Annotated in this window: 62 protein-coding genes and 1 tRNA gene (2 of these 63 only partly in view); 34 read left to right on the forward strand and 29 right to left on the reverse strand. The window is 56.9% G+C overall.

The window, feature by feature from the left end; all coding sequences use genetic code 11:
- A protein-coding gene (locus HWX89_RS11150) for a methyl-accepting chemotaxis protein (protein WP_138794542.1) crosses the window boundary here: on the forward strand, nt 1-166 show its final stretch. It extends 1682 nt beyond the left edge of the window; only the last 166 of its 1848 coding nucleotides appear in the window; the start codon falls outside the window, past its left edge; it ends in the stop codon at nt 164-166.
- A gap of 68 nt (nt 167-234) precedes the next feature.
- Here the strand turns inward: HWX89_RS11150 and HWX89_RS11155 are convergent, their stop codons facing one another.
- A complete protein-coding gene (locus HWX89_RS11155; protein WP_138794543.1) occupies nt 235-3744 on the reverse strand; it encodes a PAS domain-containing hybrid sensor histidine kinase/response regulator in 3510 nt (1169 codons plus the stop codon).
- A 218-nt stretch (nt 3745-3962) separates the two neighbouring features.
- On the opposite strand from HWX89_RS11155, the gene mscL reads away from it, so the two are divergent.
- The 3 genes from mscL to galE all read left to right on the forward strand — a co-directional run bounded on the left by mscL (nt 3963) and on the right by galE (nt 7053).
- Complete coding sequence (gene mscL / locus HWX89_RS11160) at nt 3963-4391, forward strand: large conductance mechanosensitive channel protein MscL (RefSeq protein ID WP_138794544.1); 429 nt, start codon at nt 3963-3965, stop codon at nt 4389-4391.
- A 157-nt stretch (nt 4392-4548) separates the two neighbouring features.
- Complete coding sequence (locus HWX89_RS11165; RefSeq protein WP_138794545.1) at nt 4549-5715, forward strand: pyridoxal phosphate-dependent aminotransferase; 1167 nt, start codon at nt 4549-4551, stop codon at nt 5713-5715.
- Nucleotides 5716-6021: 306 nt separating this feature from the next.
- Nucleotides 6022-7053 carry a UDP-glucose 4-epimerase GalE gene (gene galE / locus HWX89_RS11170; RefSeq protein WP_138794546.1) on the forward strand — a complete coding sequence of 344 codons (1032 nt, stop codon included), beginning with the start codon at nt 6022-6024 and terminating at the stop codon, nt 7051-7053.
- Here galE and HWX89_RS11175 read toward each other — a convergent pair.
- From HWX89_RS11175 to HWX89_RS11220, 10 genes are all read right to left on the reverse strand, one after another.
- The gene (locus HWX89_RS11175; protein ID WP_246705133.1) at nt 7043-7906 is read right to left on the reverse strand and encodes a DUF6030 family protein; all 864 of its coding nucleotides are present in this window, start codon (nt 7904-7906) and stop codon (nt 7043-7045) included. The two genes, galE and HWX89_RS11175, sit on opposite strands and share 11 nt — an antisense overlap.
- A 160-nt stretch (nt 7907-8066) precedes the next feature.
- Nucleotides 8067-8291, reverse strand: a complete 225-nt coding sequence (gene yacG / locus HWX89_RS11180) for a DNA gyrase inhibitor YacG (protein ID WP_138794547.1) — start codon at nt 8289-8291, stop codon at nt 8067-8069.
- A 4-nt stretch (nt 8292-8295) separates the two neighbouring features.
- Nucleotides 8296-8919, reverse strand: a complete 624-nt coding sequence (locus HWX89_RS11185; RefSeq protein ID WP_138794548.1) for a Maf-like protein — start codon at nt 8917-8919, stop codon at nt 8296-8298.
- A 20-nt stretch (nt 8920-8939) separates the two neighbouring features.
- Nucleotides 8940-9158: a translation initiation factor IF-1 gene (gene infA, locus HWX89_RS11190; protein ID WP_004432473.1), complete on the reverse strand. Its 219-nt coding sequence runs from the start codon at nt 9156-9158 to the stop codon at nt 8940-8942.
- A 110-nt stretch (nt 9159-9268) separates the two neighbouring features.
- Nucleotides 9269-9757 carry an arsenate-mycothiol transferase ArsC gene (locus tag HWX89_RS11195; protein ID WP_138794549.1) on the reverse strand — a complete coding sequence of 163 codons (489 nt, stop codon included), beginning with the start codon at nt 9755-9757 and terminating at the stop codon, nt 9269-9271.
- A 2-nt stretch (nt 9758-9759) separates the two neighbouring features.
- The gene (locus HWX89_RS11200; protein ID WP_138794550.1) at nt 9760-10233 is read right to left on the reverse strand and encodes a UPF0262 family protein; all 474 of its coding nucleotides are present in this window, start codon (nt 10231-10233) and stop codon (nt 9760-9762) included.
- A 3-nt stretch (nt 10234-10236) separates the two neighbouring features.
- Entirely contained in the window at nt 10237-11535 is a 1299-nt protein-coding gene (gene hisD / locus HWX89_RS11205; RefSeq protein ID WP_138794551.1) for a histidinol dehydrogenase, read from the reverse strand.
- A 136-nt stretch (nt 11536-11671) separates the two neighbouring features.
- Entirely contained in the window at nt 11672-12109 is a 438-nt protein-coding gene (locus HWX89_RS11210; protein WP_138794552.1) for a DUF2948 family protein, read from the reverse strand.
- Between the two features lie 112 nt (nt 12110-12221).
- Nucleotides 12222-13514, reverse strand: a complete 1293-nt coding sequence (gene murA, locus HWX89_RS11215; protein WP_138794553.1) for a UDP-N-acetylglucosamine 1-carboxyvinyltransferase — start codon at nt 13512-13514, stop codon at nt 12222-12224.
- A gap of 105 nt (nt 13515-13619) precedes the next feature.
- Nucleotides 13620-13877 carry a hypothetical protein gene (locus tag HWX89_RS11220; RefSeq protein WP_210271392.1) on the reverse strand — a complete coding sequence of 86 codons (258 nt, stop codon included), beginning with the start codon at nt 13875-13877 and terminating at the stop codon, nt 13620-13622.
- A 155-nt stretch (nt 13878-14032) separates the two neighbouring features.
- Here HWX89_RS11220 and HWX89_RS11225 point away from each other — a divergent pair.
- Nucleotides 14033-14107 (forward strand) — tRNA-Thr (locus HWX89_RS11225).
- A gap of 234 nt (nt 14108-14341) precedes the next feature.
- On the opposite strand, the gene HWX89_RS11230 is transcribed toward HWX89_RS11225, so the two are convergent.
- The 17 genes from HWX89_RS11230 to HWX89_RS11310 form a co-directional block, all read right to left on the reverse strand.
- Nucleotides 14342-15280 (reverse strand): flagellin N-terminal helical domain-containing protein, encoded by a 939-nt coding sequence (locus HWX89_RS11230; RefSeq protein ID WP_138794554.1) that lies wholly within the window; start codon nt 15278-15280, stop codon nt 14342-14344.
- 246 nt (nt 15281-15526) lie between these two features.
- Complete coding sequence (locus tag HWX89_RS11235; protein WP_138794555.1) at nt 15527-16447, reverse strand: flagellin N-terminal helical domain-containing protein; 921 nt, start codon at nt 16445-16447, stop codon at nt 15527-15529.
- A 407-nt stretch (nt 16448-16854) separates the two neighbouring features.
- Entirely contained in the window at nt 16855-17775 is a 921-nt protein-coding gene (locus HWX89_RS11240) for a flagellin N-terminal helical domain-containing protein (protein WP_138794556.1), read from the reverse strand.
- 372 nt (nt 17776-18147) lie between these two features.
- A complete protein-coding gene (gene fliP, locus HWX89_RS11245; protein WP_138794557.1) occupies nt 18148-18885 on the reverse strand; it encodes a flagellar type III secretion system pore protein FliP in 738 nt (245 codons plus the stop codon).
- A complete protein-coding gene (locus tag HWX89_RS11250) occupies nt 18882-19388 on the reverse strand; it encodes a flagellar basal body-associated FliL family protein (RefSeq protein WP_138794558.1) in 507 nt (168 codons plus the stop codon). The genes fliP and HWX89_RS11250 overlap by 4 nt, the downstream gene beginning before the upstream one ends.
- A gap of 28 nt (nt 19389-19416) precedes the next feature.
- The gene (flgH, locus tag HWX89_RS11255) at nt 19417-20133 is read right to left on the reverse strand and encodes a flagellar basal body L-ring protein FlgH (RefSeq protein WP_138794559.1); all 717 of its coding nucleotides are present in this window, start codon (nt 20131-20133) and stop codon (nt 19417-19419) included.
- A complete protein-coding gene (locus tag HWX89_RS11260; protein ID WP_138794560.1) occupies nt 20130-20666 on the reverse strand; it encodes a MotE family protein in 537 nt (178 codons plus the stop codon). Before HWX89_RS11260 ends, flgH begins: the two co-directional genes overlap by 4 nt.
- The gene (locus HWX89_RS11265) at nt 20663-21784 is read right to left on the reverse strand and encodes a flagellar basal body P-ring protein FlgI (RefSeq protein ID WP_138794561.1); all 1122 of its coding nucleotides are present in this window, start codon (nt 21782-21784) and stop codon (nt 20663-20665) included. Before HWX89_RS11265 ends, HWX89_RS11260 begins: the two co-directional genes overlap by 4 nt.
- Nucleotides 21781-22266 carry a flagellar basal body P-ring formation chaperone FlgA gene (flgA, locus tag HWX89_RS11270; RefSeq protein WP_138794562.1) on the reverse strand — a complete coding sequence of 162 codons (486 nt, stop codon included), beginning with the start codon at nt 22264-22266 and terminating at the stop codon, nt 21781-21783. The genes HWX89_RS11265 and flgA overlap by 4 nt, the downstream gene beginning before the upstream one ends.
- Before the next feature lie 20 nt (nt 22267-22286).
- Nucleotides 22287-23075, reverse strand: a complete 789-nt coding sequence (gene flgG / locus HWX89_RS11275; RefSeq protein ID WP_138794563.1) for a flagellar basal-body rod protein FlgG — start codon at nt 23073-23075, stop codon at nt 22287-22289.
- A gap of 21 nt (nt 23076-23096) precedes the next feature.
- Complete coding sequence (gene fliE / locus HWX89_RS11280) at nt 23097-23432, reverse strand: flagellar hook-basal body complex protein FliE (protein ID WP_138794564.1); 336 nt, start codon at nt 23430-23432, stop codon at nt 23097-23099.
- Nucleotides 23429-23848, reverse strand: a complete 420-nt coding sequence (gene flgC / locus HWX89_RS11285) for a flagellar basal body rod protein FlgC (RefSeq protein ID WP_138794565.1) — start codon at nt 23846-23848, stop codon at nt 23429-23431. The genes fliE and flgC overlap by 4 nt, the downstream gene beginning before the upstream one ends.
- 4 nt (nt 23849-23852) lie before the next feature.
- Nucleotides 23853-24245 (reverse strand): flagellar basal body rod protein FlgB, encoded by a 393-nt coding sequence (gene flgB, locus HWX89_RS11290; protein WP_138794566.1) that lies wholly within the window; start codon nt 24243-24245, stop codon nt 23853-23855.
- 164 nt (nt 24246-24409) lie between these two features.
- Nucleotides 24410-24946, reverse strand: coding sequence for a hypothetical protein (locus HWX89_RS11295; protein ID WP_422646308.1), 537 nt, complete (start codon nt 24944-24946; stop codon nt 24410-24412).
- A 27-nt stretch (nt 24947-24973) separates the two neighbouring features.
- Nucleotides 24974-26368: a flagellar protein export ATPase FliI gene (gene fliI, locus HWX89_RS11300; protein ID WP_138794568.1), complete on the reverse strand. Its 1395-nt coding sequence runs from the start codon at nt 26366-26368 to the stop codon at nt 24974-24976.
- Between the two features lie 11 nt (nt 26369-26379).
- Nucleotides 26380-27114 carry a flagellar basal-body rod protein FlgF gene (flgF, locus tag HWX89_RS11305; RefSeq protein ID WP_138794569.1) on the reverse strand — a complete coding sequence of 245 codons (735 nt, stop codon included), beginning with the start codon at nt 27112-27114 and terminating at the stop codon, nt 26380-26382.
- Nucleotide 27115: 1 nt separating this feature from the next.
- Nucleotides 27116-27895, reverse strand: coding sequence for a DUF1217 domain-containing protein (locus HWX89_RS11310; RefSeq protein WP_138794947.1), 780 nt, complete (start codon nt 27893-27895; stop codon nt 27116-27118).
- 181 nt (nt 27896-28076) lie between these two features.
- Here HWX89_RS11310 and motA point away from each other — a divergent pair, with 181 nt between their 5' ends.
- The 29 genes from motA to folD all read left to right on the forward strand — a co-directional run bounded on the left by motA (nt 28077) and on the right by folD (nt 55530).
- Nucleotides 28077-28949, forward strand: a complete 873-nt coding sequence (gene motA / locus HWX89_RS11315) for a flagellar motor stator protein MotA (RefSeq protein WP_138794570.1) — start codon at nt 28077-28079, stop codon at nt 28947-28949.
- Complete coding sequence (locus HWX89_RS11320) at nt 28946-29905, forward strand: FliM/FliN family flagellar motor switch protein (RefSeq protein WP_138794571.1); 960 nt, start codon at nt 28946-28948, stop codon at nt 29903-29905. The genes motA and HWX89_RS11320 overlap by 4 nt, the downstream gene beginning before the upstream one ends.
- Before the next feature lie 65 nt (nt 29906-29970).
- Nucleotides 29971-30525, forward strand: coding sequence for a flagellar motor switch protein FliN (gene fliN / locus HWX89_RS11325; RefSeq protein ID WP_138794572.1), 555 nt, complete (start codon nt 29971-29973; stop codon nt 30523-30525).
- Between the two features lie 27 nt (nt 30526-30552).
- Nucleotides 30553-31596, forward strand: coding sequence for a flagellar motor switch protein FliG (gene fliG / locus HWX89_RS11330; RefSeq protein WP_178340709.1), 1044 nt, complete (start codon nt 30553-30555; stop codon nt 31594-31596).
- Between the two features lie 127 nt (nt 31597-31723).
- Nucleotides 31724-32803: a flagellar biosynthesis protein FlhB gene (gene flhB / locus HWX89_RS11335; RefSeq protein ID WP_138794574.1), complete on the forward strand. Its 1080-nt coding sequence runs from the start codon at nt 31724-31726 to the stop codon at nt 32801-32803.
- 4 nt (nt 32804-32807) lie between these two features.
- Nucleotides 32808-33245, forward strand: coding sequence for a BspJ family T4SS effector nucleomodulin (locus HWX89_RS11340; RefSeq protein ID WP_138794575.1), 438 nt, complete (start codon nt 32808-32810; stop codon nt 33243-33245).
- Between the two features lie 316 nt (nt 33246-33561).
- Nucleotides 33562-34848: a flagellin N-terminal helical domain-containing protein gene (locus HWX89_RS11345; protein WP_138794576.1), complete on the forward strand. Its 1287-nt coding sequence runs from the start codon at nt 33562-33564 to the stop codon at nt 34846-34848.
- A gap of 261 nt (nt 34849-35109) precedes the next feature.
- Nucleotides 35110-35760 (forward strand): hypothetical protein, encoded by a 651-nt coding sequence (locus HWX89_RS11350; RefSeq protein WP_138794577.1) that lies wholly within the window; start codon nt 35110-35112, stop codon nt 35758-35760.
- Nucleotides 35757-37085 (forward strand): MotB family protein, encoded by a 1329-nt coding sequence (locus HWX89_RS11355; protein ID WP_138794578.1) that lies wholly within the window; start codon nt 35757-35759, stop codon nt 37083-37085. Before HWX89_RS11350 ends, HWX89_RS11355 begins: the two co-directional genes overlap by 4 nt.
- Nucleotides 37082-38377 carry a chemotaxis protein MotC gene (gene motC, locus HWX89_RS11360; protein ID WP_138794579.1) on the forward strand — a complete coding sequence of 432 codons (1296 nt, stop codon included), beginning with the start codon at nt 37082-37084 and terminating at the stop codon, nt 38375-38377. The genes HWX89_RS11355 and motC overlap by 4 nt, the downstream gene beginning before the upstream one ends.
- Nucleotides 38374-39747 (forward strand): flagellar hook-length control protein FliK, encoded by a 1374-nt coding sequence (locus tag HWX89_RS11365; protein WP_138794580.1) that lies wholly within the window; start codon nt 38374-38376, stop codon nt 39745-39747. Before motC ends, HWX89_RS11365 begins: the two co-directional genes overlap by 4 nt.
- Complete coding sequence (locus tag HWX89_RS11370; protein ID WP_178340742.1) at nt 39695-40261, forward strand: lytic transglycosylase domain-containing protein; 567 nt, start codon at nt 39695-39697, stop codon at nt 40259-40261. The genes HWX89_RS11365 and HWX89_RS11370 overlap by 53 nt, the downstream gene beginning before the upstream one ends.
- Nucleotides 40262-40544: 283 nt before the next feature.
- Nucleotides 40545-41216, forward strand: a complete 672-nt coding sequence (rem, locus tag HWX89_RS11375; RefSeq protein WP_138794581.1) for a transcriptional activator Rem — start codon at nt 40545-40547, stop codon at nt 41214-41216.
- 105 nt (nt 41217-41321) lie between these two features.
- Nucleotides 41322-42545, forward strand: a complete 1224-nt coding sequence (locus HWX89_RS11380; protein WP_138794582.1) for a flagellar hook protein FlgE — start codon at nt 41322-41324, stop codon at nt 42543-42545.
- Nucleotides 42546-42567: 22 nt separating this feature from the next.
- Nucleotides 42568-44046 carry a flagellar hook-associated protein FlgK gene (gene flgK, locus HWX89_RS11385; RefSeq protein WP_138794583.1) on the forward strand — a complete coding sequence of 493 codons (1479 nt, stop codon included), beginning with the start codon at nt 42568-42570 and terminating at the stop codon, nt 44044-44046.
- Between the two features lie 3 nt (nt 44047-44049).
- A complete protein-coding gene (locus HWX89_RS11390; RefSeq protein WP_138794584.1) occupies nt 44050-45153 on the forward strand; it encodes a flagellar hook-associated family protein in 1104 nt (367 codons plus the stop codon).
- A gap of 34 nt (nt 45154-45187) precedes the next feature.
- A complete protein-coding gene (gene flaF / locus HWX89_RS11395) occupies nt 45188-45532 on the forward strand; it encodes a flagellar biosynthesis regulator FlaF (RefSeq protein WP_138794585.1) in 345 nt (114 codons plus the stop codon).
- The gene (gene flbT / locus HWX89_RS11400; RefSeq protein ID WP_138794586.1) at nt 45529-45978 is read left to right on the forward strand and encodes a flagellar biosynthesis repressor FlbT; all 450 of its coding nucleotides are present in this window, start codon (nt 45529-45531) and stop codon (nt 45976-45978) included. The genes flaF and flbT overlap by 4 nt, the downstream gene beginning before the upstream one ends.
- Nucleotides 45969-46436 (forward strand): flagellar hook assembly protein FlgD, encoded by a 468-nt coding sequence (flgD, locus tag HWX89_RS11405; protein WP_138794587.1) that lies wholly within the window; start codon nt 45969-45971, stop codon nt 46434-46436. The genes flbT and flgD overlap by 10 nt, the downstream gene beginning before the upstream one ends.
- Nucleotides 46437-46484: 48 nt before the next feature.
- Entirely contained in the window at nt 46485-46751 is a 267-nt protein-coding gene (gene fliQ / locus HWX89_RS11410) for a flagellar biosynthesis protein FliQ (RefSeq protein WP_138794588.1), read from the forward strand.
- Between the two features lie 159 nt (nt 46752-46910).
- Entirely contained in the window at nt 46911-48998 is a 2088-nt protein-coding gene (gene flhA / locus HWX89_RS11415) for a flagellar biosynthesis protein FlhA (protein ID WP_138794589.1), read from the forward strand.
- Nucleotides 48995-49750, forward strand: a complete 756-nt coding sequence (gene fliR / locus HWX89_RS11420) for a flagellar biosynthetic protein FliR (protein ID WP_138794590.1) — start codon at nt 48995-48997, stop codon at nt 49748-49750. Before flhA ends, fliR begins: the two co-directional genes overlap by 4 nt.
- A 16-nt stretch (nt 49751-49766) precedes the next feature.
- Nucleotides 49767-50186 carry a hypothetical protein gene (locus tag HWX89_RS11425; RefSeq protein ID WP_138794591.1) on the forward strand — a complete coding sequence of 140 codons (420 nt, stop codon included), beginning with the start codon at nt 49767-49769 and terminating at the stop codon, nt 50184-50186.
- A gap of 116 nt (nt 50187-50302) precedes the next feature.
- The gene (locus HWX89_RS11430) at nt 50303-50860 is read left to right on the forward strand and encodes a rod-binding protein (RefSeq protein WP_178340710.1); all 558 of its coding nucleotides are present in this window, start codon (nt 50303-50305) and stop codon (nt 50858-50860) included.
- 29 nt (nt 50861-50889) lie between these two features.
- Nucleotides 50890-51258 carry a hypothetical protein gene (locus HWX89_RS11435; protein ID WP_138794592.1) on the forward strand — a complete coding sequence of 123 codons (369 nt, stop codon included), beginning with the start codon at nt 50890-50892 and terminating at the stop codon, nt 51256-51258.
- Complete coding sequence (locus tag HWX89_RS11440) at nt 51258-51794, forward strand: flagellar basal body-associated FliL family protein (protein ID WP_138794593.1); 537 nt, start codon at nt 51258-51260, stop codon at nt 51792-51794. The genes HWX89_RS11435 and HWX89_RS11440 overlap by 1 nt, the downstream gene beginning before the upstream one ends.
- A 168-nt stretch (nt 51795-51962) precedes the next feature.
- Nucleotides 51963-52634, forward strand: coding sequence for a WecB/TagA/CpsF family glycosyltransferase (locus HWX89_RS11445; RefSeq protein ID WP_138794594.1), 672 nt, complete (start codon nt 51963-51965; stop codon nt 52632-52634).
- 112 nt (nt 52635-52746) lie between these two features.
- A complete protein-coding gene (locus HWX89_RS11450; RefSeq protein ID WP_138794595.1) occupies nt 52747-54543 on the forward strand; it encodes a GumC domain-containing protein in 1797 nt (598 codons plus the stop codon).
- Nucleotides 54544-54630: 87 nt separating this feature from the next.
- Nucleotides 54631-55530: a bifunctional methylenetetrahydrofolate dehydrogenase/methenyltetrahydrofolate cyclohydrolase FolD gene (folD, locus tag HWX89_RS11455; protein WP_138794596.1), complete on the forward strand. Its 900-nt coding sequence runs from the start codon at nt 54631-54633 to the stop codon at nt 55528-55530.
- A gap of 8 nt (nt 55531-55538) precedes the next feature.
- Here the strand turns inward: folD and HWX89_RS11460 are convergent, their stop codons facing one another.
- On the reverse strand, nt 55539-55660 hold the final stretch of the coding sequence (locus tag HWX89_RS11460) for a LacI family DNA-binding transcriptional regulator (protein ID WP_138794597.1). The gene runs 904 nt beyond the window's last position; the window shows 122 of its 1026 coding nt (coding positions 905-1026); the start codon falls outside the window, past its right edge — the gene reads right to left on this strand; its stop codon occupies nt 55539-55541.

A 55660-nucleotide genomic window follows, 5' to 3' on the forward strand; every position in this document is an offset into this window, starting at 1 on the left:
CCAGATGGATCAGATGACCCAGCAGAACGCGGCAATGGCCGAAGAGTCGAGTGCCGCCAGCCAGGTTCTGTCCAATGAGGTCGAGGCACTTCTTGAGCTCGTTCAGCGCTTCCAGATGGAAAAGCATGCCGAAAGCCATGCTGATCGTTTCGGGCGTGCAGCCTGACAATCAACGGCTGACGGCGTTTCCGGACATAATGCCGAACAGCGTTGCGAGGGTTTGCGCAGCCGATATCATTCGGCTGCGGCCCGAGGCGGGCCGGATGCCTGACTGAGATAAGCACGCAACGCAGCCGGCTTGACCGGCTTGTGCTGAACGGTAACGCTGTATCGTTCAGCCTCGCTGCGCACTTCCGGACTGCGATCCGCGGTGATCAGAAGAGCAGGGATGGTTTTGCCGTAGAACGCCCGGATAATGCGGATGGCGCCAAGCCCGTCTCCATCATCGAGGTGATAGTCTGCAACGATGATGTCAGGCGCTGCCGAGTGGCTGAGGAAAGGTTCGTCGAGCATGGCGACCGAACTCGCCGGCAGCACCTCGCAGCCCCACCCATTCAACAGTAGCGTCATGCCCTCCAGTATTTTCGGTTCGTTGTCGATGCACAGGACACGAATGCCTTGCAGCCGCTCCTGACCTGTCCGCGCAAGGTCGTTGCCAGCGGGTTTGACTGGCATCACACGATCTGCTTCGCGCTGCAGGTGGATGCGGAATGTCGTGCCCTTGCCCGGTGTCGAGATCAATTGCACCGGATGATGGAGGATACGCGACAGTCGATCGACGATTGAGAGACCAAGGCCAAGACCGGAGGCTGTTTTCGCGCCTTCGTCCAGCCGGGCGAATTCCTTGAAAATCGTTCGAAATTTCGAAGATGGTATCCCGATGCCGGAATCCGTCACCTGAATGATAACCTCGTTGCCTTTGCGCCGTGCTCCGACGACGACTTTGCCAGAGAGCGTATACTTGACGGCATTCGACACCAGGTTCTGGATCAGTCGGCGCAGCAGATTGGGGTCGGAGCGCACCGTCAGTGACGTTGGCATCACTACAAGATCAAGGTTCTTCTCCTGTGCCATCGGTGCAAAGTCCGTCTCGATCCGGCGCAAGAGGTCATTGAGAGGCACCGATGTCATGCGTGCCTTCATCGAGCCTGTATCCAGCCGGGAAATGTCGAGAACCGCGCCGAGGATCGTCTCGACCGATTCAAGCGCGGAATCGATATTGTGAACGAGGTCCCGCTCCCCGGATGCGCCAAGCCGCTCCACCAATGAAGAGGAATAGAGCCGCGCCGCGTTCAGGGGCTGGAGAATGTCATGTCCAGCCGCAGCGAAGAACCGTGTCTTGCCGATATTGGCTTCGTCCGCCGATGCTCTCGCTTCAGCAAGCTCCCGGTTGACGCGGGTCAGCTCGGCGGTTCTTTCCACCACGCGCTGCTCCAGCGTCTCGTTCGCCTGCTTCAAGGCCTGATCACTTGCCACGCGTTGTGTAATGTCGGTGAACGTCGCAACGATGCCTTTGTCAGGAAGCGCGTTGGAGCGGACTTCGATAATGCGTTCGCCGCCGGAAAGAACGAGGGAGAACGGCATGTCCATTGTTAGAAAACGGGCAATCAACTGACCTGTTTCTCCGGCAGGCACATCGCCACGCTGTTGCAGCATCACGACGATGTCGGTCAATGGCAGCCCGACCTGGCCGAATTGTTCGGGCAGGTCCAGCAACGTCCGGAAGCGCCTGTTCCAGATGGTGAGCTGCTGCGAACTGTCGAAAACGGCGATACCTTGATCCATCTGGGCAAGCGCTGTCTGCAACATGTCCTGATTGTATTGCAGCGCTTCGCTCGCCTGGTCGAGCAGCCATGCTGTGTCGGCGCTGGTGTCTTCGGCCTTCTGAAGAATGATCGACAACACCAGCCTGGCCGAAGACGAGCCGATGGCACTGCCAAGCAACTGTTCGGAAAAATGGATCAGGGCCATATCCGCCGGCTGTTCGTCGTTCAGCTTTCTGCCCGCAGTCTTCTCGTAGGTCGCCAGCGATCGCAGCATCCGCTCTTCGCCGAGATAACGGGCAATGGCGCTTTTCAGGTCACCGACGCTGACTCGGGTTTTCCAGCCACGCGTTGCGAATTGCGATTTAGAGTGGCGTTTGACGAAAATGCCCGCCTGAATACGCTCTATGGGTCGCGGATTACGCGACAGAGACCCCAGGACAAAAGCCAGACCATTGACGAGCAGGCTCAACAGTACGGCATTGACGAAAGGGTCGGCCTGCGGGCCGCTGAAGACAGTGCTGCCGGAGAACAGAAAACCAAGCACGGTCGCTGCGATGTGGGAATTGTCCGGCCCGCCAAGGCTGGGCAGAAACAGCAGATAAGCCCAGACCAGAAAGCCGGAGCTCAGCCCCGCAATCGCGCCACGTGCATTGGCGCGTCGCCAGACAAGTCCGCCGAAAAGCGCCGGTGCCATCTGGGCGATGGCGGCAAAGGCAAGCAGGCCGATGGAGGCAAGGCCGGACGTGGCATCGGCTGCTCTATAATAGCTGTAACCCAGCAGCAGCACGGCAAAGATTGCCGTTCGCCGGATATTCAGAAGGGTTTTGGCGAAGTCGTCCCGGTGTGGAGAGCGGTTCAGAAGTTTCTGCCGCAAAAAGATCGGCATCACGATGTCATTGGAGATCATGATGGAAAGGGCAACCGATGCCACGATAACCATTGCCGTGGCTGCCGAAAACCCGCCAATGAAGGTTATCAGCGAAACGACGGGCATTTCGTGGGTTAGAGGAAGCTGCAGCACGTAGAGATCCGCATCTCCGCTTCCGCCGAGTTTCAGAATTCCGGCGACGGCAATCGGCAGAACGAAGATGTTGATTGCGATGAGGTAAAGCGGCAGCAGAACGCCCGCCATTCGCAATTCCTGCGGTGTGCGGTTTTCCACTACGGTGACATGAAACTGGCGCGGCAGCAGAATGATTGCAAAACCCGATAGCAGGGTCAGCACGATCCAGCGACTGACGGGCGTCTGATAGGAAATGGCGTGCATTGCCTGCTCGTTGGCGGAAGCGAGTTCCCACAGATGCGCGGGGCCGTCGAACAGGATGAAGACGACGTAGAACCCGACGGTACACATTGCGAGCAGTTTGACGAGCGACTCCATCGAAATCGCCAGGATCAGCCCGTCCTGATGTTCTGTCGCGTCCGTATGACGGGTGCCGAACATTACGGCAAAGCCCGCCATGACAAGCGTGACGACAAGCGGCAAGTCGAGGAAATACAGGTTTCCACTGCCGATACCGTAGTCGCCAGGATCGACCATGGTCGCGACGGAGCTGGAAACGGCTTTCAGTTGCAAGGCGATATAGGGAATGGCCCCCACCAGGGCGATGATGGCTACGATCATCGCGACGGTGGAGTTTTTGCCATAGCGGGCGGCAATGAAGTCCGCCACCGATGTCAGCTTCTCCGCTTTCGCCAATTCGACGATCCGGCGAATGACAGGCATGCCAAGCGTGAAAGCAAGGATCGGTCCGGTGTAGATGCCGAGAAACTCGAGCCCTTTGTCAGCGGCAAGCCCGACGCCGCCGAAATACGTCCAGGAGGTGCAGTAAACCGCCAGGCTCAGCGCATAGACAAACGGGCGCCCTTTTTTCGGAGCGTTTCTTTTTCTGCTGTTTCTGTCGCCATAACTTGCCACTGCAAACAGCAGCAGAATGTAGGCGAATGCCGAAACGAATATGATCCATCCAGGAAGCACGCATCCTCCCCATGCAGGAACTCCTTGATCACAGCATAGGGGAATTTCAGGCGGTTGAGAATGAGCGCGGTCTGAGCATAAAGTTCAACGTCAGCCTGAAATAATCCAATAAAGACAATCTTAATGGATTCCATACAACGCGCGGACGCTGTATCGTTCACGCCGTAGGGACAGTCACATAGCTTCAGCCTCAGAAGCCGGAGAGAGGGACAATCTGGATGCTTAACGAATTTAAAACGTTCATTGCCCGCGGCAATGTCATGGACCTTGCCGTCGGTGTCATTATCGGTGCCGCCTTCAGTAAGATCGTCGACTCCGTCGTCAACGATCTCATCATGCCGATCGTTGGTGCGATCTTTGGTGGTTTCGATTTTTCGAACTACTTCCTGCCGCTGAGTTCAAGCGTTACTGCTACGTCGCTGGCTGCCGCCCGCGATCAGGGCGCCGTCTTCGCCTACGGTAATTTTCTGACGGTTGTCATCAACTTCCTCATTCTGGCCTGGATCATTTTCCTGATGGTCAAGGGCGTAAACAGACTCCGTGCTTCGGTTGAACGTCAGAAACTCGCGGAGAAGGCAGAAGCTGCTCCTCCACCGGAAGATGTGAAACTGCTCACGGAAATCCGCGATCTGTTGAAGACGCGCTAAGGCTTAAACGATCCCTGGTCGGGCAACATGCGTCCGTTGAAACGGACCGATTGCCGACCGGGGAGCAATCCATAAAGAAAATCCATCTTCGCCTCACGGAATATCATGCATATCGGCCGTTCGATGCGATAAGACGACACCAAACGGAGTGTCTTGAATGTCCATTTTGAACAGCCTGAGCGCGCGTGCTCTGGCCGCTCCCGAGAGCGGTATTGTCGAAGTCATGAACTACGCCCGCGGGCGTGATAATCTTTTGCCGCTGTGGGCCGGTGAAGGCGATTTGCCAAGCCCGGCTTTTATCAATCAGGCTGCAATCGATGCGTTGAACAATGGCGAGACGTTTTATACCTGGCAGCGCGGCATCCCCGAACTGCGTCAGGCTTTGAGCCGTTATTACACCCGCCATTTTGCCGTATCGCTTCGGGAAGAGCATTTTTATGTCACCGGTTCCGGCATGCAGGCCATCGCGCTCGCCGTTCAGGCTCTGACGTCGCCCGGCGACGAGATGGTGTACCTGACCCCGACGTGGCCAAATATCGTCGCCGCGATCGGCGTTGCTGGTGCCAAGGCGGTGGCCGTCGGCATCGATTTCCATGACGGCGGCTGGCATCTCGATATCGGCAAGCTTGAAAGCGCCATTACGCCTAAGACCAAGGCACTGTTCATCAACACCCCGTCCAACCCGACCGGCTGGACCGCGACACATGACAATCTGCGTGACATTCTCACGCTCGCCCGCAAGCACGGCCTGTGGATCGTCGCGGACGAAATCTATGCGCTCTATCATTACGCCGGGGGGCGTGCGCCGTCGTTCCTCGATGTGATGGAGCCGGATGATCGGATCATTTTTGCGAACTCCTTCTCCAAGAACTGGTCGATGACCGGATGGCGGGTCGGCTGGCTGGTTGCACCCCCGGAAATCGGTCAGGTCATTGAAAACCTCGTTCAATACTCCACATCCGGCGTTGCCCAGTTCATGCAACGGGGCGCTGTTGCTGCGCTTGATCACGGTGACGATTTCATCAGGGAGAATTACGAGCGGGCCCTGACGTCCCGAGACATTCTCTGCGATGCCTTGATCGCGACAAACCGCGTCGAGACCCTGAAGCCCGATGGCGCCCTCTACGCCTTCCTGAAGGTGGATGGTGTCACAGATAGCCGCAACACGGCGCTCGACATTGTCGACAAGACCGGCGTCGGCCTTGCGCCAGGAACGGCCTTCGGTCAAGGCGGTGAACTGTTCCTGCGTGCATGCTTCCTGCGCAATCCGACACAGATAGAAGACGCGGCCGATCGGCTCGCCTCCTACATTCTCGGTCGATAAGCGCCAAGGCGCGGTTTCCGCAGCAGACCGACCCAACATCACATCGACCTGAGGTTTTTTCAACTTCAGGGCGATGTGTTGCGCCTATATCATCGACGGCTGGAACCTTTTGTGGTATTTGTCTCGATATTGCGGTTCTGACTGCCTTTTCAGCCAATCAATAAAATTCTCCCTATTGCCATAACCAACTGTAAGCCACGTCTGCAAACAGGCGGACGCGGGCCAGCGGTTTCGCTGTGCAAGTAATCAATGATGAAGAATTATTGGATTTGATGACTGCAACAAAAGACAACAGGGAAGAGTGTCATGAGTGTTCTGGTCACAGGCGGGGCCGGTTATATAGGCAGTCACATGGTGTGGGCTTTGCTCGACGCCGGGGAGGAAGTCGTTGTCGTGGACCGGTTGTCGACTGGGTCACGGTGGGCGGTTGCGCCACAGGCGCGCTTCTATCTCGGCGATGCGGCAGATAGCGCCCTGCTTGGCCAGATTTTCGAAGAGAACCAGATCGACGCCATATTCCATTTTGCGGGATCTTTGAGCGTTCCCGACTCGATCAGCCGGCCCCTCGAATATTATGAAAATAACACCGGAACCACGCGAGCGCTGGTCAGCGCTGCAGTGAAATATGGCATTCGTAACTTCATCTTCTCTTCGACGGCCGCCGTTTATGGAACGCAGCCAACGGAAGGGCCGGTCCCGGAGACGGCGATCCTCAGCCCCGAAAATCCGTATGGCATGTCCAAACTCGCCTCTGAAATCATGCTGCGCGACGTCGTCCAGGCACATGACTTCAACTACGTTGCACTGCGTTACTTCAACGTCGCGGGTGCCGATGTCGCGGGCAGGGCAGGGCCGTCGCCGACCGGTGTGGCAAATCTGATCAAGGTTGCCTGCGAAGCCGCTGTTGGACGACGTGACCGTGTAGAGGTTTACGGAACCGATTATCCAACAATCGACGGTACTGGCGTGCGCGACTACATCCATGTGAGCGATCTCATTGATGCGCATTTGCTTGCCATGAAGCACCTGCGTGCTGGTGGAGAAACGAAAACGCTCAACTGCGGTTACGGTGTTGGTTATTCGGTGCTGGAAGTTCTGCAGGCTGTGCAGCATGAATCGGGCAAGGATTTTCCGGTCGTTCACTGTGAACGTCGTCTAGGCGATGTCGCAGCCATGACAGCGGATTCCACGCGCATTCAGTCGGAACTGGGTTGGCGGCCGCGTTACAACGATCTGCGGACGATCGTACGGACTGCTTTGCAGTGGGAAGAAAAGCGCGAAATCCGTCGTAACGAGATCATGCAGCCGGTTCGGCGCAAGCTGGCGGCTATCGGCTGATATCTGGCCGTGTCGAGTTGCGATGATGGATCAAGGGCGAGGAAAACCGGAATTCCGGTTTTCCGATAGCGGCGGCACTTCGTAGCCACCTGGTGTCGTCAAAAAACGCGCGTGCAAGTTCCAGTTCGCGTGGTTTCTCTACTTCGAGCAACAGCACATTGAGCCGATGCGGAGCACTTGGCTCAGGTTTGCTGGAGGCAGAGATTCCGAAACGCTGCTCCTGATAGACCTGCATCCGGCTTGCCAGATCCGGCAAGCTTGAGAAATCACTCCAGTGGGTCGCGCCCACGATCAAGGCAAGGACGTCACGCAGGCGCGATCGTATCAGATCGCCGTCTGGCGTTTGAGGCGCAACAGCCTTGATGCGAATGGAACGAATCTCGCCCGCAGCATTGCCACGGATATCCAGGAAGAGCGATGCCTGCTCGCTTTCAGCACTCGCGTCGCCCTGCTTGAAGTCGGCCATGCACTCAAAGCTGCCGCCGTTAACAGGGCTGGCGTTTCCATCCTGCAGACTTATGAACCCTTCGGTCAGGAAGCGCTCACACAATGCCGCGCCAGGCAGCACAAAGTTCCGTACAAAGAATGTCGGCGGGACAGATTGCTCGAATTTCAAGAGATATGCCGGGACATTGACGTCACCGGCGACCAGAGGCTTGCGTCTGATGCGCGTCATCTTCGGCGGATTGTCGATCGGCTTGACTACGGGTGCGACACCAAAGTGGTGCAGCAGGCTTTTGAGGTGTCGTTTGTCATTGGCCAGAAGCACTGTTGCGGCAATTGCCAGGCACACGCCCAACACTGCAATCAGCGGCGCTATTTTGCTTCGTCTCTCCTGTAGACTTGCGCTCATTCGCAAGACCCTATCACGGCGGGAAATACGCCCGGCGGCCTCTGTGCTTCATGATTTTTCAAGGCATGAAGCCGGAAATCAAATAAAATGCGGGCAACTGCCCAAAAACAATAAATAATCAATTCGTATCAAAGCCACCGCTCTGGGTGGCCAGGATACTTCAGTCGCTTGCGTTCTTGTCGTTACTTGGACGGTCAGGGCTGCTTTCGTCGTCTGCGACCGGAATAGCGTAAGAGCCTTTCAGCCATCGTGCGAGGTCGAGAGAACGGCAACGGTCCGAGCAGAAGGGATAGTCTTCGCGCGTCGAGGCGCGGCCGCACTCCGGGCAAGGCTGTGATTTCCGAAGTGGTGTGACCTTTGACGTCTCTTTTAGTGTTTCCGCCATGATCCTATCCTTCGAGCCAGCCCGCCGTCACATCGAACCCCTCGCCAGCCAGCAAGGTCGATGTTTCGTAAAGCGGCAGACCGACGACGTTGGTGTAGGAGCCGGTCAGTTTCTGCACGAAGCAGCCTGCAATGCCCTGAATGCCATAGGCACCCGCCTTGCCGCGCCACTGTCCAGAGGCAATATAACTGTCGATCTCGCGCGTGGACACCCGCTTGAAGCGAACCTTCGTCTCTGAGACCTTCTGGCGAACCTTGCCGCCCGGCGTAATCAGGCAGATGCCGGTATAGACCCAGTGGCTACGGCCTGACAGCAAATGCAACGCCGCCGAAGCGTCTTCGGTGTATTCCGCCTTGCCGACGATGCGGCGGCCAACTGCGACCACCGTATCGGAACCCAGCACGTAAGCATCTTTCCACCCAAGCTCATTCTTGGTGACGTCGCGCGCAGCCTCGGCCTTTTGCAGGGAAAGGCGGCGGCAAAGCGTGCGCGGATGCTCCAGCTTTGCAGGCGTCTCGTCAATATCCATCGGCATCAGGCGTGCCGGCTCGATGCCGATCTGATGCAGCAATTCGAGACGCCGCGGCGAGCCGGATGCCAGAACGAGCTTTTGTTTGTGGTCAGTCATGCCGCTGATGCCGAAACGGATTACTTGAAGCGGTAGGTGATACGGCCCTTGGTCAGGTCGTAAGGCGTCATTTCGACCAGAACCTTGTCGCCAGCGAGAACGCGAATGCGGTTCTTACGCATACGGCCAGCCGTATGAGCGATGATTTCATGCTCGTTTTCAAGCTTGACGCGGAACGTTGCGTTCGGCAGCAATTCGGTTACGATGCCCGGGAATTCGAGGACTTCTTCTTTTGTCATGTAAGAGTTTTCTTCCTGTTGATGGTGCCAGACGTCTCACGTCCGGGAAAATTGCGCGGAAACTACACAATCCCCGCACATTTGTGAACCTCTAGACCGCCGCTAATTCGTCAATCTTTTTGGAGCGTGTCGGGCGCAGGCGCTGGTCGTCTGGGCAGCCGCTCGGAAATGAGCCTGGTCAGATGATCCCGCACCTCGCGGTAGGCATCGAGAATTTGCTCTCGCGTGCCGGTAATTACGGTGGGGTCCATGGTTGGCCAATACACCACATCCAGTGAATTAGACCGGGTCAGCTCCAGTGCCGTGTGATGTGCTTCGGGTGTTAATGTAATGATCAGATCGAAAAAATCATCCTCGATCTCATCCAATGTGCGCGGTCTGTGTTTGCCGAGTGAAAGTCCCTGTTCTTCCAGCACCGCATCCACGAAGGGGTCGCGCTCACCTGCACGCACGCCGGCGGACTGGATATAGATGCCGGGAGCGACCAGCCGTTTTGCGATGACCTCTGCCATGGGGGAGCGGATGGAATTCATGCCGCACATGAATAGGACCGATTTCGGCGTACGCGCTTCGTTCGGAACTGCGGCAGGATCGCTCATGCTCAACCCCGCCAATAGAGCACGCAGACCAAGGTAAAGAGCCGGCGCGCCGTATCGAAGTCGACCTTTATCTTGCCGGAAAGACGATCCATCAACGTTTGCGAGCCGTCATTGTGAATACCACGTCTGCCCATGTCGATCGCCTCGATCTGGCTCGGCGTGGAAGAGCGTATCGCCTCGTAGTAGCTCTCACATATCAGGAAGTAGTCCTTGATGATGCGGCGGAACGGTGTGAGCGACAGGATGTGGGTCGCCACATCCGTCTCGTCTTCCGTTCTGATGGAGAAAACCAGTTTGGAATCGACCAGCGATAGCGAAAGCCGGTAAGGTCCGCCGTCATGCCCCACGGGTTCGAAACTGTTTTCCTCGATCAGATCGAAGATCGCAACGGCGCGCTCATGCTCGACGTCGGGTGTGGAACGGCCAATGCTCTCGTCCAGCACCACATCGCAGAGCTTGAACTCGCCTGATGCCATCTTTTATCCTTCCGGATTGAGGCGAATGGCGACCGAACGCGCATGGGCATCCAGACCTTCGGAGTGGGCGAGCGTGATGGCAGCAGGAGCAAGCTGACGAAGTTGCTCGGGACCGAGACGCAGGATCGATGTACGCTTGACGAAATCCAGCACCGAAAGACCGGAGGAGAAGCGGGCGGAACGTGCCGTCGGCAGGACGTGGTTCGAGCCTCCGACATAGTCCCCGATGACTTCAGGCGTATGGCGACCAACAAAAATCGCGCCGGCATTGCGGATTTTTGCCATCAGCACGTTGGGATCGTTGACGGCAAGTTCGAGATGTTCGGCGGCGATCCGGTTGGCAAGCGGGATGGCATCGGCGAGAGCGTCAACCAGGATGATGGCACCGAAATCGGCCCAGCTCGCCGCCGCCGTTTCCGAACGTGACAGACGCTTGAGCTGCCGTTCCACGGCGGCTTCGACAGCCTTGCCGAGTTCGGCATCATTGGTAATCAGAATGGATTGCGCACCACGATCGTGCTCCGCCTGTGCCAGAAGATCGGCAGCAATCCAGTCCGGATCGTTATCCTTGTCGGCAATCACCAGAACTTCGGAGGGGCCGGCGATCATGTCAATGCCGACGGTACCGAACACCTGCCGTTTGGCCGCCGCCACATAGGCGTTGCCGGGGCCGACGATCTTGGCAACCGGTGCGATCGTTTCGGTGCCGTAGGCCAGCGCGGCAACAGCCTGCGCGCCGCCGATACGGTAGATTTCCTCAACGCCGGCGATTTTGGCAGCCGCCAGAACGGCTGGGTTGATCGCCCCACCATTGGCCGGCACCACCATGACGATACGGTCCACACCTGCCACCTTGGCCGGAACGGCGTTCATCAGTACCGAACTTGGATAGCTCGCAGTACCGCCCGGCACGTAAAGACCAACGGCCTCGATTGCTGTCCAGCGTGATCCAAGCCCAACGCCGATATCGTCTTCGTAGATATCGTCCTTCGGCATTTGCCGTGCATGGTGTTTTTCAATGCGTTTTGCCGCCAGCTCGAGGGCATCCAGAACGGACTTGTCGACAGCGGCGACAGCGGCATCGATTTCCGCAGCCGTGACGCGCATCGGAACCTTGGAAAAGTCGAGGCCGTCAAACTTCAGGGAGTAATGGGCAAGAGCTGCATCGCCACGATGGCGAACGTCGTCGATGATTTCGCGAACCGTTGCGTTGACGTCTTCGGAAACTTCCCTTTTGGTCGTCAGGAAGGCCGCAAATTTCTGTTCGAAATCCGCCGATGCCCGCTCCAGCCAGATTGCCACGTCTTTACCCTTTCACTTTCCCCGCAACGGTTTGCGGGGGCACACGATGTGCCGCAAAAAACATTTGCGGCTCTGGTAAGTGGCATAAATCGAAACAGGCAGGAAAGGCAACCGTTCCGAAGCGCGGTAACGTCGGTTAGGCGTCCGGATGATGTGGTTTTGCGGCAGTTTCCCACGCACCGCTGACATCGACGAGCTGCGCCTCGATGCATTCGACATCGAGGGCGATTGCGCCTCCGCCGGAAAGGGTCAGTTCCACCGTGCCGTCAGGGCCGTCCTGCTTCTGCTCGAAACGGATCGCCAGCAGGGATAGCACCTGCTCCTTATCCATGCGGTTGACGTTGTGCGAGCGGACAGAGGAAACGCGCTTGAGGACGAGAACGCTGCGGCAACGCTCTGGCGGCGTGCCCTTTTTGCCTGCTTCTTCCCAAACAAAACGGTTGGCAGAGAGGCTGAATTGTCCATGTTTCGGTTCGAAGGATGCGTCTTTCAGTTTGAAGACGCTGTCTTGCATGTGCGTCGAGATGACGGAGAGATCTTCAGTGTCCAGCGCGAGCAATTTGAGGCCGCTCATCATTTTCTTCCTTTTTTGCGGTGCGGGCCGCTATTCCCTTTACTTGTATAGGAAATAGGCAGTCTGAGCCCGCTCTGCAACGGCAGAGAATGGATGAGCGGCAAAGAAGCGATTAATCGCTGACGCGTTCGACCAAAGCGCCGCAGCGCGTCAATTTTTCTTCGAGGCGTTCGAAACCACGGTCGAGGTGGTAAACGCGGGAAACCATCGTTTCACCCTCGGCAGCCAGACCGGCAATCACCAGCGACACGGAGGCGCGAAGGTCGGTCGCCATGACAGGTGCGCCCTTCAGGCGCGATACACCCTCGATCCGTGCCATCTGGCCCGAAAGGGAAATCTTGGCACCCAGACGCGCCAGTTCCTGCACGTGCATGAAGCGGTTTTCGAAAATCGTTTCGGTAATATGCGATACACCCTGAGAGCGGGTCATCAGCGCCATGAACTGCGCCTGAAGGTCCGTCGGGAAGCCCGGGAAGGGTTCGGTGACGACGTCGACCGGCTGGATGCCGTTGCCGTTGCGAACGATACGCAGACCGGTTTCCGTTTCGGTGATTTCGGCGCCGGCGAGCTTCAACGTGTCGAGCGCGTTGTCGAGCAACGAACCATTCGTGCCTTCCAGAACGACGTCGCCGCCGGTCATGGCAACGGCCATCGCATAGGTTCCGGTTTCAATGCGGTCAGGCAGAACGCGATGGCGGGCGCCGGAAAGCGACGTTACGCCTTCGATGGTGATCGTCGATGTGCCGGCACCTTCGATTTTTGCACCCATTGCGGTGAGGCAGCGGGCAAGATCGACAACCTCAGGCTCACGCGCCGCATTATGGATAACGGTGGTTCCTCGGGCGAGCGTTGCTGCCATCAGCATGACGTGGGTCGCACCGACGGAAACCTTCGGGAAGGTGTACGTCGCGCCGATCAGGCCGCCCTTGGGCGCCGTCGCGTTGATGTAGCCGCCATCGATTTCCATGTTGGCACCAAGTGCCTGAAGACCGTCAATGAAGAGATCGACAGGACGGGTGCCGATGGCGCAACCACCCGGCAGCGAAACGCGGGCTTTTCCTTCGCGGGCGAGCAGCGGGCCGATTACCCAGAAGCTGGCGCGCATCTTTGAGACCAGCTCATAGGGTGCGGTCGTGTCGACAATGGTGCGGCAGGTAAAGTGAATCGTGCGGGAATAGGCTTCGCCCTGGCTTTCACGACGACCGTTGACGGAAATATCGACGCCGTGGTTGCCGAGAATGCGAACGAGCTGCTCGACGTCCGCCAGGTGCGGCACGTTTTCCAACGTCAGCGTATCGCTGGTCAGAAGCGAAGCGATCATCAACGGCAGTGCGGCGTTTTTGGCGCCGGAGATCGGGATGATGCCGTTGAGTTTGTTGCCACCCGTAATTCTGATGCGATCCATTCGTCCCTACGGGCGTGCGCCCGCCTTTCTCTACGTGCCTTTGCGGAAAATTGAGCCGTCCTTAGCCGAAATTCCGCGGCGTTTCAAATTTTGCTTGTCTGTTCTCTATGACGATGATTCGTCCGATTTTGCGGCGGGAAGGCCATCGGTCTCATCCGCGTCGCCAGCGCGCCGCGCTCGGGCCTGCTGCTTGCGCCGCTGCAGGTTCTCGCGCAGCTTTTTCGCCGCACGGGCTTTTCTCTCCGCTTCGCGCTGTTTTGCTGTTTCGCCCGGGCCAGCCTGCCGCTTTCCGCTTTCTGCTGCTTCAGAATGCGCGGCGTCCGCATCATCGTGCGGTTCGGTCTCTATTTGATTGTCGTTCATGGGCTGAGCAATAGCCGAAAATTGGAGTTTTCAACAGAGGGCGACGTTTTTTGTCCCTCTGGATGATTTAATGACACTTTGCGACTTGCACTCGTCAAAAAGCTATGGCAATAGGCGCCACGCTTGATGTTGAAGCAAACGCTTCGGCACCGGATGCTGCTATAGCTCAGGGGTAGAGCACTCCCTTGGTAAGGGAGAGGCCGAGAGTTCAAATCTCTCTAGCAGCACCATTTCCCCAGAATATTCAATACCTTGTGGAGTTTGCCGCAATTGCGGATGTCGTGTGGTGTGATGCATTTTGCAGCGCCCATTACGATTATTCATCTGTCGCTTTTTCTGTTCGTTTATGGCGTTCATCCCTCCAAAACGCGAAAACCGCGCTTCTGGGAAGCGCGGTTTCCGTAACCGAGATAGTCTGCTGCTGCCAGAGCGGGACGAAACCGCCCGTAGCCATTGGGCGCCGCTTACTGGCGGAATAGCTGCAGAATGTTCTCGGAATTGGTGTTGGCGATGGAGAGCGACTGGACCGCAAGCTGCTGCTGGGTCTGCAGCGCCTTCAGGCGGGTCGATTCCTCGTTCATGTCGGCGTCAACCAGACGGCCGATACCGCTGTCGATCGAGTCGGTCAGCTTGGAGACGAAGTTTTCCTGCAGTTCGATCCGCATGGCGATCGAACCGAGTGCCGATGCTGCACTGCTGAGGTCCTGGAAAGCTTTTTCAACGTCAGTCAGGACATCATTGATGCTGTAGGCTGGCGGCGTCGCATCATCGAAGACGTTAAGGTCCAGTTCGAACAGGGAAATGGTTGATGCGTCGCCTGGTCTGCCGATAATACCGGTTGTGGTGTCGATGAGACCGGCGGCATCCGTTCCGAACAGTGTGTTGGCGGGGCCGTCCGCGTCCTCGGCGTCCTTCAGGGTGTACTGCGTCTGCGTGACCGAGACATTGCCGTCGCCATCGCGGGTGAAGCCCGAAACGACGGTCTTTACGCCCGCGCCGATCAGCCAGTTCTCGCCGCTGAAGGATGCGCCTTCGGCAATGTTCTTGAGCTGCTCCTGAAGCTGATCGATTTCTTCCTGGATTTTCGACTTGTCGACGCCTTCTTCGGTCGCGGCTACGACCTTGGCCTTGATTTCTTCAACAACGTCGATTGTGCTTTCCATAGCGGAGTAGGCAACGTCGATCTTGGCGGCGCCGAGGCCGAGTGCGTCCTGGACGGCGGAGAGGGCCATGTTGTCTGAACGCATGGTGGTCGCGATCGACCAGTAAGCGGCGTTGTCGGCAGCAGTGCCGACGCGAAGGCCGGACGAGACACGTCCCTGGGTTTCTTCCATGCTCGCATCGATGGTGCGAAGGGTCTGGAGCGCGGCCATGGCGGCGGTATTGGTCAGAATGCTGGTCATTGAATTTGCCCCTACTTGGCTGAGGAAAAGGGACATCCCGGATGGCGGGGAAGGACGTAACGGCGTGATGCCTGTTAACCTCTTTTTCGTCTTGGTTAACCGATCCTTTCGATGGCCTCAGTTAAGGTAGGAATGGTTAACAAAGATTAAATGGAATTTACCGAAGTTAACAAAATGTAGCGGGCTAAACGAAAAAAGGCCGCGCAGATGCGCGGCCTTCTTCGATTTTTTGTTTTGTCGGTCCGATTAACGGAAGAGCGACAGAACGTTCTCGGAGTTGGAGTTGGCGATCGACAGAGCCTGAACGCCGAGCTGCTGCTGCGTCTGCAGAGCCTTGAGGCGGGTGGACTCTTCGTTCATGTCTGCGTCGACGAGGCGGCCAACGCCGGAGTCGATAGCGTCGGAGAGCTTCGTTGCGAAGTCTTCCTGCAGGCCGATACGCATGGAGAGCGAACCGAGCTTGGCAGCGGCGCTGGTCATCTTCGTCAGAGCTGTTTCGACGGAGTAAAGCGCGTTGTCGAGATCATTGCCCGTGACGTCGAGGTCGAGAACAGAAATCTGGGTGTATGTTACGGCACCAACGGTGGTGGTTGCACCGGTAGCGTTCAGGATGCCAGAGTTTGCATCGATCGTGCCAGGTGTGCCTTCCGTGTAAAGCAGGGAGTCAACATCCAGTTCGTAGGTCGTGGATTTAACGCTGACGTTGCCGTCGCTGTCACGAACGAAGCCGGACACAACTGTCTTCGGGCCGGCTGCATCGGATACCAGCCAGTTTTCGCCGCTGAACGACGCGCCCGTGCCGATGGACTTGAGCTGCTCGAGAAGCTGCGTGACTTCTTCTTGGATCTTGGACTTGTCGACGCCCTCTTCTTTGGCCGCGACAACCTTTGCCTTGATTTCCTTTACGACTTCGATCGCGGATTCCATACCGGCATATGCGGTATCAACTTTCGAAGCGCCAAGGCCCAGGGCGTCCTGGACGGCGGAGAGAGCCATGTTGTCGGAACGCATGGTGGTCGCGATCGACCAGTAAGCAGCGTTGTCCGAAGCTTCGCCAACCTTCAGGCCGGAAGAAACGCGGCCCTGTGTGGTTTCCATGTCCTGACCGATCGTGCGAAGGGTCTGGAGAGCGGACATAGCGGCGATATTGGTAATAATGCTCGTCATAGTAGTGTGCCCCTTGAATGGCTGATTAAAGAAGGGACATTCCGGGTTCACCGGGAACGGCGCGCAGCGTCATGCTTGCTAACTGGCTGATTTTTAATGTTAGCTCGCCGTTTCAATGAGCTTAGGTAACGCCAGGTTGGTTAATGAATTGATAAGTCAGGAAGACAAATCTGTTGTTTTGCAAAATGAAACTGCAACCTTCGCGCGTGCGCGCGCGTAGTTCGAAATGCTTAAAAAAAAGATAAGGCCGCATCCGTATTCGGGATGCGGCCTCTCTTGTGCATTCAGTCCGATTCAGCCTCTCGGACTTGTATGCTTTCTGTCCGGATATGCATTTGGTCAGCCCCCGAATGCATATTGGAAGAAATGGTTCCCCCAGCCCCGAAGGACTATGAGATGCTCGGTTCTTAACGGAAGAGCGAGAGAATGTTCTGCGAGTCGCTGTTGGCGATCGACAGAGCCTGGATAGCGAGCTGCTGCTGCGTCTGAAGAGCCTTCAGCTTGGTGGACTCTTCGTTCATGTCAGCGTCAACCAGACGGCCAACGCCCTGTTCGATGGTGTCGGACAGCTTGTCAGCGAAGTCGCTCTGCAGATCGATGCGCGAAGACAGCGAACCGAGCTTTGCGCCAGCGCTGGTCATCTTCGTCAGAGCTGTTTCGACGGAGTACAGAGCGTTGTCGAGATCATTGCCCGTGACGTCGAGGTCGAGAACAGAAATCTGGGTATAGGTCTTTGCGCCAACGGTGGTGGTTGCGCCTGTCGCGTTCAGGATGCCGGAGTTGGCATCGATCGTGCCAGGCGTACCTTCCGTGTAAAGCAGGGAGTCTGCATCCAGAGCGTAGTCCGTCGTCTTGACGCTGACGTTACCATCGTTGTCGCGAACGAAGCCGGAAACAACCGTCTTTGTAGCGGCTGCATCGGATACCAGCCAGTTTTCACCGTTGAACGATGCGCCCGTGCCGATGGACTTGAGCTGGTCGAGAAGCTGCGTGACTTCTTCCTGGATCTTGGCCTTGTCAACGCCTTCTTCCTTGGCGGCGACAACCTTTGCCTTGATTTCAGTGACGACGTCGATTGCAGCGTCCATACCGGCGTATGCGGTATCAACCTTGGCAGCGCCCATGCCCAGCGCGTCAGAAACAGCGCCAAGAGCCTTGTTGTCAGAACGCATGGTGGTCGCGATCGACCAGTAAGCAGCGTTGTCCGAAGCTGCGCCAACCTTCAGGCCGGAAGAAATACGGTCCTGGGTGGTCGACATGTCGGAAGCGATGGTGCGCAGGGTCGAAAGAGCGGCCATTGCGTTGGTGTTGGTGAGAATGCTCGCCATAATAAATGTGTCCCTTGTTTTTAACGAGATACTGGAGTGGGGACATTCCGGACTCGTATTACCGGCCACAACGTTTCGGCTTCATGCCAATCGGTTCAGAAATACTTGTTTCCAGAAACCAAATCCGCTGCGTGTGATCGGAATTTCGCAGCGAAAAATTGCGCAATTATTAATTTGGTCGTTAAGAAATACTCGAGAATACTTATGGTTACTGTTAAGTTTACTTAAATGGTAAGTTTTTAATTTAAAACTATGGTTATCCAGCCCCTAGAGAAATTGGTAAGCAAGCCGTTAAAATGCAAAAACCCCGCAGCACTGGGGCTGCGGGGTTAAGAAACAGGGTTAATGGGTGTCAGTTCGGCACAGCGGCCGTTAATTGAACGATCTTACCAGGCTGCCAACAAGCAGGTTCCAGCCGTCAATCAGCACGAAGAAAAGAATCTTGAACGGCAGCGAAATCGAGGTCGGCGGAAGCATCATCATACCCATGGCCATGGTGATGGTCGCGACGATCAGGTCGATGACGAGAAACGGCAGAATGATCAGGAAGCCGATTTCAAAACCGCGACGAATTTCCGAAAGCATGAACGCCGGAACCAGCACGCGGTAATCGATAACGTTCGCCGTCATCACTTCCTGTCCACGCTCACGGGCGATATCGACAAAAAGTTTGAGATCCTTGTCGCGGGTATTGGCGGACATGAAAGTACGGAACGGCTCAGCGATCCGCTCTACGGCTTGCTGCTCGTTGATCTGGTTCTGCAACAATGGCTGGACACCATCCGTCCATGCTTTGTCGAAGGTAGGCGACATGACGTAGAAGGTCATGAACATCGCCATCGACAGCAGGATCATGTTGGACGGTGTTGATGCGAGGCCCATGCCCGAGCGCAGGATCGAGAACGCGATCACGAAACGCGGAAAGCTCGTGACCATGATGAGAATGCCAGGAGCGACCGAAAGGACCGTCAGAAGTCCGAAAGTGCGGATAATCCACGCCGCCACCGAACCGTCGATCTGTGTGTTGAACAAATCAGACGGAAATTGCTGGGCGTTGGCAAGACCCGGCAAGGCGAGAAGGACGGCGAGGGTTACAAAAAATCGAATCATTCGATGACAAAGGTCCGGAACATGACCTTGGATACGCGCCCCTGTGAGCGCAGGTCAACTCGTTCCTGAATGTCATCCTTAAGATATTGAAAGCCGCGTGGCCCTTCGAGTTGCTGGAGAGACACAGTCCTTACATAGGCGAGGATATCCTGATGGATATCTTCCGCCAGACCGACTTCGACAGGGCCTTTGAACATGAGAGCCACTTCCAGCCGCACCCAGTTGGTCGAGGGGTAGGCGAGGTTGGTGGTGATCGGGTCGAGCTGGACGATGCCGTTGGCTTCCGCGGGAATTTTCGGGATGCCTTCTTCCTTGCTCTCGCCATGCCCGCCTGCTGCGGCCTGCTGATGGGCAGCGGCTGTAGCGCCGGAGATCTTCGGCGCCATCATTCCGCCCAGCACCCAGCCACCACCGCCGCCGAGAACGGTCAGGATGGCAAGGCCGACGATGGTCATGACCAGAGGCGACGACTTTTTCTTTTCCTCTGCCTGTGCATTGTCCATGGCTTAGGTCCGCTCCATCAAGACAGCATCAGATCGGCGAGAACAGGTCGACGACCTGCTGGCCAACCGGAGGCTGCTGAACCTCGGTCAGGCGACCGCGACCACCGTAAGAGATGCGAGCCTCGGCGATGCGCTCGTAGGAGATCATGTTGTCGGCGTTGACGTCCTGCGGACGTACGATACCGGCGACGTTCAGAATGCGGATCTCGTGGTTGACGCGGACTTCCTGCGAACCGCTGATGATCAGGTTGCCGTTCTCCAGGATGCCGGTGACCACGGCTGCGACGAGCAGCGTCAGCTTTTCCGAGCGCTTGGTCTTGCCCTTGCTCTGCGTATCGGTGTCCGAGCCATAGTTGATGCTGGAGTCCGCCTGCGGGTTCCAACCCAGAACCTGTGCATTGGCTTTCCAGTTCAGGCCACTGGAGTTGGTGCGGTTGCGCTCGGTCTCGTTGTCGAAATCGGCCTTGTCATTGATCTGGATGTTCACCGTCAGAATGTCGCCGATGTTGAGCGCGCGCAGATCCTTGAAGAGCGCGCCCTGGGTATCGCTCCACAACGAGTAACCGCTTGCCATATGTTTCGGCTGTTTCGGATACATGCCCATCTGCGGCGTCTGGCTGAACTGCAGACCGCTGCCGATCGGGCTCATCGAAGGCGCGTTGCCGATTTCCTTCAGGGTCTGGTTGTTCTGGCAGCCGGCAAGCAGCGCGAGCGGCAAAAGGAGGGCCGGAATACGAGAGGTCATGAAGGGTCCTTCGAGGTGTTCGGGTCGGTAGCTTGCGACATGATGCCGGCGACAAGGGCTGCCTTGGCAGCATCCATCTCGCTGAGGATCAGGCCCGACTGACGGGGTGGTAGCTGCATGATGATCGCGGCTGCAATTTCCTCATGCATTTTCTCAAGCTGAGGCGCTGCCGCATCGGCCTTCATCGTTTTGTAGACGTCGACCAGATTGGCTTTTGCCTGATTGAGGAAGTGATTGCGGCGTGCCAGCCAGTCTTCGTATTCCGCCTTGCGGTTTTCAAGAACGGTGATGCGCTCGTTGACATCAGCCTGCAGTTTCTCAAGTTCCTGTTTCTGCAGCAGGTAACGCTGATCGCGGGCCGCGTCGGCAATGTTGGTGCAGAAGCGCTGGATTTCATCCTGCGTACTGAGTTCGGAGACGACGTTCTGCTGGCTTTCCGCCGTTGCGGCGGGAAGCAGGAACAGCAGAGACGCGACTGCGGCAAACCGGCAGAGGTTATCGGAAAGACTGCGGGTGCGTTGAACGTTCATCATTGCAGCACGAGCTCCGCTTGAAGGGCACCGGCAGATTTGATGCCTTGCAGGATGGCGATGATGCCGTCTGCCTTGAGGCCAATGCTGTTGAGGCCGGCAACCAGTGTGCGAAGGTCAGGACCTTCCACAATGGCGACATTGCTGCCTTCCTGCATGGCCATGATGTCGGTCTGCGGCTGAACGGCTGTCTCGCCGCGTGAGAACGGTGCCGGCTGGATCACCTGCGGCGTTTCTGTAACCTGCACGGTCAAGGTGCCGTAGCTGACCGCTACGCGGGAAATACGGACATCCGCACCGATCACGATCGTTCCCGTGCGCTCATTGATGACAACCTTGGCCGGCGTGTCGGTCTCGACAGTCAGATTTTCGATTTCGGCCATCAGGCGTGTCAGATCGGCGGTACGCGGCTTCTGAACACCGATTTCCTGCGAATCGCGCGGTTCGGCAATCGCGTCGCCATATCGGGCGCGGGCGAATGCGTTGACGACATCGGCCACCCGGACGGCGGTCGAGAAATCGGGGTTTCTCAGTTGCAGGACGAGATTGACCGAATCCTTGAACTTCGAAGGCAGCTCACGCTCGATGATTGCGCCGTTCGGCACGCGGGCGGAGGTCGTGACACCCTGCGTCAGTGTCGCAGCATCACCCTGCGCGGAAAAACCGTTGACGATCAGGGCGCCCTGCGCAACGGCGTAGATCTGACCGTCCGCGCCCGAAAGCGACGTCATGATGAGGGTACCGCCGCGCAACGAAGAGGCGTCGCCGAGCGAACTGACGGTCACGTCAACGCGGCTGCCGGGGCTCGCAAAAGGCGGCAGGTTCGTCGTGACCATCACGGCCGCGATGTTCTTTGCGTTCGACTGGCCGCCCTGTGTTGTAATGCCGAGGTTCTGCAGCATGGCGCGCATCGACTGCTCGGTGAACGGCGATGAGCGCAGACTGTCGCCCGTGCCTTGCAGGCCGACGACGAGACCGTAACCGATGAGCTGGTTGTCGCGACCGGCCTGCAGCGAGGCAATGTCCTTGATCCGCGACGTATCGGCCTGAACCGGGAGCGCGGAGAGAAAGGGGAGGGCTGCGGCCAGAAACGCCGTGGCCAGAATACGCAAACTTCTCATTTCGCCATCACCTGGATAGTGCCGTCCTGCATCACGGTGCCATTCACAATGACGCCGGAATCGATATTGCGCACGCGCACCACATCGCCCATCGAGCCATCAGTCATTGGGGTGCCGGATGCCATGAGTGTCATATTGCCGATCGTGAAGACGAGCTTGACGTTGGTTCCTCGTGTCACCAGCGATGGAACACGCAGTGCCGCGATCGGGATGGTGCGCCCGGGAAGCAGGGTTTGTTTCGAAACCATGCCATCCACTTCGCTGACATGGCTGGCGTAACCCGACGAGAGATTGGGGTTGGTCACTTCCACCGGCTTGACCTGGTCGGGCGTAATGGTTTCGCCCGGATAGATCGTGCGCGTCGGAACCAGCGCCATCGGAGACTGCGCCGCAGCGGCGAAGGCCGTCAATGAAATGGCGGACGTCAGGAACAAACGGACGAGTGCCGTTCTGTAGCTGCTATTTCTCTGGCTAAACGTCATGTTCGCCCGCCTTTCCGTTGTTACTTCAGGTTCTTGCTGACAATCGATGCCATTTCGTCAGCCGTGGTAATGACCTTGGAGTTCATTTCGTACGCACGCTGCGCCGTGATGAGATCCGTGATTTCCTTGACGGCATCGACGTTGGAGCCTTCGAGATAGGATTGCTTGATGTATCCGTAGCTCGGATCATCCGGCACGCCGATCACGGCATCGCCCGACGCCGGTGTCTGTGCGAAGAGGTTATCGCCGAGCGGCTTCAGGCCAGCCTCGTTGGCAAAGTTCGCAATCGTCAACTGACCGAGTTCGGTGAACTCCGTTGCGTTACCAATACGTGCCGTCACCTGCCCGGTGCGGGTGATGGTGATGTCGGTGGCGTCAGTCGGAATGTTGACGTTCGGGATGACGTTATAGCCATCAATCGTCACCAGATCGCCGTCGGCATTCTTGTTGAATGCGCCGGCACGGCTGTAAAGCGTCGAGCCGTCGGCGGCTTCGATCTGGAACCAGCCCTGGCCGATGATTGCAACGTCGAGATTGTTGCCGGTCTCGATCAGGTTGCCCTGGGTGTGAATATTGCGGACAGCCGATGTCTGCACACCAAGACCGATATTGGCGCCTTCCGGAACGATCGCCTGGTTGGCGCGGTTCGGCACGCCCTGCATACGCTCAGTCTGATAAAGAAGGTCGGTAAACTCCGCACGTGCGCGCTTGTAGCCGGTGGTGTTGATGTTCGCGATGTTGTTGGCGATGACTTCCAGGTTGGTCTGCTGGGCGTCCATACCGGTCGCAGCGATGGCAAGAGCTCTCATGTCTTTACTTTCCTGCTGGTGCTAGATCTGCATCTTTGTGATGTCGAGGTAAGCCGTGACGATCTTGTCGCGGAGCGCGATTGCCGTCTGCAGCGACTGCTCGGCGGACAACATTGCGTCGACCACTTCGCGGGTGTTTGCTTTGCCCTGAATGCCTTCGAACGACGCCACTTCCGCTTTTTTCAGATTGTTCATCGCGTCGACGGACATGTTGCCGAGAACGTTGGCGAAGCTCATGCCGGTCTGCTGGCCGGGTGTCGTCTGCTGGCTGCCGAGCACGTTTTCCGTCAGGGACGAAACGCTGTTTGCACCACGCGTCAGGGAGAGGGAGCTGAGCTGTTTGATACCGTCAATCATTGTGATGCTTTCAGAAGGTCGATGGTGGAGGCAACGAGGTCACGCGTCTGGCGGATGACCTGAAGATTGGCGTCATAGCTGCGGTTTGCTTCGCGCATGTCTGCCATTTCGATCAGGATGTTGACGTTCGGCATCTTCACCATGCCGTTGCCATCGGCTGCCGGGTTGCCGGGATCGTATTCGTGGGTGAAGTCACCCTTGTCTTCGCCGAGCTTCTTGACCGTGACGCGTTCGACGCCGCTGGCGCGATCCAGCTCGGAACCGAAGGTGACGGTCTTGCGGCGATAGGGATCAGCGCCAGGTGTGTCGCCGGTCGACCGGGCGTTGGCGATGTTTTCCGAAACGATACGCAGACGCGTGGACTGCACTTCCAGTCCGCTGCCGGCGATCTTGCTTGCCGCGCTCAAGGGGTCCATCAGTTTACCTCTTTACCGTCATCAACATCATGCGATGGAAGGATTTGACGAGATTGGCGTTCAGGTCGTACTGACGCTTGATCTCACCGGTCTTGGTCATTTCAGATGCCAGAGCGACCGTGTTGCCGGATTCCTGAATGCCAATTTCGTTGTTGGCCTCCGTATCGCGGACCTCGACGTTTTCGCTGAGATTGCTGGCACCGAAATGGGCAGGATGAGTCTTTGCCATGCCAACCTGCTGATCGGTTGACTGCATGACAGCCTCAAACGGGCTGATATCCTTCGCGCGGAATTTGGGGGTGTTGGCGTTGGCAATGTTGGTCGCCACGACTTCCTGCCGCACGCTCAGCCATTCCGCTTGGCGGGATGCCAGTTCGAACAGTTGAATCGGTTGCATAGACTTCTCCATTTCGTATGGCCGGAACCTACGGGACCAATCTTGCGTCAGACTTACGGAAGAGGTCGAAGATGGAAAAGACGCAGTTCCCTGCCGATTGGCGAGCGTGACAAACAAAAAAGCGCGCCGTTTCAGGGCGCGCTTTTGTTTGAAAATTTAAGGGCTTAGCGTTCGGGGTAATATGTCTTTCCGGCCGATGTCTCGATCAGCCATTCGCCGTCGCGCTGCTCGATCTTGGTCAGCAAAGCGTTGTCTGGAAGTGTTGAACCGATCCGCACCATGTAGAGGCCCGAACCATCCTCGATCAGTGCACGACCGTTTGCGACATGCAGCAGCCGGAACGAGGTCTTGCCCGGGAACGGCTGATCAGCTCGTCCTGCAGCAAGATCGTTCTGTTTCTCCTTGCCGTCTTCACTGACGGTCGCGGTGGTCAGCATATCAGGCAGCTCTACCGGTGGCATATCTGCCTTGTTACGGTTGGTCATTGCCATCGGAGAAACGCTGAACACTTCACGTGGTCCCGTATGCGGCAGGTCTCGTGTGCGGTCACCACTTGCGACCTTCATGCCGAACTTGTCTTCATTGAAAAAGACGTACCAGGGAAAGAAGGCAGCCGCTGCTGCAAGCCCGATACCGGTCCAGGCGAGGATGCGATCGGGGGTGAAAAAGACCTTCTTTGGTAGGTCCGTGCCGTTGTCGATAGTGTTTTTCTGTTGGCGTTTCACGGGTCAGACCCTTCTCTGGTTGGCCTGCGCCTGCATGCCGCCACGCAAGGCGGTTGCCAGATCGGCATAGGCGTCCTCGGCTGCCGGATCGCTCGGAAGCTGTTTCAGCGTTTCGTAGATAATGGGAACCTGTTTGACCGCCATATCGAGATCAGGATCGGTTCCCTGCCGATAGCCGCCGATGAGACGAAGATCGCGTGTCTCTTCGAAGCGGTGCACCAGCGCCTTCAGGCGGGATACCAGCTTTTCCTGATCCGGTGTCCATGCCTTCTTGGCGAGACGCGAGATGGATGACAACGGGTTGATGGGCGGATAACGCCCTTCTTCGGCGAGGCTTCTATCCAGTACGATGTGGCCATCGAGAATACCGCGGGTGGAGTCGGCGATCGGGTCATTGTGATTATCGCCGTCGACCAGAATGGAAACGATTGCGGTGATGGTGCCGGTGCCTTCGGCGCCAGGACCCGCACGCTCCAGCAGGCGCGGCAACTCGGTAAAGACCGACGCCGGGTAACCACGTGCCACGGGCGGTTCACCAGAGGCAACTGCCACTTCACGGATCGCGTGTGCAAAGCGTGTGACGCTGTCGATGATGAGAAGAACGTTGTCACCCTTATCGCGGAAATGCTCTGCGATGGTGACAGCGGACAACGGTGCCATCTTGCGCAACATCGGGCTCTCGTCACTCGTTGCGACGACGGCGATCGACTTCACCATATTGTCGCCCATCGTGTCTTCGATGAACTCGCGCACTTCACGTCCGCGTTCGCCGACAAGGGCAATCACTACCTTGTCGAAGGCATCGGCCTTGGCCAGCATCGAAAGCAGGGTCGATTTGCCGACGCCCGAACCGGCGAAGATGCCGAGGCGCTGACCCAGGCAAAGTGGCGAAAAGATATCGATTGCCCGAACACCTGTCTTGAATGGTGTTTCGACCCGCTTTCGCGTCATGGACGGAGGGGCATTGTTGGAAATCGAGCGTCGATCCGTCCCGGAGGACAGGGGGCCGCCGCCATCGATCGGTTCGCCAAGCGCATTGATCGTGCGTCCGCACCAGCTATCGTCGGGGGCAACGCGAAAAGCCCCCTTGCGGATCACCGTGTCGTGGATACCGATAGGCTCGCCCGGCTCGATAGGGCAGACATAGCAGATATCCGGTTCGACACGGACCACTTCGCCGAGATGGATTCCGGTCGCACTGCGATGCGCGACGAACTCGCCAAGCCTGACATGACGCGAAAGACCGGACACCGTGTAGTGTCCGGCTGCAATGGTCCTCACATGACCGCCCGGAGCAATCGAAAAATCCGGGTTGGCATAGTGTTCCGCCAGGCTGGCGAGCTGGGCGAGTTTGGGTGAAATCGCCTTGGCCGAAAGCAGGGAGTCCTGCGCTTTCATCCGTCAAATCCTCAGCGGGCGCCGCCCAGTGTCTTGATGCCTTCAGCGAAGGTGGATTCCGTGTCGCGCATCAACGAAGAGATGCTTTCGAACGCACGGTTGACCTGGATGAGCTGCGTCATCTGCGAAATGCCGTTGACGTTGGACTCTTCGACATAGCCCTGAACGACACCGATCTCGTGATTGTTGGCAACGGGAACGGGCTGTGCGACAGGCTTTACGCCGCTGTTTGGATGGCGCAGGAAACCTTGCGAAAGATCTGCCTGAAAGATGCCGAGCGTTGCGGCGATATTGTCATTCTGGCGGATTGCGCCATCGAGACCGACAGTGATAGGGCCGCCATTCGGGTTCAACTGGATAGGGCCACCGCCCGCATCGAGAACCGGATACCCGTTTGAAGAAATCAGCGCGCCATCCGGACGCATGCTGAAGCGGCCGTCACGGGTCAGCACTTGGCCATCCGGCGTGTCCAGCGAAAACCATGCGTCGCCCTTGATGGCGAAATCGAAAGAGTTGCCGGTCTGCTCGAAAGCGCCCTGTTGCGTGGAAAGATAGTCGTTACCCTGCGAAACGAACGCGATCTTCGCGTTCATGTCATTGCGGGTCTTGGCAATCATCTCGTCGAATTTGACCTCGGAGCCGCGAAAGCCGACCGTGTTCACGTTCGCCATGTTGTCGGAGATGGTGGTGAGACGACGCTCAAGCGCGATCTGCGAGGAAAGGGCGACGTAAAGTCCGGATTGCATATCATTTGCCTCCGAGTTTCAGGGAATTGATGGAAAGCAGCAGGTCCGGCGAGATGCCGTAGCCGCTGGAAGAGCCGAAAACGGCGAGCGGGTCGTATGTTGTCGAAGGATTTTCCATTTCCCACATGATGGTGAAGCGCTCGAGGAGCTTTCCTACCTTCTCGGGGTCTTGCAGATCCTTGATATTGATCGTTTTTTCGATGAGTGCCGCCTGTTTGTCGACATCGGTCGCGGCGAACTCGTCGGGCAGGTTGAAAGCCGTGCGGAAAACCTGCGCCAGCGCGTCATCCGCCAGAAAATCCATGCCGGAGGTGATCGTCGGCGCCATCCGCTCGAAATAAAGCGCGAGCCGCACGCCGGTGTTGTCGTCGCCGGCTGATTGCTCCAGCGTCGTGCGGTTATATTTGCTGATGACGCCGGATTTCGCCGCGTCCGTGGAGGTTGCCGCTGCACCGTCGGCGGCAAAATTCAGGGATTTCGCCAGGTCGGCGTAACGGCTGTCTGACAGCTTGTTGGCAAAGGCGTCCTTGTTGTCCACGCCCTCCGTCAGAACCTTGCGGATGAAGGCCTTGGCATAGGCCATGTCTTCCAGGCCGTGTGCCTTGAGAGCGTAATTATAAAGCCGCGTGTCGGCCATGAAATCGTCGATGGATTTCACGTCCGATATCTTTGACAAATAGTATTCGGTTTCCCGCGCCACATCCGGTTGCTTGGACACGCGGTCGAGCGATTTGCCGATGTCTTGGCTGATCAACTGGTAGCTGGTGTAGGTCGACGTCACGGGGAATACCGTTCTCTTGTTGATGGCAAGGCACAAATCTGCCTTTGCACCCATTGTGACGCCGGTTGCTTGCGCGAAACTGTTTGCTGGAACGGTGATGAACGCGGGCCGCGGACAGGTTCACGCAAGCCACATTTTCTAGAGATGGTCGCATGGAACACTGTTCGGGCGTGGGCGATCAATGAATATTGTAATTGGACTTGTAATCACCTTCGGCTGCATCATCGGCGGCTATATGGCGATGGGCGGTCATCTGGACGTCCTCGTTCAGCCGTTTGAATTGGTGATCATCGGAGGCGCGGGCCTCGGCGGCTTCATCATGGCAAACCCGATGAAGGTCGTGAAAGATTCGGGTAAGGCGCTGGGAGAGGCTTTCAAGCACTCGGTTCCCAAGGAGCGCAATTATCTCGACGTTCTCGGCGTGCTCTATTCGCTGATGCGCGATCTGCGCACGAAGTCGCGAAACGAGATCGAAGCGCATATCGACAACCCGGACGAATCCTCGATCTTCCAGGCGGCACCCTCGGTTCTGAAGAACAAGGAACTGACCTCTTTCATCTGTGACTATGTGCGCCTGATCATCATCGGCAACGCGCGCAGCCACGAGATCGAGGCGCTGATGGACGAGGAAATCGAAACCATCCTGCACGACAAGCTGAAGCCCTACCATGCGATTACGACCATGGGCGATTCCTTCCCGGCCATCGGTATCGTCGCGGCGGTTCTGGGTGTTATCAAGGCCATGGGCAAGATCAACGAATCGCCGGAAGTGCTTGGCGGCCTGATCGGCGCGGCGCTTGTCGGCACCATGCTCGGCATCATTCTGTCCTACTCGATCTGCAACCCGCTCGCATCGCAGGTCAAGATCGTCCGCACCAAACAGCACCGTCTCTACATCATCGTCAAGCAGACGTTGATTGCCTACATGAACGGCTCCGTGCCGCAGGTGGCGCTGGAATACGGCCGCAAGACGATCTCCAACTACGAGCGTCCTTCGATCGATGCCGTTGAGCAGGAAATGATGAATCCTGGCGGCGAAAACAAGGCGGCATGACGATGGCACAAGCGGCACAGCAACACGCACCGACAATCGATTCCGCACTGCTGGCGAAACTCACGGGCGGTCTGTCCGACCGCAAGACGGTCGCCAAGATCGGCACGGACATCGGTCGCCTCTATAGCGAATTTCTTCCGGATATCTTCCATAGCGAAACCGGAATCGCCATCGAGGTCGAATATGTCGGCTCCGAATCGGGCCTGATGACCGATCTGATCGCAAACGTCGGCGAGAATTTCTCGGTTGCCGATTGCTCGCTGCGCAACTGGTGCCCCAACTTCATGATGGCGCTCGGCAACGGTTTTGTCATTGCCTTGATGGAACGCATGCTCGGTGCCGCTCCCGACACCATCGGCGAGCCTGATGAGCGCAGCCTGTCGCACATCGAAATCGATCTTGCCGCAATGGTCATGGGTCGCATCGCAGGCGTTCTGCGTTCCGGCGTGAATGCACCTGGTGGTTTTGAGGCGACGATCGATCCGCCTTTCAATTCCAACGGCAAAAGTGCCTTCGATGAGCAGCTCGCCGGCCTTTATGGCATGACGATCCGCATGAAGATCGTCATCGGCAAGGTCGCTTCCGAATTCGTTCTTATCGTTCCGCAGCGTCCGTTGCTCAAGACGTCCATTGTGGCTCCCAAGCCTTCCGCCCAGGCGTTGAAGAAGCAGGAAGAGTGGATGGACATGATTTCGGAGCAGGTAAAGCGATCGCAGGTCACGCTCGAAGCGCGAATCACGCTCGAGACGCTGACGCTGAAGACGATCTCGAGACTGATGGTGGGCGACGTCATTCCATTCCAGGCCGCAAAACAGGACGATATCGGTGTTGAGGTGAGCGCCAATGGCTCGAAGCTCTACAATTGCGAGTTCGGCAAGTCCGGTGAGCGCTACATGGTTCGTGTCAAAAACAATGTCAGTACGGATGACGAGATCCTACGACATTTGATGAGTTAAAACTTGGCCTACCCTTCGCGGGTTTTGGGCAGGCTGACGCAAGTTTCAAAGGGAATAATCAGCGCATGGCTACGAAGAAAACACCTGTGACCGACGATACGACGCTGCCGTCACTTGATGACGGCAACGATATCGATCAGGCTATCGGCGATCTGCGCGGCGTTCTAAAAACGGACGCGGAAGGCTCTCTTTCCGGTTTTGGCGACTTCGGTGATTTCGGAGACGTGGGCGATGCAGCGCAGGATACAGATCTTTCAGCTTTCGGCGGTGGCGCCGGGAGCTTTGCAAGCGACAGCTTCGCAATGGACGACTTTTCGGCAACGTCCGATGTTGCTGGCGTCAAGGCGCCACTCGGCAGCGGTCTGTCGGACAATCTCGATCTCATCATGGACATTCCGATTGATGTCCAGATTGTTCTCGGCACAAGCCGTATGCTGGTGTCGGGTCTGATGAGCCTCGAGGAAGGCGCAACCATCGCGCTCGACCGTAGGATTGGCGAACCCGTCGAGATCATGGTCAATGGTCGCCGCATTGCGCGCGGCGAGATTACTGTTCTTGAAGATGACGATACGCGCTTCGGCGTAAAATTGATTGAAGTACTGAGTACAAGAAAAGCCTGATCCCTGTGGGGACGGAGAGGAAAGACCATGATGGACTTTGAGGATTTCGGTAACCCTGTGGCGGGGAAGCCGTTGTCTCAGGCCGACAAGGCGGCCGCTGTGCTTCTGGCCATGGGAAAAGGCGTCGCAGGCAAGCTGCTGAAATTTTTCACGCAGCATGAACTGCAGATGATCATTTCCTCGGCCCAGACGCTGCGCGTCATTCCTCCCGACGAGCTGGCTCAGATCGTTGCCGAGTTCGAGGACCTGTTCACGGAAGGAACAGGTCTCATGGACAACGCCAAAGCCATCGAAAGCATTCTCGAAGAAGGGCTTACGCCGGAAGAGGTCGACAGTCTTCTCGGCCGTCGCACGGCCTTCCAGGCTTACGAAGCGTCGATCTGGGATCGGCTTCAGGATGCAGAGCCTGGTTTTGTCGGCAAGTTCCTGTTGCGCGAACATCCGCAGACCATCGCTTATATCCTCTCCATGCTGCCATCGTCCTTCGCGGCGAAGGTTCTTCTGACCATTCCCGAAGAGCAGCGTGCCGACATCATGAACCGAACGGTCAACATGAAGGAAGTCAGCCCGACGGCCGCTCAGATCATCGAAAAGCGTGTGGTGAACCTCATCAACGAAATCGAGGCAGAGCGGAATGCGGGTGGCTCCACGAAGGTCGCAGACCTCATGAACGAACTCGACAAGCCGCAGGTCGATACCCTGCTCAGCTCTCTCGAAACGCTCAGCAAGGAAGCTGCCAACAAGGTCAAGCCGAAGATCTTCCTCTTCGACGACCTCATGTTCATGCCGCAGCGCAGCCGTGTCATGCTTCTCAACGACGTTTCCGGCGATGTACTCACCATGGCGCTGCGTGGCGCCACGGCCGAGATCAAGGAATGTGTCCTGTCCAGCATCAGCCCGCGTCAGCGCCGCATGATCGAATCGGACCTCGCCGTTCCGCAGGCATCGATCAACACCCGCGAAGTGGCCATCGCCCGCCGCGCCGTCGCACAGGAAGCCATCCGTCTGGCGAATTCCGGACAGATCCAGCTCAAGGACGTTGCCGAAGCCACCCAATCGGCAGCCGCCTGAGCGGAAGCCGGTTGATAACCCGGCCGCGTACCGGGAAGGGCGTTGCGATCCGCAACCCTGATCGTTAGTTTCCTGACAACGGGCCTGCCGGTATCGGTGGGCCCTTTTTTATCGCGGGGAACGGGCCGTGTCGGACGAGGACAAGGACAGTAAAACAGAAGCCCCCACGGAGAAAAAAATCCGTGATGCGGCCGAAAAAGGCAATCTTCCGTTTTCCAGGGAAGTGCCGATCTTTGCATCCTCGCTCGCCTTTTACTGCTATCTCGTCTTTTTCCTGCCTGAAGGTGCCGGGCGCATCGGCGAAACTTTGAAAGACCTTTTCGGTCAGCCGGAGCAATGGAACCTGAGTGCCAGCCCGGATGTCACGTCTCTGCTGTTCTTTCTCGGCATGGCAATCGCCAATCTGCTCTTGCCGGCCATGTTGCTGTTCATGGTTTTCGGTCTGGCTTCATCCATTTTCCAAAACCTGCCGTCACCGGTGCTGGAACGGGTACGACCGCAATGGTCTCGCGTGTCCCCGGCGGGAGGGTTCAAACGCATCTACAGTGTCCAGGGTTTTGTCGAATTCGGGAAGTCTCTTTTCAAGATCCTGATTGTCTCGATCATCATGTTCTTCGCGCTGCGCGGAGAATACTACAACATCATCGATCTGATGTTTTCCGACCCTCAGGTCATTTTCGTCAAGCTGATCGATGTCGTTAAAAAAATGATGATCGTCATTCTGCTGTCGACGGCACTTCTGGCGGCGGTTGACCTGTTATGGACGCGCCATCACTGGTTCAGCCAGTTGAAGATGAGCAAGCAGGAAGTGAAGGACGAATTCAAACAGTCGCAGGGCGACCCGGTCGTCAAATCCCGCCAGCGCTCGATTGCCCGCGATCGTGCTCGCCGCCGCATGATCAACAATGTCCCACGCGCCACGCTGGTGATCGCCAACCCGACGCACTTTGCGGTGGCACTCCGTTATGTCCGCGAAGAAAGCGACGCGCCGATCGTCGTCGCCAAGGGGCAGGACCTTATCGCATTGAAAATCCGTGAGATTGCGGAGAAGAACGATATCCCCGTTTTTGTCGATCCTCCGCTTGCGCGCTCCATGTTTGCGCAAGTCTCGACCGATAATGTGATTCCACCAGTCTTTTACAAGGCTGTGGCTGAACTCGTGCATCGGGTTTACGCCAGGAAATCACCGAAATTACGGGTTCAATAATTAGATGAAAAAATGCCCTTATTCTGAACAGCGAGAAATGATCGTAGCAGAGGCTATCAACCCTGTAGCGACGGAATTGCGCCTGCTCGATCCGGCTGATTTGATTTCATTGCTCCGTTTCGAGTGCTACGGCAGTATCGCCGACCTCGTGTCTTCGGCTGCGGAGCTTTATTACCATCCCGGTACCATCAATTTCGGTGCGGGTGGGGAATATAAATTAGAATGGGAAGGCGTTCCCGAAGTTGTTATCGATCTGGAATTGAAACCACGTGGCGCCACTGTCTATGCGCAATTGACGCTCGCCGCAGAACATGCGGCAATCGAAATCAATCATATTTCCTTCCAGAACCCATCGGATAATCCGGACGAAAATACGGAGTTTCTGCGTCGCAGCTTCCGCGAGGCACGTTTTGTCTCCAGTCGTCAGGACGAGGCGGCCTGATTCTCTTCAGGTTGTATGGTGAAAAAATGCTGCGCCTGCCGCGTGTGTTAGGCGCAGTCTTCGTTTGTGGAGCTATTTCTGCCTCACCACAGGCTCTAGCTTGCCTGAAACCTTCGGCATTGATTGAATCTACTAACGAAAATTAAGGAATGGCTTGCAAATCGGCTGAGTTGTTTGTTACGTATCGAATTAACGATTTGTTAACGAACGACAGGTCGCGATGGCGGTTTCAAGCCATCGCTGATGCGCATGATGCTTCTGGTCGTTTCCGGCAAGGCGCCGGATTTTCCCTGACAGTACGAACTGAGCGGAACTCATGACCAGCATTTTGACCAATGCGGCAGCTATGGCTGCGCTGCAGACCCTTCGCATGATCGACAAGAGCCTTGAAACGACGCAGGCGCGCGTTTCCTCGGGCTATCGCGTCGAAACGGCGGCCGACAATGCAGCCTACTGGTCGATTTCCACGACGATGCGGTCCGACAACACAGCGCTTTCTGCAGTGCAGGACGCGCTCGGCCTCGGCGCGGCGAAGGTCGATACCGCCTACGACGCGCTTGAAAGCACCATCGAAGTCGTCAAGGAGATCAAGGCAAAGCTGGTTGCCGCCTATGGCGTCGGCGCTGACCGCGGCAAGATTCAGGACGAAATCGAGCAGCTCCAGGAGCAGCTGAAAAGCATTTCCGAATCGGCATCGTTCTCCGGCGAGAACTGGCTGCAGGCAAGCATCAGCGATGGCGGTACGCCGCCTTCCGAAACGCCGATCACCAAGAAGGTTGTCGCGTCCTTCACGCGAACCGGTTCTGGCAGCGTTGGCGTTACGACCGTCAACTATGTGCTTGATAGCAGCGCCGTCCTGTTCGACCTCAGCGGTGGAAAGTTCGGCATTCTGGACAAGGACGCGGTTTTCGTCGCCAACGACGAATATCAGGTTCACCAGACGTCCACCGATACCGGTGTCACGTCCTCGACTGGATACGTCGTTCCAAAGCTGACGGATGCGCAAATCGGCGCTTTGGGCACGACGGACACCAATACCGATCCATCGGTTTATAGTGATGGCTCGAACAATTATCTGCGTCTGGCTGAAAATGTCTGGGTTCCGGTGACCACCACCGATCCTTCGAGCGGCACGGCAACCGTGTCGCCGGCCTATACGGATACGGGTAACACCGCGTGGTTTTACGATACGTCTGCGGCCTCGCTCTCCTCCGATCGGACGCTGAGCTTCTCCGTCTCGACGATGTCTCTCGACAAGCTCGATGTCGTTGCCGCAGCAATGAGCGCATTTACCGGCGGCGCTGTCACCTACACCGATGCAGACGCGATCGATGTGATGATGTCCTTCGTTGACAAGCAGCTTGAGGCGATGACCAGCACGGCCTCCAGCCTTGGTTCGCTGCAGAGCCGTATCGACATGCAGGAAAACTTCGTTTCCAGCCTGATGGACGTTATCGACAAGGGTATCGGTCGCCTCGTTGATGCTGACATGAACGAAGAATCGACCCGCTTGAAGGCGCTTCAGACGCAGCAGCAGCTCGGTATCCAGGCTCTGTCGATCGCAAACGCGAACGCCGAAAACATTCTTCAGCTCTTCAAATAAGCGGCTCGCGCGCCGGCAAAGGCGCCAGCGCGTGGCTGAACTGAGAGCCAGAGGAAGGAAACGGCCTCATCTTCATCCTCGCACAAGTTTGGACACCTAACGTCATTGCAATGTCGAATAGGCCGCTATGTGCGAACTGGCGGGAAGTGTCGTTGAAGAGACGGGCAAGGTAGCAAGAATGACGGTGATGCCGCTGAACGGCTTTGATCGCAAACAACAAGATGAATGCCCGTCCGCCGGCCTGATATCCGGAGGTCGGGCATGAGTGCTTCGATTTCGCGATATCTGAAGGACTTTGGCGATACCCAGCCAAGCAGCCTGCCTTTCGCCGATCACGCCGCAGATACGGACGGTTTCCCGGATTTTCCGGAAATCTCGTCGGATTTCGGGAGCCCTGAAACGGTTGATCCCGAAAGCGAAAAGCGTGACGCCTACGCCAAAGGTCACGAGGACGCGACCCGTGAACTGACAGAGAAGATGCAGGCTGAGCGCGATGAACTTATCGCTGCTCACGCAGCCGAGCTTGAGACGCTTCGTTCGGCCTATCTCGAGGAATTGGCCGCCCGTATCGATTCGCGACTGCGTGAAGGCATCAATGCTATCGCTGCAAATCTGAGCGAACAGACAGCCGGTATCCTGGCACCGGTCCTTTCCGACAAGCTGTCTTCGAAGGCCGTTTCGGCATTGGCGGACGTCGTTCGGACCTCGATGCCGGATGGTGAGGCCGTCACGCTTGTCGTCAAGGGACCGAAGGTTCTGTTCGAGACGCTGAAAGCGCAACCGGGTTTTGAAGAAGTCGGGATGAAGTTTACCGAAACCACAGATGTCGATCTTTCTGTCGAGGTGGATGAAAGCGTCTTCGTGACGCGCATGTCCGCCTGGGCCTCCAGCCTTCGCAAGGTGATGAAATGAGTGAAGGCGAAAATCACCACCACGGCAAGAACGAGATCATCATCGTCAAACGCCACAAGGGTGACCATGACGGCGCGCATGGCGGCGCCTGGAAGATCGCTTATGCCGACTTCATGACGGCGATGATGGCCTTCTTCCTTGTTATGTGGCTGGTCAATGCCGCAAACGAGGAAACCAAGGCTTCTGTTGCGAGCTATTTCAACCCGATCAAGCTTTCGGATGAAAAACCAACCTCGAAGGGGCTGGAAAAGCCGGTGGACAAGGCGGAAGGCGTTGAGAAAAACGAACGCTCCGACACCAAGGCCGAGAAAGTCACGAATGGATCGTCTGCAGCGACCGGTGAGGATTTGACCTCGCAAACCGGCGAGCAGGCCAACTACTCGGAAGCGGACTTCTTCGAAAATCCATATTCGGTTCTTGCTGAAATCGCTCAGGAAGTTGGCCAGCAGGCAAATGTCAGCGCCAAGGGCGAGGGCGGCGCTGCCGATTCCGGCCCTGCGACCGGCGCCAGTGGCGGCGAGGCTTATCGCGATCCTTTCGATCCGGACTTCTGGACGCAGCAGGTCAAGATCACCCGGGCCGACCAGCAGCCGCCTCAGCAGCAACAACAACAACAGCAGCAACAGCAGTCTGAGCAGCAAACTGAGCAGGCCGAAGTGTCTGTTGCCGAGAAGCCTGCAGAGAATGTTGCTACGAGCATGGATGTGGCCGCGGCGCATGACGAGCAGCAACAGAAGGTAGAGGGTGAAAAACCTGTCGAAATGGCGGTCGCCGTGCCCCAGCAAAGGCCTGACAAGGCCGAGCAGGCCGAACTTGCCAAGGAAGACGCGGCCGCTCAGCCTCCGGCAACAGCCGAACAGCAGGAGCAGGCGGATGATCTGCGCGAAGAAATCGAGAAGCAGATCTCCGGTGTCACCGGCAGGCTTGCTGAAGGACTGGTGGTCACTCCTGCCGAAGGTGGTTTGTTGCTGACAATCTCCGATCAGGCGGAAACGCCCATGTTCAATGTCGGATCTGCCGTGCCGAAGCGCGAAATGGTGCTTGCCATGGAAAAGATTGGCAAGCTTCTTCAGGAACGTGGTGGCAGCGTGGTCATTCGTGGTCATACCGACGGACGTCAGTTCAAGACCGAAGCCAATGACAACTGGCGACTTTCAATGGACCGTGCCCACAGCGCCTATTTCATGCTGGTTCGCGGTGGCTTGACGGAAGAGCGCGTGAAGCAGGTCTCCGGCTTTGCTGATCGTCGCCTGCAGGTGCCGGGCGATCCTTTGGCGGATGCCAACCGGCGCATCGAGATCCTGCTTGAGGCTGACCGGGGGTGAGTGTGACCAGATCCTCGAAACACTGGCTTCTTCTGGCGACCGTGCTCTGCGGTCTTGGTGCTGCGCCTGCAAGGGCGCAGGCACCGTCGCAGGATAATCTCGCGCCATATTCGATGATGCGATCCCTGCAATTCGTGCAGGATTCCGTCGCAATGGGCGACCATTCGGCTACCGAAATGCAGCGTTTTCTGCTCCAGACAATCGATGAGCGTCTGAAAAGCGCGCCTGCGGCCATATTCAAAGATTCGCGCAACGTTGACGCAGCTCTCGTCTACGCCATGAGCGGTGGCAACCCCGCGACACTGGAATTGCTTGTCGCCCGCGATGTGGATGGCAATTTTGACAGCCGCGTTGCCGATGTGCTGCGCAAATACCTGTCCGGCAAGGGTACGCTCGTGGCGCATAGCATTGCGGCGATGATACCCGAATATCGTGGTACCTCTCTGGGGGCCTACCTCGCTCTGATCGGCGGTAACGTCACGATCCCGAGAGATCCTGTTGCCGCTCTCGGCTTCTACGATATCGCCCGGCTGGAAGCGCCTGGGACGATTGTCGAGGAGGCGGCGTTGCGCCGTTCGCTTGCCATTGCCGTCGAAGATGGCGATGCGAGGAGAGGTTTTCTCTATGCGCAGCGTTACGCGCGTCGGTTCCTTCATTCGCCCTATGCGAGCCAGTTTGCGGACCTGCTGGTCTCCTTGGTGGTAAAGCGATCGGATTCGATTACGGAGACGGAAATAAAGGAAACCTTCGCGCTGATGGATGCCGAGCGTCAGAAGGAAGCGTATCTGCGTCTTTCGCGGCTTGCGGCCATCAGCGGTAAGGATTCGCTCGCGCGTATGGGCGCGCTGGCAGCGAAGTCCTTGTCTCCGGTCATGCCTGATTCACCGGAAGCGCAGGCCAATCTTTACGAAAGCCTGTCGAATATCGGCACACCCGACGTGGTGAGTGCGATTGAGACAATCGGGCAGATCCCCGAAGCGCAGCTTTCCGAGCGTGACAGGGCGTTGCGAGACGCCGCGAAGGCGATTGCCGAGCAGGTGGTGCGCCCGCCATCGATAAACGATGGGCGGCCGCAGGCAAAAGCGGCGGACGAAGAGGTGGTTGCCAAACAGGCGGGCGAGCAGGGAGTTCCGGAAGCCGGTTCGGCGGACGCTGCAGCCAAGGGCATATGGCGCAGTGGAGAACACAAGGCGGATGATCAGAGCGAAGGCGTCCGGCAACTCGTGACGAGTGGCCGAAGCAAGCTCGATGAAATCGATAGCCTGTTGAAAAAAGGCGAGGGAGCCCCATGATCGAGGCAAATATCAACGCGATAATGAACGCACCGTATTCCGATCCGCGGGCCGCCAATTCATCGGCGAAAGAGGACGGAAAAGGCGGTAGCTTCGGTGACGCCCTGTCGACGGTGAAGGATGACCGTCCCACACATAGCTCACACGCGAAGCCCGAGACGGATGCCAAGGCGTCGGAGCGCCCGCAAGGCGAGACGGATGATGCTGCGGAAAAGTCGAATTCTTCAAGCCGACGTCCCGCCAGCTTTCTGGACGTGATTGCAAACGAGCAGGCAACCGAGGGCAAGGATACGCGCCTGGCCGTTGAGCTGCAGAAAGCCGCGAAGCCTGACCGCGTGTCGCAGGAAAACGGCAAGACGGGCAAGAAGGACAAGGAAAAGTCCGAGGCCGAAACGACCAAAGCTGACGCAAAGAGCGCCGACGCGGATGTTGCTGTTCCCGAGATCCTCGTGATGCCGAACGCCAATACAGCCGCAACAAGAAGCCCTCTCGACGATATTGCCCAGGCGCTGGCTGGCAAGGTGGATACTGCCAGGTCCCAGAAGACGGGCAAAGGTGAAGACGCCAGGGAAAAGGTCGATCCTTCCCTGAAGGATCTTTCGGCTGCGCTCAAGGTTGCCGGCAATGATGAGCAGGCCGATACAGATAACAGTGGTGAGACTGGCGACTTCCGCTTTGCCTCCTCCAAGTCTGGGGCGGCCCGATCTCTGGACATGAGCACGGTTCAGCGTGATGCGCGGGTTGATTTCGACGTCAAGGAAAGCAGCGGCAAGTCAGCGGAGACGGTGACCGTGCTTGATTCACGGCGTTTCATTGGCCTCGCACCCTCTACCAACGCGTCTGCTTTGACAGGTCTTATCGCCAATGATCCGGAATGGGTCAGCGCGATGCAGCCTGGATCGTCGCTTTCCAACGCGGCGGCACAGTCCAGCACCGGTCAGGTCGTGCACACGTTGAAGCTTCATATGACGCCGATTGACCTCGGTTCTGTCACGATGTCGCTGCGTCTGTCCGGCGATGAGCTCGCTGTTCACATGACCGTCGACAGCATGGCGGCCTATAAAAAGCTTCAGGACGACAGCAAAAGCATTCTGGATGGTCTGAAAGCACAGGGACTGACGGTCGATAGCATCTCGATCAGCATCGCTTCTTCCGACAAGAGTGACCAAACTGGCACACAATCCAACAATCAGCAAAATCAGCAGACGCAGCATCAGGGCCAGCAGGCCGCAGACGGTCGCAACCGTGGCGAGTCTGGCGCCAGGGGCGGACAGCAGGGCGACAGAGATTTTTCGGGGGTGCGCAATGAAGGTATGGATGGCTCTGCGGGTTCTGCCCGTGCTGCTGGCGACACTGGCGTTTATCTCTGACGACGCCCACGCTTCGGCGACATCAGGTGTATGCGAAAGAGAAATTCAATCCGCTGCCCACAAGTACGGGGTGCCGGAAGGTATTCTCTATTCCGTTGGCTTGACGGAAACGGGTCGAAAGGGCCGCCTCGACCCTAACGCTATGAATATAGAGGGGAAAACGGTCTTTGCCGGCTCAACGGAAGAGGCCCTCACAACGTTCGAGGCGGCAAAACGGTCCGGTGCGAAGCTGATTGATCTCGGCTGCATGCAGATCAATCACTATTTCCACGGCGAAAATTTTACCTCGCCGCGCGACATGTTCGATCCGAAACGCAATGTGGAATACGCGGCGATGTTCCTGCGCAATCTCCACAACAGGCATGAAACCTGGACCATGGCAGTGGCCCGTTATCACGCCGGGCCGAACAACGACCCTGCTCAGAAGAAATATGTCTGCCGGGTGATCGCCAATCTCGTGGCGACGGGTTACGGAAAATGGACTCGCAATGCGAAAGATTTCTGCGACGGATAACAACCATTGATTGTCTTTTTGGGGTCCTGGTCCGGTAACCCTCAATGTGGCGACAGAAAGACAAAAAAATGGCGATGCAAGTCGCATTTTAATGAATTTTGAATTTTTTACACAAAAATTTTGTACCGATATTGGTTAACGGCTACTATATGTAGATCAAATCGGGACGAAATGGTTAATCAATTATTAATTTCTGCAGATGATTTCCTACAGTTGTCGCTGAATCCCTCGATTCGTACGAATGCCGCATCGGAAAACACCACACTGATTCGGAGGCGGACGAATGATCGTAGTGGTTGATGAGCGCGAGCTCGTTAAAGACGGCTATACTTCTCTATTTGGGCGCGAGGGCATTCCCTCGACGGGGTTTGACCCTGTCGAATTCGGGGAATGGGTCTCGACAGCGGCAGAAAGCGACCTCGCAGCAGTCGAGGCGTTTCTCATTGGTCAGGGCGACAGGGACTTTTGTTTGCCTAAGGCGATCAGAGATCGCTCGACGGCGCCGGTGATTGCAGTCAGCGATCAACCGTCGCTCGAGGCAACGCTGGCACTTTTTGACAGCGGCGTTGACGACGTCGTTCGCAAGCCTGTGCACCCACGTGAAATCCTTGCCCGAGCGGCGGCGATCCGTCGGCGGCTTCAGGTTATTTCGAACTTCACGGATGCAGGTCCGATCCGGGTGTTCTCGGACGGTCGCGATCCGGAGGTGGGCGGCGAGGTCTTCCCGTTGCCGCGCCGCGAGCGTCGCATTCTGGAATATTTGATTGCCAATCGCGGTCGTCGCGTTTCCAAGGCGCAGATCTTCAATGCGATCTACGGCATCTTTGATGATGACGTCGAAGAGAACGTCGTCGAAAGCCACATCAGCAAGCTTCGCAAGAAGCTGCGCAAGAAGCTCGGCTACGATCCGGTCGATTCCAAGCGGTTCCTTGGCTACAGCATTGATTGGCAATAATTTTCGTTAATCGCCGTGGTCTTCCTGAAACGCGGCGTTTCAGACAGCTTCACGCAAGCCCCAAGCTATACCTTCTCCCTGAAAGATGACCACGAGGGTTTTTGAATGAGTATTTTCGGCACTATGCGGACTGGCGTGTCCGGTATGAATGCGCAGGCAAACCGTTTGGGGACGGTTGGTGACAACATCGCCAACTCCAGCACGGTTGGCTACAAACGCGCTTCTACGGCGTTCTCGTCGATGGTACTCCCATCCTCGGCAGGGAACTACAACTCCGGCGGTGTTAGCTCCAACGTTCGCTACAGCATTTCGGAACAGGGCGGTTTCTCCTACACGTCCTCCCCGACTGACCTGGCGATCGATGGTGATGGCTTCTTCATCGTCACCGCGTCGAGAGACCCTGACGCGCCGCAGTACCTGACGCGCGCTGGCTCGTTTACGAGAGAGACTGTGGAAGAGCCTGCAGGCTCGGGTATCTACAAGACGTTCCTCAAGAACTCTGCTGGTTATTACCTGTTCACGCCGTCGCAGGCGACAGCTTCGAACAACCGTTTCCCGGGCAGCGTGGTCGAAATTCCCGGAGACGACATCCAGGCAACGCCGTCGACATCGGGTGCGCTGTCGCTCAACCTGAACAACGAGACGGCCGTTGGCGGCACCTTCAAGACCTCGCTGACCGGCTACGGTTATCAGGGCAAGGAAATTGTCTACGACGTCACCTACACAAAAACCGGTGACAATGCCTGGACCGTGTCCGTTACGGACACGGGCACCGGAACTGAGGTGGTTCCTGCGACGCCAATCACCTTTGATCCTTCGACGGGTGCAAAGGTAACCGGAACGAATGACATCCTGACCATTCCTGCGGTTGCTGGCCGAAACGCTGCCATCTCGCTCGATATCAGCGGTGCCAAGCAGCTCGCTTCCAAGAGCGACATCATCTCCGGCGGCTTGAACGGTAGCGGCGCTGCATCGGTCACGGAAGTCGTCTTCAATGAAGACGGCAGCATCGACCTGAAGTATGACAACGACGCCATCGTTTCGACCGGCAGCAGAATCATGCTCGCAACGGTTACGAGCCCTGACAACCTCGTGCCGATCAACGGTAACGCCTATAGCGCAAGCAACACGTCGGGTGTTCTGATTGCCAATGATCCGGGCTCCAAGGGCACCGGCAACCTGCTGATCAGCACGCTCGAGACCTCCAACGTCGACATCGCGAATGAACTCACTGAAATGATTGAGGCGCAGCGAATCTACTCCGCCAACTCCAAGGTTTTCCAGACCGGTTCCGAGTTGCTGGACGTGCTGGTCAATCTGAAGAGATAGTAATTCCCAAGAGGACAGATGAATGTCGCTCATGTCAGCAATGAATACTGCGCAGTCGATTTTCAATAATACGGGTAAGCAGACGGAAGTAACTTCGAAAAACATTGCCAATGTCGGCAATGCGAACTACGTCAAGCGAACCGCCATTCTTGGCACGACTATGTATGGTGCGAATATTGTCACCAATGGCCGTGCCCAGAATGAGAGCCTTCTCAGGCAGACAATCGCCAGCTCATCGCTCGCTTCAGGGCAGTCGACCGTTCTCGGTGGGCTCGAGGAGATGAAGAGCATTTTCGGTGGCAACGACTACGAAAGCTCGCCAGCAACCTACATGAGTGCGTTGCTGGAAAGCCTCGAAGGATACGCCGCCAAGCCAAGCGACTCCGCGCTGGCCGCGACGGCGGTAACGTCGGCCATTGATGTTGCCAACTCCCTGAACAAGGCTTCCCAGGAGCTGCAGTCAATTCGCCTGCGCGCCGACAAGGAAATCGTCCTTCAGGTCGACAAGCTCAACAGCCTTCTCTCCGACTTCGAGACTGCCAACAATGCGGTCAAGGGTGCAACGGCGTCTGGCCGTGATCCAAGCGATGCGCTGGATCAGCGTGATGCGCTTCTGAAGGAAATCTCCACGATCGTGGGTGTTTCCGTCGTGACGCGCGACAACAACGACATTGCTCTTTACACCTCGCAGGGTACCACTCTGTTCGAGACGATCCCGCGCAAGGTCACGTTTACGCCGCAGACGGCGTACGACGCGAACACGACAGGCAATTCGATCTTCATCGATGGCGTTGCGGTCAAGGCCGGTGACGGCAGCAACACCACCGCGGCGGGTTCGCTGGCCGGGCTTTTGCAGATCCGCGACGATTACGCGCCGACCATGCAGAGCCAGCTTGATGAAACAGCGCGTGGTCTTATCACCATGTTCGCTGAGAAGCCCGCCGACTCCACGAGCGGTCTTCCCGACATGCCGGGCCTCTTCACCTATGGTTCTCCACTGGCAACGACCATTCCGGCTGATGGAACTGTATCGCCTGGCCTCGCAGCCAGCATTACCGTCAACCCCGCGTTAATTATTTCGCAAGGTGGCAACCCGGAATTGTTGCGTGATGGCGGTATTAACGGTACCGATTATGTCATCAATACTTCGGGCACGGGTGGAACCGGGCTTTCCAAGCTGATCGACAGCTATGTGACGGCCTTCGATGCACCGATGAACTTTGACGCGTCGACGCGTATCGATACCAATACCAGCATTCTGAAATACGGCACCAATTCAATGGGTTGGCTGGAACAGGAGCGGTCTGGGGCGACTTCGGCATACGAAGCAAAAAGTGCGCTTTATGAGCGTTCTTCCACGTCCTACTCGAACAACACCGCAGTCAGCCTGGATGAAGAACTCTCGCTGCTGCTGGATATCGAGCAATCCTACAAAGCCGCGACGAAACTGGTGAGCACCATCGACGAGATGCTTCAGTCGTTGATGGATATGGCGAGGTAAACGATGAAAACGTCCTTCATTTCATCGCTGGCGATGCAGAACAGCATGCGCAGCACCATTCTCAAGGCTCAGCTTGAGATGACCAACCTCAACACCGAGCTGACAACGGGCAAGCATGCGGATATCGGTTTGGCGCTTGGCGCCAACACGGCGCGCAGCCTTGATCTCAACCGCGATGTCGCACGTCTGACGTCAATTGCAAGCGTGAACTCCATCGCAACCCAGCGTCTCGAAGCGTCGCAGGCGGCACTCGACAGCATGGCCAAGGCCGCTCAGGAAATCCAGAGCGTTCTGGTGCCGAACACTAGCGCCGAACCTCCGACACTTTCGACGGTTGTGCAGACCATTTCGAACGCGTTCAATAACTTCACCAGCTTTGCCAACACGGCTGTGAATGGCGAATTCCTGTTCTCTGGCATCAACACCGACGTGAAACCGGTCGACGATTATTTTGCCGACGATTCGAAACTGAAGGCTGCCTATAACGTCGAACTGAATGCGTTCATGGCGTCGCAGACGCCGGCAGTTGGTAACATTGCAGACCTGTCCAAGGAACAGGTCAGCGAGTTCATGACCCACATCGAAGGTGTATTCGCAGGCACCACGACGGTTACCAACCCGCCGCATACCGACCTGACGGCCGGCCAGGACTATGATTTCTGGACGACGTACGGTTCGCAGGCGAGCGACACGAACATGACCAGCCGTATCACTCAGAATGAGGTCGTGGAGACATCGACCAACAGCAATTCCGAGGGAATGCGTTATTTCGCGATGACGGCAATCACGTCCATGACCTTCCTGGACGAGAACGTTGACAGTGAAATTCGCGAAATGGTCGCTACGCAATCTGTCACGAACATCAACAAGGCCATCAGCGGCATCAACCAGCAGCAGAGCAAGCTCGGCCTCTCCGAAAGCCGTGTTTCCAAGGCAAATGATGCTCTGGCCGCCCAGAAAAAAATCATCGAGACCCATTTGCTGGATCTCGAGGGGATCGACACCTACGAGGCGAAAACCCGTCTCGATCTCCTCCAGCAGCAAATCGAAATCGCATACAGCCTCACGTCGCGTCTGCAGCAAATGAGTCTGGTAAACTACCTCTGATGATCAGAGGTGGCGGCAGATAAAGGATACATGAATGTACCAGTTTTCCTACGCCGAAATCATGGAGGATGGTGTCGCCGACGCGAAGGATCGCGAGCGGCAGGCGTTGACCAAATCGATCGATCTGCTGGCAGAGGCAAGGGACTCGACCTCGCAGCGGCATACGATCGAGGCGCTGTTTTACACGCGCCGGGTCTGGATTCGCTTCATTGAAGATCTCAAGCAACCGGACAACCAGTTGGCAACCGAACTCAGAGCCAATCTGATTTCAATCGCAATCTGGATTTTGAAAGAGTGCGAACTGATCCGGAAGCGCCAGTCTAAGAACTTCCAGGGCATAATTGACGTGACAACCATCATCAGGGATGGACTGAAATGAAAAGTACACTTCGAATTTCGCTGAAATCGGGCGAAAAGATTTTCATCAACGGCGCAGTTCTGCGTGTTGATCGCAAGGTAGCGCTGGAATTCCTGAACGATGTCACGTTCTTGCTTGAAAACCACGTGTTGCAGCCCGAGCAGGCGACGACGCCGCTGCGTCAGCTTTACTTCATCGCGCAGATGATCCTCATCAACCCGGAAGGGCGTGAGCAGTCTACCAACATGTTCCGCAAGTCCGTGAGCATGCTGCTGAACTGCTTCCAGCATGAAGAGGTCTTGGCGGAACTCAAGCGTATCGACGCGCTGGTTGCGACCGGCAAGGCGTTTGAAGCGCTGAAGGCGATCCGCGGTCTCTACCCGATCGAGGAAAAAATCCTCAGCAATCAGGAAATGGCTCCCGCAACGATTGAACAGATTCGCAAGGAGATCGCACCATGGCGGTAGATGCAGTTAGTTCGACAGCGTCGAACCCCTGGGCCAACGCCGGGGCAAGCAGTTCCGACAGTAGCGCAGCGTCGCTGAACTACGACAGCTTCCTGAAGCTTCTGATCGCCCAGATGAAAAATCAGGACCCGACCGAGCCGATGGATGCGAGCGCGCAGATGTCGCAGCTCGCAAGCTTCTCGCAGGTCGAACAGTCGATCAAGACGAACACGCACCTGAAGAGCATGCTGCAGGCTGAAGCGTTGACGCGTGCATCTGATCTCGTCGGCAAGACCGTCAAAAGCGCCGACGACAAGGTGACGGGCATCGTCAAGGAAGTCGAAGTCTATGCGGACGGCGTTATCGCCATCACCGAATCCGGTGATAAGGTTCTGATCCAGGCGGGCGTCACCTTCTCCAACACTGCAAGCAGTAGTACAACGACGGAGACCGAATCGGACACTTCGACCGATTCCTGATAAGTGAAGGCGGCAGGACGCCGCCTTTTCGGAACAAAGGATGCGACGATGAACGAGGCCGATGCGCTTGATATCATGCAGGCGGCAGTCTGGACGGTTCTCGTCGCGGCCGGTCCCGCTGTTTTGGCGGCGATGGTCGTCGGCGTCGTCATCGCCTTTATTCAGGCTTTGACCCAGATCCAGGAAATGACGCTGACATTCGTGCCGAAGATCGTCACGATCATGGTTGTTCTCGGGGTCGCCGCTCCCTTTGTCGGCGCTCAGATTTCGCTGTTTTCCAATCTCGTCTTTTCGCGCATCCAGTCCGGCTTCTAAACCGGGCAATGCGCTTGTGCCATTTTCGCGCAAGCTTCAGCCGCTAGTGATGCTCTGAAGCATTGGCCCGAAAAGCGTGAATCGTTTTCCGGTTCTGTGCTCAGGAAACGTGCGACGGCTGTTCCGTCGCCCTTCTCATGAAGAGACAGGACGAGATTTATGGCGCAACCACCAGTCATATCATTGCCGAAGGTAAGCCCGAGCACCCGGGATATCGGCTTCGCACTGGGTATCATCACGATCCTCTGCGTGCTGTTCCTGCCGATACCGGTGGTCATGGTGGATATCGGACTGGCGTTCTCCATCGCCTTTTCTGTTCTTATCCTGATGGTAGCCCTCTGGATTCAGCGGCCACTGGATTTCTCGTCCTTTCCGACGGTGCTGCTGATCGCGACGATGATACGATTGTCGCTGAACATTGCCACGACACGTGTCATCCTGACCCACGGGCATGAAGGCCACAATGCCGCCGGCGGTGTGATCGCCGGCTTCTCCAGTCTCGTCATGTCCGGTGACTTCGTCATCGGTCTGATCGTCTTCATGATCCTGATTACGGTCAACTTCATCGTTATCACCAAGGGCGCCACCCGTATCGCCGAAGTCGGCGCACGCTTCACCCTCGATGCGATCCCCGGCAAGCAGATGTCGATTGATGCCGACCTGTCCGCCGGCATCATCGATGAAAAGGAAGCGCAACACCGCCGCCGCGAACTTGAACAGGAGAGTTCGTTCTTCGGTTCGATGGACGGTGCGTCTAAATTCGTGCGCGGCGATGCGATCGCGGGCCTTATCATCACCGCGATCAACGTCTTTGGCGGCATCATCATCGGTTACTTCCGCCATGGCATGCCCATCGGCGAAGCGGCTGACGTGTTCGTCAAGCTGTCTGTTGGTGACGGTATCGTCTCGCAGATCCCGGCACTGATCGTTTCTCTTGCTGCCGGCCTTCTGGTATCGCGCGGCGGCACGTCAGGGTCGACCGACCAGGCCGTTGTCAACCAGCTCTCCGGTTACCCGCGTGCGCTGATGGTCTCGGCTATGCTGATGGGCTTGCTCGCGGTCATTCCGGGCCTTCCCTTCCTGCCGTTCATCACCCTCGGCGGCATCATGGCCTTCGGGAGCTGGTACATTCCGCGCCAGACCGAAGCTGAAAATGCGCTGCTTCGTGAGCAGGAAGAAAAGAAGGTCATGCAAAATTCGGAAGCCGAAAAGGATTCCGTCAAGCAAGTCCTCAAGACCTCCGAGATCGAACTGGCACTCGGAAAGCAGGTGTCCACGCGTCTGCTCGGTGCGCATCAGGAACTGGCCTTCCGTGTCGGTAAGATGCGCAAGAAATTCGCGACGCAGTACGGTTTCGTCGTACCCGAGATCAAGGTGTCCGACGACATCATGATTCCCGAAAAGGCCTACCAGATCCGTGTCCACGGCACGACGATCGCATCCAGCAATCTGCGCGTCGGCGATGTCCTCGTGGTAACGGGAGCAGGGCGGAAGCCAAGCATTCCTGGCGACGAGATCCGCGAACCGGCTTTCGGCATGCCCGCAGTCTCGATCCTCGAAACCTTTACCGAGGATTTGAAGCGCGAAGGTTTCCACCCGATCGACAACGTATCCGTCGTTCTGACACATTTGAGCGAAGTGATCCGCAACAACCTGCCGCAGCTTCTGTCCTACAAGGACGTGAAGATCCTCATCGACAGGCTGGACCCGGAATACAAGAAGCTTGCGGACGAAATCTGCTCCTCGCACATGTCTTACTCCGGCTTGCAGGCAGTGTTGAAGTTGCTGCTCGCCGAACGTGTTTCGATCCGCAATCTCCACCTCATCCTTGAAGCGGTTGCCGAACTTGCACCTCATGTTCGCAAGACCGAACAGATCGTCGAGCATGTCCGCGTTCGCATGTCGCAGCAGCTTTGCGGCGATCTGGCCGACAATGGCGTGTTGCGTGTCCTGCGTCTCGGCAACAAATGGGACATGGTGTTTCACCAGGCACTGAAGCGCGATGCCAAGGGCGAAATCGTCGAGTTCGATATCGATCCGCGTCATCTGGAAGAGTTTTCCGAGCAGGCATCCAAAGTTATCCGTGAATTCATGGACCGCGGACTGCCCTTTGTTCTTGTCACGTCGCCTGAAACGCGGTCCTATGTGCGCATGATTATCGAGCGACTCTTCGCGACCCTGCCGGTTCTTTCGCATGTCGAACTGGCAAAGGGGCTGGAGATCAAGATTCTGGGCGCCATTTCATGATAACCGACCCGCAAGGGACAATTATCGCATTGTTCCTTGCAATTTGCCGTATCGGCGCCTGCTTCATGACCATGCCGGGCTTTTCCAGTTCGCGTATTCCCGGACAGATACGCATACTGGTATGCGTTGCCGTAACGATGGCGCTTTTGCCGGTCTTGTGGGGAGCGATTTACCCAAATGTGTCAGGCGCAAGCCAGGGTACGATTGTCGGCCTGATCTTCACGGAAATTCTGATTGGTGCCATGTACGGCCTGATTGCGCGTTTTTACACGCTCGGCCTTCAGTTCACCGGTGCCATCATTGGCGCTTCGATCGGCTTCAGCGCGCCGGGCGGTGCTGATGTCATTGAAGATGTGCAGGAAAACCAGATATCGAACTTCATTACATTCGGTAGCCTGCTGGTTCTCTTCATGCTGGATTTCCACCACGTCGTTTTGAGAGCCTTGGTTGATTCCTATACGGCAACTCCGGTCGGGGCTTTGATCAGCAGTCAGAAGATGCTGATCACGTTGACGGATACCCTGCGTGCCTCGACCACCATTATGCTACGGCTCGCCAGCCCCTTCATCATCTACGGTTTGATGTTCAACGTTGCGGTCGGCCTGATCAACAAGCTCGCTCCGCAGATCCCCGTTTACTTCATTTCCACGCCGTTCGTTCTCGCGGGCGGATTGTTCATGCTTTATCTTTCCGTCGCAGCACTCGTCCGCCAGTTCGTGGACGGTTTCGGCCCGGTTTTCATCGGTTTTTGAGCAGAGGAAAGTCTCGATGGCTTCGGATAAACGCTCGGAAAAGCTCAAGCGGCTCACGGCCGTACAACGCCACATGGAAAAGATGGCCGAAGTCGAATTGGCGGATACGACGCGTGCCCGCTCCGAAGTGACGCAGGCCATGGATAATGTTCTTGAGGCGATGACGTCTATGGAGCCTGTCCATCAGATGTTTTCCAAGCATTACTCGGACCGTTATGGTCGTCTGGTCGTCAAGGACCGTCAGCTTACCGGCGCTCAGCAGTTGCAGGAAAACAAGGTGCTGCGGGAAAAGACCAAGGCGGACAGACTTGAAGAAAAGATGCTCGGTGCGCGTGATCTTGAAGACCGCGAGGCCGACGACAATGCAATTTATGATCTTCTGGAAATCATCAGCGTTACTTCGACACCAGCCTCCAGCAAGGTTGGCAATTCATAGTCTCTCTCAGTGTTGCACCGGCGCCGTTTTGAAAACGTCGTTTGCGGTGTTTCTGGATTGAGCGAACGGGTTGCAGGTTGTTCCGCAGTCTGTTCGTCAGGACGGGAGATCAGAACGTGGCGATATCGGTAATTAGTGATCTGGTAATGGATGTGGTTCGCGCTGCCGACCCGCAACAGGTTCAGGTTGCCCAGGAAAAACTCAAGGCCAACAAGGCAGCTTTCGCCGCCACCAGCCTGGCCGACGCCGGCAAGGGTTTTGGCGCAGCGGTCGATGTGCTCGATTCGGCCGCCTCCAAGGCCGGTCTTGGCGATACTGACATTCGTGCCAAGCGCACGGAAGTTCCCGAGACCTATCGCAAGTTCGAAGCTTCGGTTCTTCAATCCTTCGTTTCCAGCATGCTGCCGAAGGAGACCGAGGATGTCTACGGCAAGGGTAACGCCGGCGAAATCTGGAAAAGCATGATGGCCGAACAGATTGCGGACGTCATCTCCAAGGAGGGCGGCGTCGGCATTGCCGAGCAGGCTTACAAGGATGCCTTGCGCAAAGTTGAGTCAAAGGGACTGACGGATGTTTCCGCAAACGACAAGGACCACAATGCCGCTCTGCGCATGGTGGCCGAGTTTGAGCGGCAGGTTCTTGGCGTTTCTAATGAAACGACTGACAAGGCTTGAAAATGAATAATTACAAAGAGGAGACAAGCATGGATCTTATGTCGAACGACCACCGTATCAAATCCGTTCTCGGCCGTCTTGAAATGATTATCGACAACGAGAACGAGAATATCGGCAAGGACCCCAAGTTCGATTTCAAGGTCTCCAATGCACACAAGAGTCGTTGCCTCTATGAACTGACAATGCTTTTCCGCGATACGCCGCGTGAAGATATTGCTGCCGGACATATGGAGCAGGTTCGCGGCATCAAGGGCAAGCTTGCGACCAATGCCAGCCGCGTTGAGGCACATCTGAACGCAGTACGTGCAGTCGCCGATCTGCTGAAGAACGCGATCCAGGAAGCCGATACTGACGGCACCTATTCGCAGGAACAATTTCTCTACGGCGCCGCTGTCTGATGTTGAAACTTCTTCTTACCGGCGTTTGGGTTTGCGCGGTCACGCTTGGCGCGGTGTATTTCTCCGTTCAGATGGCGACTGCACCCGCGCCGGTGGATGAAGCGGAAGCGAAAAAGGCCAATCTTCAACTGGTGAAGGGTGAGAGCATTACCATTCCCGTCATCAACGATGGTGGCGTGAATGGATATTTCTTGAGCCGCATTTCGCTCCGGGTAGACAAGCAGAAGATCGCCAAGATCGAACTGCCTGCGACGCAACTCGTCACCGACGAACTCTTCACGTTGCTGGCCGGTTCCTCGATGGTCAATATCGCCAATGTGTCGACCTTCGATCCGGAGGCGTTCAAACAGCACATCCGTGAAGGCCTGAATGGCAAGCTTGGTGAGGAGATCGTCGAAGACGTTCTCATCGAGCAGCTCGACTACCTCTCAAAGGCCGATATCCGCGCTCAGACCGGCAATGGCTCCCCCCGTTCGATCAAGATCGTCGAAGGGGAGAAGGTCGAGGCCGAACCTGCTGCTGCGGCGGGCCACTGATGCGCCCTGCAGGCATTGGTTCGGTTAACATCCGGTAACTTTGCCTCAGAAGTTTAGAGCGATTGCTTTCAGTCTAACTTCAACCCCCTCGTGTATAAACCGCAACAAGAGTTGATCGTCCCAAAATCTGGATGATCAACATTTTTGCCGGGTTTGGGGAGCGGGGAAATGAAACGCGCTGAAAGTTTTGCATCGTCCGAATCGCAACATCAGGTTTATGGGCTGCCTGTCTGCGATCTCGACTGGACCGGTGCGCTGGATCTCGTCAACGACAAAGCCTGCGTGCTCGAAGGTTATACGTTTCTCTCCTTCCTGACACGCGAGAAAGCCAAGCGTTCGCAGATCGAGCCAAACTACCGCGAAATTCTCGAAAGCTGTCTGCTTCTGCCACAGGGTAAGGCCATGAACGCGGCGTTACGAAAGCAAGGACAATCCATGCCTGCAGGCATGGACGAAATGTCTTTCGTCATGGCGCTGTTGACCTATATGGCGATACCGAAGCGCATTGGTGTCGTCGGTGACAACGCTGCTCAGGTCAGCGAAACACTTGCCCGTTTGCGCAACCATGCTCCCTGGCACGATTTTGTCATGATCCATAAAGCGATGCCCGATACCAAGGTTGACGTGCTTCTGGCGGGCATGCTGAACGAGGATCAGGACGAGTGGCTGCACGCACATGTCAGCCGTGACACGGCGCGTGTTGTCATCGCTGTCGGCCCGTTGTTCAAGATCCTGTCATCGGAAATGTCGGGCATGCCGGAGATTTTTCGAAAGCTGCACATGACGTGGCTTTATAGCCTGTGTGCCGAGCCCTGGCATATTGCCATGGGCAAACACTGAAAAAGACGGATTCAAACGCGTTAACCATTTGTTTGCCACGATCCTTTAACCTCTCGTAAGGATTTGGGAGCTGGCCCTTTCGGGCTGCGATCAGTGTGGCAGGCGGCTTCGAATGGTTGAGCGCGATTCAGATTTGATGGCAGAAGGCCGTATCTCAGGCGACGTGGAAGCACCGCCTGTCGCCGAATGGCGCAAACGCGTTGCACGCCTTGTAGCAGTCGGTTGCGTTGTCGCTGCCACTGCAGTCGGCGCTGGCCTGCCTCTCTTTTTAAGCAACGCAGGTTTTCAGGGCTACGTCTCCGAAGCGCGTGTCGAAATTGCCCAGACAGGATATGAGGCGCCTGATTCGGGACGTTTCCTGACGATGGCACGCAGGACGCTGCTGTCACCGACGGGGCTGGACCGGATTGCAAGCGATCTGAAGCTGAAGCCAACCGATGTGATCGGGGTTCGCAACCAGGGCGAACTCGGCCTTCTCTATGACCTTCTGACCGGCGCCGACACGCGGCCGGTTTCGCCGCGAGAGGCGCTCAATATTGCAGTTGGTGAAGCAATCAGGCTGGAATTGACGGCCGATGAAAGCACGCTTGTGGTCAAGTCGACAGCCGCGACAGCGGATGCGGCGATGCGACTTGCTGATTACGTTTCGATGCGCGTCATGGCCGACGGCAGGGCAGGGACCATGACGCCCGCTATGCGGGAAGCCGAAAGGGCGCGTACTACATTCGACAAGGCAGAAGCCGCTGTTAGCGGCTTTCAGATGCGCCACGGCGATACGGCGTTGCCCGAAGTCCAGCAACTCGAACAGCAACTTCATGACCTTGAGAGCGTGGGCTTGAGCACACGTCAGCGGCAGCAGGCCGTCGAGGCCGATCTGACATCCGCCTCTGTCCTGAAGGCAAATGATGTTCTGGCCAACCCCTTGCCGGGAAGCTCCGCGTTTTCGGGATTGGAAGACCTTCGGCAACGTTACGCGGCTGCCGGTATGACCCTGGCCAATGTATCGATTGACTATGGCGCGAAGCATCCGCGCCGTATTGCTGCGCAGAACGCTGTCGATGATATCCGTGCGCAGGTCACCCCTGCACTGCGTCAGCTTGTCGACGGGTTGAAGCGCGACAGTGCCCAAATCGCTGCAGAACGGACAGCGGCAGAAGGCGAACGGAAAAAGTTGCTTGACCGGCTGAATGGTCTCGGGGTTGTTCCGGGAGAATTCTCGAAACTTCAGGCTGAACTGGAAACGGCGAGAAATGCCTATCTGGAAGCGACAGCGAGACAGGATGCTGCCGTTTCAGCCACACCTCTGATTGAAACGAGCCTCGCGAAAAAAGCAGGCCCTGGTGAGTTGTCACGCGACATGCTGCAGGCTGGCTTGATGGCAGGCGGCGGCGCATTGGTCGGCTTGCTCGGCGGCCTTTATTTGCTCAGCTATCGCAGGCATGACGACGAGGATGAGCAAGGCCTGACACTTTATGACGGTCAGTATGCGCCTTCCGCACTCGACGTGGATATGGTGCCTGTCCAGCCGGAAAACTTCGAACCCATGGCACCGGCGATCTTCGATGATATCGATACACCGCTCGAGGCTGCGGTCGATGATGACGTCTATGACGATGAGGCGCAGACGGATCGTTACGCGGACTATTATGCCGAAGCCGCAAATGATGCTGACGACATGCCGCTCGACGAGCGCGTCCGTCAGGTCCTGATGGGCAACCGTACGGTTCACAACAGCGAAAATGAAGACGGTCAGCTTCCACCGTTGATGGCCGATGCGCTTTCCGGTCAGTTCGAGCATGAGCAAGCCGAGGCGGAAGAACTGCTCGCACTACGACGCGAATTGGCATTGCTGCGGGAGCATCTGGCCGACTATGCTGATCGTCGGGACGTCTACCGTAAAACCGGCTGACTCGCCGTTGCCCAAACTGCATTTCCTCTTGCATTCCTGTAAGCCTCGCACCATACGGGGCTACCTAATCCAGCAGGAGCAGAATGCATGGCAGTTGTGATTGACGGTAAAGCGAAGGCGGCCTCCGTAACCGAAGCGGTGCGCATTTCCGCGGAAGCTCTTGAAGCGGCCACTGGCGCCAAGCCGGGTCTTGCCGTTGTCATCGTGGGCGACGATCCTGCCAGCCATGCCTATGTCAACTCCAAGAGCAAGATGGCGAAGCAATGCGGTTTCAACTCCATTCAGCATACGCTGCCGGAAGAAACGTCGCAGGGCGATCTCCTTTCGCTTGTGGCCGAACTGAACGCCGATAGCGCCGTTCACGGCATTCTGGTGCAATTGCCTCTGCCCAAGCATTTCGATTCCGAAGCCGTGATTCAGTCGATCCTGCCGGAGAAGGATGTGGACGGTCTGAGTGTGCTGAATGCGGGCAAGCTGGCTACAGGCGACCTTGAAACCGGTCTGATTTCCTGCACCCCGGCCGGCGCCATGCTGCTCGCACGCAGCATTCACGGTGACGACCTTTCCGGGCTGAACGCCGTGGTGATCGGTCGCTCCAACCTGTTCGGCAAGCCGATGGGACAACTGCTGTTGAACGCCAATGCCACGGTCACGATGGCGCACTCCCGTACCAAGGATCTCGCAGCCATCTGCAAGACGGCTGATATTCTTGTGGCAGCGGTTGGCCGTCCGGGCATGGTCAAGGGCGATTGGGTCAAGCCCGGTGCAACGGTTATCGATGTCGGTATCAACCGTATCCCGGCGCCTGAAAAAGGTGAGGGGAAATCGAAACTGGTTGGCGATGTTGCCTATGACGAGGCAAGTGCAGTTGCTGCCGCCATCACGCCCGTACCGGGCGGTGTTGGTCCGATGACAATCGCCATGCTGATGGCAAACACTGTCATCGCTGCGCATCGCGCCCTGGGGAAGACGGCTCCAAGGTTCTGAGCCAGCCGCTAGTCTTTCGGTGCGGGTCCCGTTGAGGCCCGCACAACGAGTTCAGCTTTCCACAATTCCTGATGCGGCTGCGTTTCGTTGAACTTGATGCGGTTGATGAGGCGTTGGCCGATACGCACCC

The sequence above is a fragment of the Rhizobium sp. RM genome (assembly GCF_013390595.1).
In the GTDB taxonomy this organism is placed as follows: Bacteria; Pseudomonadota; Alphaproteobacteria; order Rhizobiales; family Rhizobiaceae; genus Agrobacterium.

What these genes read in the sequence shown, in the direction of transcription:
- HWX89_RS11345 (WP_138794576.1), top strand. Translation starts at nt 33,562, where the DNA reads ATGACCAGCATTTTGACCAATGCGGCAGCTATGGCTGCGCTGCAGACC.
- fliQ (WP_138794588.1), top strand. Translation starts at nt 46,485, where the DNA reads ATGAACGAGGCCGATGCGCTTGATATCATGCAGGCGGCAGTCTGGACG.
- fliP (WP_138794557.1), bottom strand. Translation starts at nt 18,885, where the DNA reads ATGATTCGATTTTTTGTAACCCTCGCCGTCCTTCTCGCCTTGCCGGGT.
- galE (WP_138794546.1), top strand. Translation starts at nt 6,022, where the DNA reads ATGAGTGTTCTGGTCACAGGCGGGGCCGGTTATATAGGCAGTCACATG.
- fliE (WP_138794564.1), bottom strand. Translation starts at nt 23,432, where the DNA reads ATGATTGACGGTATCAAACAGCTCAGCTCCCTCTCCCTGACGCGTGGT.
- HWX89_RS11425 (WP_138794591.1), top strand. Translation starts at nt 49,767, where the DNA reads ATGGCTTCGGATAAACGCTCGGAAAAGCTCAAGCGGCTCACGGCCGTA.
- HWX89_RS11165 (WP_138794545.1), top strand. Translation starts at nt 4,549, where the DNA reads ATGTCCATTTTGAACAGCCTGAGCGCGCGTGCTCTGGCCGCTCCCGAG.
- mscL (WP_138794544.1), top strand. Translation starts at nt 3,963, where the DNA reads ATGCTTAACGAATTTAAAACGTTCATTGCCCGCGGCAATGTCATGGAC.
- HWX89_RS11340 (WP_138794575.1), top strand. Translation starts at nt 32,808, where the DNA reads ATGAAAAAATGCCCTTATTCTGAACAGCGAGAAATGATCGTAGCAGAG.
- HWX89_RS11450 (WP_138794595.1), top strand. Translation starts at nt 52,747, where the DNA reads ATGGTTGAGCGCGATTCAGATTTGATGGCAGAAGGCCGTATCTCAGGC.
- flgC (WP_138794565.1), bottom strand. Translation starts at nt 23,848, where the DNA reads ATGGACCCCTTGAGCGCGGCAAGCAAGATCGCCGGCAGCGGACTGGAA.
- fliN (WP_138794572.1), top strand. Translation starts at nt 29,971, where the DNA reads ATGGCTACGAAGAAAACACCTGTGACCGACGATACGACGCTGCCGTCA.
- flhA (WP_138794589.1), top strand. Translation starts at nt 46,911, where the DNA reads ATGGCGCAACCACCAGTCATATCATTGCCGAAGGTAAGCCCGAGCACC.
- HWX89_RS11350 (WP_138794577.1), top strand. Translation starts at nt 35,110, where the DNA reads ATGAGTGCTTCGATTTCGCGATATCTGAAGGACTTTGGCGATACCCAG.
- flbT (WP_138794586.1), top strand. Translation starts at nt 45,529, where the DNA reads ATGAAAAGTACACTTCGAATTTCGCTGAAATCGGGCGAAAAGATTTTC.
- HWX89_RS11260 (WP_138794560.1), bottom strand. Translation starts at nt 20,666, where the DNA reads ATGATGAACGTTCAACGCACCCGCAGTCTTTCCGATAACCTCTGCCGG.
- yacG (WP_138794547.1), bottom strand. Translation starts at nt 8,291, where the DNA reads ATGGCGGAAACACTAAAAGAGACGTCAAAGGTCACACCACTTCGGAAA.
- HWX89_RS11235 (WP_138794555.1), bottom strand. Translation starts at nt 16,447, where the DNA reads ATGACGAGCATTATTACCAATATCGCCGCTATGTCCGCTCTCCAGACC.
- HWX89_RS11440 (WP_138794593.1), top strand. Translation starts at nt 51,258, where the DNA reads ATGTTGAAACTTCTTCTTACCGGCGTTTGGGTTTGCGCGGTCACGCTT.
- HWX89_RS11320 (WP_138794571.1), top strand. Translation starts at nt 28,946, where the DNA reads ATGACGATGGCACAAGCGGCACAGCAACACGCACCGACAATCGATTCC.
- HWX89_RS11230 (WP_138794554.1), bottom strand. Translation starts at nt 15,280, where the DNA reads ATGACCAGCATTCTGACCAATACCGCCGCCATGGCCGCGCTCCAGACC.
- HWX89_RS11220 (WP_210271392.1), bottom strand. Translation starts at nt 13,877, where the DNA reads ATGAACGACAATCAAATAGAGACCGAACCGCACGATGATGCGGACGCC.
- HWX89_RS11200 (WP_138794550.1), bottom strand. Translation starts at nt 10,233, where the DNA reads ATGGCATCAGGCGAGTTCAAGCTCTGCGATGTGGTGCTGGACGAGAGC.
- HWX89_RS11240 (WP_138794556.1), bottom strand. Translation starts at nt 17,775, where the DNA reads ATGGCGAGCATTCTCACCAACACCAACGCAATGGCCGCTCTTTCGACC.
- flgD (WP_138794587.1), top strand. Translation starts at nt 45,969, where the DNA reads ATGGCGGTAGATGCAGTTAGTTCGACAGCGTCGAACCCCTGGGCCAAC.
- HWX89_RS11250 (WP_138794558.1), bottom strand. Translation starts at nt 19,388, where the DNA reads ATGGACAATGCACAGGCAGAGGAAAAGAAAAAGTCGTCGCCTCTGGTC.
- flgB (WP_138794566.1), bottom strand. Translation starts at nt 24,245, where the DNA reads ATGCAACCGATTCAACTGTTCGAACTGGCATCCCGCCAAGCGGAATGG.
- rem (WP_138794581.1), top strand. Translation starts at nt 40,545, where the DNA reads ATGATCGTAGTGGTTGATGAGCGCGAGCTCGTTAAAGACGGCTATACT.
- fliG (WP_178340709.1), top strand. Translation starts at nt 30,553, where the DNA reads ATGATGGACTTTGAGGATTTCGGTAACCCTGTGGCGGGGAAGCCGTTG.
- HWX89_RS11195 (WP_138794549.1), bottom strand. Translation starts at nt 9,757, where the DNA reads ATGAGCGATCCTGCCGCAGTTCCGAACGAAGCGCGTACGCCGAAATCG.
- HWX89_RS11435 (WP_138794592.1), top strand. Translation starts at nt 50,890, where the DNA reads ATGGATCTTATGTCGAACGACCACCGTATCAAATCCGTTCTCGGCCGT.
- fliR (WP_138794590.1), top strand. Translation starts at nt 48,995, where the DNA reads ATGATAACCGACCCGCAAGGGACAATTATCGCATTGTTCCTTGCAATT.
- flgG (WP_138794563.1), bottom strand. Translation starts at nt 23,075, where the DNA reads ATGAGAGCTCTTGCCATCGCTGCGACCGGTATGGACGCCCAGCAGACC.
- HWX89_RS11390 (WP_138794584.1), top strand. Translation starts at nt 44,050, where the DNA reads ATGAAAACGTCCTTCATTTCATCGCTGGCGATGCAGAACAGCATGCGC.
- flgF (WP_138794569.1), bottom strand. Translation starts at nt 27,114, where the DNA reads ATGCAATCCGGACTTTACGTCGCCCTTTCCTCGCAGATCGCGCTTGAG.
- folD (WP_138794596.1), top strand. Translation starts at nt 54,631, where the DNA reads ATGGCAGTTGTGATTGACGGTAAAGCGAAGGCGGCCTCCGTAACCGAA.
- HWX89_RS11355 (WP_138794578.1), top strand. Translation starts at nt 35,757, where the DNA reads ATGAGTGAAGGCGAAAATCACCACCACGGCAAGAACGAGATCATCATC.
- HWX89_RS11265 (WP_138794561.1), bottom strand. Translation starts at nt 21,784, where the DNA reads ATGAGAAGTTTGCGTATTCTGGCCACGGCGTTTCTGGCCGCAGCCCTC.
- infA (WP_004432473.1), bottom strand. Translation starts at nt 9,158, where the DNA reads ATGACAAAAGAAGAAGTCCTCGAATTCCCGGGCATCGTAACCGAATTG.
- HWX89_RS11175 (WP_246705133.1), bottom strand. Translation starts at nt 7,906, where the DNA reads ATGAGCGCAAGTCTACAGGAGAGACGAAGCAAAATAGCGCCGCTGATT.
- HWX89_RS11365 (WP_138794580.1), top strand. Translation starts at nt 38,374, where the DNA reads ATGATCGAGGCAAATATCAACGCGATAATGAACGCACCGTATTCCGAT.
- HWX89_RS11210 (WP_138794552.1), bottom strand. Translation starts at nt 12,109, where the DNA reads ATGAGCGGCCTCAAATTGCTCGCGCTGGACACTGAAGATCTCTCCGTC.
- motA (WP_138794570.1), top strand. Translation starts at nt 28,077, where the DNA reads ATGAATATTGTAATTGGACTTGTAATCACCTTCGGCTGCATCATCGGC.
- fliI (WP_138794568.1), bottom strand. Translation starts at nt 26,368, where the DNA reads ATGAAAGCGCAGGACTCCCTGCTTTCGGCCAAGGCGATTTCACCCAAA.
- HWX89_RS11445 (WP_138794594.1), top strand. Translation starts at nt 51,963, where the DNA reads ATGAAACGCGCTGAAAGTTTTGCATCGTCCGAATCGCAACATCAGGTT.
- HWX89_RS11370 (WP_178340742.1), top strand. Translation starts at nt 39,695, where the DNA reads ATGGCTCTGCGGGTTCTGCCCGTGCTGCTGGCGACACTGGCGTTTATC.
- flgH (WP_138794559.1), bottom strand. Translation starts at nt 20,133, where the DNA reads ATGACCTCTCGTATTCCGGCCCTCCTTTTGCCGCTCGCGCTGCTTGCC.
- flgA (WP_138794562.1), bottom strand. Translation starts at nt 22,266, where the DNA reads ATGACGTTTAGCCAGAGAAATAGCAGCTACAGAACGGCACTCGTCCGT.
- HWX89_RS11185 (WP_138794548.1), bottom strand. Translation starts at nt 8,919, where the DNA reads ATGACTGACCACAAACAAAAGCTCGTTCTGGCATCCGGCTCGCCGCGG.
- murA (WP_138794553.1), bottom strand. Translation starts at nt 13,514, where the DNA reads ATGGATCGCATCAGAATTACGGGTGGCAACAAACTCAACGGCATCATC.
- HWX89_RS11380 (WP_138794582.1), top strand. Translation starts at nt 41,322, where the DNA reads ATGAGTATTTTCGGCACTATGCGGACTGGCGTGTCCGGTATGAATGCG.
- flaF (WP_138794585.1), top strand. Translation starts at nt 45,188, where the DNA reads ATGTACCAGTTTTCCTACGCCGAAATCATGGAGGATGGTGTCGCCGAC.
- flgK (WP_138794583.1), top strand. Translation starts at nt 42,568, where the DNA reads ATGTCGCTCATGTCAGCAATGAATACTGCGCAGTCGATTTTCAATAAT.